The 56352-nt window shown below is 55.4% G+C and carries 55 protein-coding genes, 5 tRNA genes and 1 pseudogene (2 of these 61 cut by a window edge); 42 read left to right on the plus strand and 19 right to left on the minus strand.

The genetic code is table 11. The annotated features are described in order from the left end of the window. The 17 genes from AC3Y64_RS10005 to AC3Y64_RS10085 form a co-directional block, all read left to right on the plus strand. Positions 1 to 384, plus strand: the final stretch of a protein-coding gene (locus AC3Y64_RS10005) for a motility hub landmark protein FimV (RefSeq protein WP_489987296.1). Its footprint begins 2271 nt before the window's first position; the window shows 384 of its 2655 coding nt (coding positions 2272–2655); the start codon falls outside the window, past its left edge; its stop codon occupies positions 382 to 384. 276 nt (positions 385 to 660) lie between these two features. Continuing rightward, a complete protein-coding gene (truA, locus tag AC3Y64_RS10010; RefSeq protein WP_178113651.1) occupies positions 661 to 1485 on the plus strand; it encodes a tRNA pseudouridine(38-40) synthase TruA in 825 nt (274 codons plus the stop codon). A gap of 65 nt (positions 1486 to 1550) precedes the next feature. After that, positions 1551 to 2177 (plus strand): phosphoribosylanthranilate isomerase, encoded by a 627-nt coding sequence (locus AC3Y64_RS10015; protein ID WP_489987297.1) that lies wholly within the window; start codon positions 1551 to 1553, stop codon positions 2175 to 2177. 206 nt (positions 2178 to 2383) lie between these two features. After that, entirely contained in the window at positions 2384 to 3304 is a 921-nt protein-coding gene (accD, locus tag AC3Y64_RS10020) for an acetyl-CoA carboxylase, carboxyltransferase subunit beta (RefSeq protein ID WP_007913458.1), read from the plus strand. After that, positions 3301 to 4608 (plus strand): bifunctional tetrahydrofolate synthase/dihydrofolate synthase, encoded by a 1308-nt coding sequence (folC, locus tag AC3Y64_RS10025; RefSeq protein ID WP_489987298.1) that lies wholly within the window; start codon positions 3301 to 3303, stop codon positions 4606 to 4608. The genes accD and folC overlap by 4 nt, the downstream gene beginning before the upstream one ends. Continuing rightward, a complete protein-coding gene (locus tag AC3Y64_RS10030; protein ID WP_489987299.1) occupies positions 4592 to 5254 on the plus strand; it encodes an SPOR domain-containing protein in 663 nt (220 codons plus the stop codon). The genes folC and AC3Y64_RS10030 overlap by 17 nt, the downstream gene beginning before the upstream one ends. Before the next feature lie 98 nt (positions 5255 to 5352). Next, entirely contained in the window at positions 5353 to 5913 is a 561-nt protein-coding gene (locus tag AC3Y64_RS10035) for a CvpA family protein (RefSeq protein WP_039771589.1), read from the plus strand. Positions 5914 to 5954: 41 nt separating this feature from the next. Then, entirely contained in the window at positions 5955 to 7460 is a 1506-nt protein-coding gene (gene purF, locus AC3Y64_RS10040; RefSeq protein WP_007913462.1) for an amidophosphoribosyltransferase, read from the plus strand. Positions 7461 to 7533: 73 nt separating this feature from the next. Continuing rightward, the gene (locus AC3Y64_RS10045; protein WP_158954659.1) at positions 7534 to 8745 is read left to right on the plus strand and encodes an O-succinylhomoserine sulfhydrylase; all 1212 of its coding nucleotides are present in this window, start codon (positions 7534 to 7536) and stop codon (positions 8743 to 8745) included. Then, positions 8742 to 9518, plus strand: coding sequence for an SDR family oxidoreductase (locus tag AC3Y64_RS10050; protein WP_489987300.1), 777 nt, complete (start codon positions 8742 to 8744; stop codon positions 9516 to 9518). The genes AC3Y64_RS10045 and AC3Y64_RS10050 overlap by 4 nt, the downstream gene beginning before the upstream one ends. Positions 9519 to 9700: 182 nt before the next feature. After that, a tRNA-Val gene (locus AC3Y64_RS10055) sits at positions 9701 to 9776 on the plus strand. A 56-nt stretch (positions 9777 to 9832) separates the two neighbouring features. Continuing rightward, positions 9833 to 9909 (plus strand) — tRNA-Asp (locus AC3Y64_RS10060). A 93-nt stretch (positions 9910 to 10002) separates the two neighbouring features. Continuing rightward, positions 10003 to 10079, plus strand: a tRNA-Asp gene (locus AC3Y64_RS10065). A 479-nt stretch (positions 10080 to 10558) separates the two neighbouring features. Next, positions 10559 to 13390 carry a xanthine dehydrogenase family protein molybdopterin-binding subunit gene (locus AC3Y64_RS10070; protein ID WP_489987301.1) on the plus strand — a complete coding sequence of 944 codons (2832 nt, stop codon included), beginning with the start codon at positions 10559 to 10561 and terminating at the stop codon, positions 13388 to 13390. Further along, positions 13383 to 13922 carry a (2Fe-2S)-binding protein gene (locus AC3Y64_RS10075; protein WP_158953896.1) on the plus strand — a complete coding sequence of 180 codons (540 nt, stop codon included), beginning with the start codon at positions 13383 to 13385 and terminating at the stop codon, positions 13920 to 13922. The genes AC3Y64_RS10070 and AC3Y64_RS10075 overlap by 8 nt, the downstream gene beginning before the upstream one ends. A 2-nt stretch (positions 13923 to 13924) precedes the next feature. Continuing rightward, on the plus strand, positions 13925 to 15160 hold the full coding sequence (locus tag AC3Y64_RS10080; protein WP_489987302.1) for a c-type cytochrome: 1236 nt from the start codon (positions 13925 to 13927) through the stop codon (positions 15158 to 15160). 1 nt (position 15161) lies between these two features. Continuing rightward, complete coding sequence (locus AC3Y64_RS10085; protein ID WP_489987303.1) at positions 15162 to 16133, plus strand: XdhC family protein; 972 nt, start codon at positions 15162 to 15164, stop codon at positions 16131 to 16133. A 43-nt stretch (positions 16134 to 16176) separates the two neighbouring features. Here AC3Y64_RS10085 and AC3Y64_RS10090 read toward each other — a convergent pair whose 3' ends face one another. Beyond that, entirely contained in the window at positions 16177 to 17460 is a 1284-nt protein-coding gene (locus tag AC3Y64_RS10090) for an NAD(P)/FAD-dependent oxidoreductase (protein WP_489987304.1), read from the minus strand. Positions 17461 to 17644: 184 nt separating this feature from the next. Here AC3Y64_RS10090 and AC3Y64_RS10095 point away from each other — a divergent pair. Beyond that, positions 17645 to 17721: transfer RNA gene (locus AC3Y64_RS10095), tRNA-Val, on the plus strand. Between the two features lie 210 nt (positions 17722 to 17931). On the opposite strand, the gene AC3Y64_RS10100 is transcribed toward AC3Y64_RS10095, so the two are convergent. After that, the gene (locus AC3Y64_RS10100; RefSeq protein WP_489987305.1) at positions 17932 to 19254 is read right to left on the minus strand and encodes a hypothetical protein; all 1323 of its coding nucleotides are present in this window, start codon (positions 19252 to 19254) and stop codon (positions 17932 to 17934) included. A 277-nt stretch (positions 19255 to 19531) separates the two neighbouring features. Between AC3Y64_RS10100 and AC3Y64_RS10105 the strand changes: the two genes are divergently transcribed. Continuing rightward, on the plus strand, positions 19532 to 20161 hold the full coding sequence (locus AC3Y64_RS10105; protein WP_489987306.1) for a hypothetical protein: 630 nt from the start codon (positions 19532 to 19534) through the stop codon (positions 20159 to 20161). 133 nt (positions 20162 to 20294) lie between these two features. Here AC3Y64_RS10105 and AC3Y64_RS10110 read toward each other — a convergent pair whose 3' ends face one another. The 9 genes from AC3Y64_RS10110 to AC3Y64_RS10150 form a co-directional block, all read right to left on the minus strand. Next, the gene (locus tag AC3Y64_RS10110; RefSeq protein WP_489987307.1) at positions 20295 to 20513 is read right to left on the minus strand and encodes a hypothetical protein; all 219 of its coding nucleotides are present in this window, start codon (positions 20511 to 20513) and stop codon (positions 20295 to 20297) included. Positions 20514 to 20652: 139 nt separating this feature from the next. Then, positions 20653 to 21117 (minus strand): hypothetical protein, encoded by a 465-nt coding sequence (locus tag AC3Y64_RS10115; RefSeq protein ID WP_489987308.1) that lies wholly within the window; start codon positions 21115 to 21117, stop codon positions 20653 to 20655. An 11-nt stretch (positions 21118 to 21128) separates the two neighbouring features. Beyond that, entirely contained in the window at positions 21129 to 22697 is a 1569-nt protein-coding gene (locus AC3Y64_RS10120; RefSeq protein ID WP_489987309.1) for a hypothetical protein, read from the minus strand. Beyond that, positions 22698 to 24218: an HD domain-containing protein gene (locus tag AC3Y64_RS10125; protein ID WP_489987310.1), complete on the minus strand. Its 1521-nt coding sequence runs from the start codon at positions 24216 to 24218 to the stop codon at positions 22698 to 22700. 568 nt (positions 24219 to 24786) lie between these two features. Further along, complete coding sequence (locus AC3Y64_RS10130; RefSeq protein ID WP_489987311.1) at positions 24787 to 25500, minus strand: recombinase family protein; 714 nt, start codon at positions 25498 to 25500, stop codon at positions 24787 to 24789. A 1098-nt stretch (positions 25501 to 26598) separates the two neighbouring features. Next, on the minus strand, positions 26599 to 27444 hold the full coding sequence (locus AC3Y64_RS10135) for a hypothetical protein (RefSeq protein WP_489987312.1): 846 nt from the start codon (positions 27442 to 27444) through the stop codon (positions 26599 to 26601). A 118-nt stretch (positions 27445 to 27562) separates the two neighbouring features. Further along, complete coding sequence (locus AC3Y64_RS10140; RefSeq protein WP_489987313.1) at positions 27563 to 28468, minus strand: hypothetical protein; 906 nt, start codon at positions 28466 to 28468, stop codon at positions 27563 to 27565. Between the two features lie 320 nt (positions 28469 to 28788). Beyond that, a complete protein-coding gene (locus AC3Y64_RS10145) occupies positions 28789 to 29211 on the minus strand; it encodes a hypothetical protein (protein WP_489987314.1) in 423 nt (140 codons plus the stop codon). Positions 29212 to 31139: 1928 nt separating this feature from the next. After that, positions 31140 to 32096 (minus strand): tyrosine-type recombinase/integrase, encoded by a 957-nt coding sequence (locus AC3Y64_RS10150; RefSeq protein ID WP_463387541.1) that lies wholly within the window; start codon positions 32094 to 32096, stop codon positions 31140 to 31142. 395 nt (positions 32097 to 32491) lie between these two features. On the opposite strand from AC3Y64_RS10150, the gene AC3Y64_RS10155 reads away from it, so the two are divergent. Next, positions 32492 to 32914: an RDD family protein gene (locus AC3Y64_RS10155; RefSeq protein ID WP_489987315.1), complete on the plus strand. Its 423-nt coding sequence runs from the start codon at positions 32492 to 32494 to the stop codon at positions 32912 to 32914. A gap of 324 nt (positions 32915 to 33238) precedes the next feature. Then, entirely contained in the window at positions 33239 to 33694 is a 456-nt protein-coding gene (locus tag AC3Y64_RS10160; RefSeq protein WP_489987316.1) for a DUF2214 family protein, read from the plus strand. Positions 33695 to 33915: 221 nt separating this feature from the next. On the opposite strand, the gene csrA is transcribed toward AC3Y64_RS10160, so the two are convergent. Further along, positions 33916 to 34110, minus strand: a complete 195-nt coding sequence (gene csrA / locus AC3Y64_RS10165) for a carbon storage regulator CsrA (protein WP_003179932.1) — start codon at positions 34108 to 34110, stop codon at positions 33916 to 33918. Positions 34111 to 34360: 250 nt separating this feature from the next. Here csrA and AC3Y64_RS10170 point away from each other — a divergent pair, with 250 nt between their 5' ends. After that, the gene (locus AC3Y64_RS10170; RefSeq protein WP_489987317.1) at positions 34361 to 34729 is read left to right on the plus strand and encodes an SPOR domain-containing protein; all 369 of its coding nucleotides are present in this window, start codon (positions 34361 to 34363) and stop codon (positions 34727 to 34729) included. A gap of 87 nt (positions 34730 to 34816) precedes the next feature. Further along, the gene (locus tag AC3Y64_RS10175) at positions 34817 to 35728 is read left to right on the plus strand and encodes a siderophore-interacting protein (RefSeq protein WP_489987944.1); all 912 of its coding nucleotides are present in this window, start codon (positions 34817 to 34819) and stop codon (positions 35726 to 35728) included. A 55-nt stretch (positions 35729 to 35783) separates the two neighbouring features. Here the strand turns inward: AC3Y64_RS10175 and AC3Y64_RS10180 are convergent, their stop codons facing one another. The 3 genes from AC3Y64_RS10180 to AC3Y64_RS10190 all read right to left on the minus strand — a co-directional run bounded on the left by AC3Y64_RS10180 (position 35784) and on the right by AC3Y64_RS10190 (position 38035). Then, positions 35784 to 36473 carry an endonuclease gene (locus AC3Y64_RS10180; RefSeq protein ID WP_489987318.1) on the minus strand — a complete coding sequence of 230 codons (690 nt, stop codon included), beginning with the start codon at positions 36471 to 36473 and terminating at the stop codon, positions 35784 to 35786. 4 nt (positions 36474 to 36477) lie between these two features. Beyond that, the gene (locus AC3Y64_RS10185; RefSeq protein WP_166219800.1) at positions 36478 to 36747 is read right to left on the minus strand and encodes a DUF1654 domain-containing protein; all 270 of its coding nucleotides are present in this window, start codon (positions 36745 to 36747) and stop codon (positions 36478 to 36480) included. 199 nt (positions 36748 to 36946) lie between these two features. After that, the gene (locus AC3Y64_RS10190; protein ID WP_489987319.1) at positions 36947 to 38035 is read right to left on the minus strand and encodes an asparaginase; all 1089 of its coding nucleotides are present in this window, start codon (positions 38033 to 38035) and stop codon (positions 36947 to 36949) included. 348 nt (positions 38036 to 38383) lie between these two features. Here AC3Y64_RS10190 and AC3Y64_RS10195 point away from each other — a divergent pair, with 348 nt between their 5' ends. The 8 genes from AC3Y64_RS10195 (at position 38384) to AC3Y64_RS10230 (ending at position 46006) form a co-directional block, all read left to right on the plus strand. Then, entirely contained in the window at positions 38384 to 38833 is a 450-nt protein-coding gene (locus AC3Y64_RS10195; protein ID WP_489987320.1) for a hypothetical protein, read from the plus strand. A gap of 201 nt (positions 38834 to 39034) precedes the next feature. Then, entirely contained in the window at positions 39035 to 39991 is a 957-nt protein-coding gene (locus tag AC3Y64_RS10200) for a sugar ABC transporter substrate-binding protein (protein ID WP_489987321.1), read from the plus strand. A 56-nt stretch (positions 39992 to 40047) separates the two neighbouring features. Continuing rightward, a complete protein-coding gene (locus AC3Y64_RS10205) occupies positions 40048 to 41601 on the plus strand; it encodes a sugar ABC transporter ATP-binding protein (protein WP_489987322.1) in 1554 nt (517 codons plus the stop codon). Then, on the plus strand, positions 41598 to 42575 hold the full coding sequence (locus AC3Y64_RS10210; RefSeq protein ID WP_126361978.1) for an ABC transporter permease: 978 nt from the start codon (positions 41598 to 41600) through the stop codon (positions 42573 to 42575). The genes AC3Y64_RS10205 and AC3Y64_RS10210 overlap by 4 nt, the downstream gene beginning before the upstream one ends. Positions 42576 to 42584: 9 nt before the next feature. Beyond that, positions 42585 to 43604: a LacI family DNA-binding transcriptional regulator gene (locus tag AC3Y64_RS10215; protein WP_489987323.1), complete on the plus strand. Its 1020-nt coding sequence runs from the start codon at positions 42585 to 42587 to the stop codon at positions 43602 to 43604. Between the two features lie 24 nt (positions 43605 to 43628). After that, complete coding sequence (gene rbsK, locus AC3Y64_RS10220) at positions 43629 to 44546, plus strand: ribokinase (RefSeq protein ID WP_489987324.1); 918 nt, start codon at positions 43629 to 43631, stop codon at positions 44544 to 44546. Then, entirely contained in the window at positions 44543 to 44947 is a 405-nt protein-coding gene (gene rbsD, locus AC3Y64_RS10225) for a D-ribose pyranase (protein WP_489987325.1), read from the plus strand. Before rbsK ends, rbsD begins: the two co-directional genes overlap by 4 nt. A gap of 30 nt (positions 44948 to 44977) precedes the next feature. Then, the gene (locus tag AC3Y64_RS10230; protein WP_489987326.1) at positions 44978 to 46006 is read left to right on the plus strand and encodes a nucleoside hydrolase; all 1029 of its coding nucleotides are present in this window, start codon (positions 44978 to 44980) and stop codon (positions 46004 to 46006) included. 33 nt (positions 46007 to 46039) lie between these two features. Here AC3Y64_RS10230 and AC3Y64_RS10235 read toward each other — a convergent pair whose 3' ends face one another. Further along, on the minus strand, positions 46040 to 46252 hold the full coding sequence (locus AC3Y64_RS10235) for a hypothetical protein (RefSeq protein WP_489987327.1): 213 nt from the start codon (positions 46250 to 46252) through the stop codon (positions 46040 to 46042). Positions 46253 to 46383: 131 nt separating this feature from the next. Here AC3Y64_RS10235 and AC3Y64_RS10240 point away from each other — a divergent pair, with 131 nt between their 5' ends. Further along, the gene (locus AC3Y64_RS10240) at positions 46384 to 46689 is read left to right on the plus strand and encodes a hypothetical protein (protein ID WP_489987328.1); all 306 of its coding nucleotides are present in this window, start codon (positions 46384 to 46386) and stop codon (positions 46687 to 46689) included. A 169-nt stretch (positions 46690 to 46858) separates the two neighbouring features. Beyond that, entirely contained in the window at positions 46859 to 47176 is a 318-nt protein-coding gene (locus AC3Y64_RS10245) for an I78 family peptidase inhibitor (RefSeq protein WP_038364645.1), read from the plus strand. A 72-nt stretch (positions 47177 to 47248) separates the two neighbouring features. On the opposite strand, the gene AC3Y64_RS10250 is transcribed toward AC3Y64_RS10245, so the two are convergent. Further along, on the minus strand, positions 47249 to 47461 hold the full coding sequence (locus AC3Y64_RS10250) for a cold-shock protein (RefSeq protein ID WP_003179963.1): 213 nt from the start codon (positions 47459 to 47461) through the stop codon (positions 47249 to 47251). A gap of 290 nt (positions 47462 to 47751) precedes the next feature. Then, entirely contained in the window at positions 47752 to 48054 is a 303-nt protein-coding gene (locus AC3Y64_RS10255) for a hypothetical protein (protein ID WP_489987329.1), read from the minus strand. Positions 48055 to 48425: 371 nt separating this feature from the next. On the opposite strand from AC3Y64_RS10255, the gene thrS reads away from it, so the two are divergent. The 9 genes from thrS (at position 48426) to AC3Y64_RS10300 (ending at position 55879) form a co-directional block, all read left to right on the plus strand. Beyond that, positions 48426 to 50348 carry a threonine--tRNA ligase gene (gene thrS / locus AC3Y64_RS10260; protein WP_489987330.1) on the plus strand — a complete coding sequence of 641 codons (1923 nt, stop codon included), beginning with the start codon at positions 48426 to 48428 and terminating at the stop codon, positions 50346 to 50348. Further along, a complete protein-coding gene (infC, locus tag AC3Y64_RS10265; protein WP_170947229.1) occupies positions 50348 to 50899 on the plus strand; it encodes a translation initiation factor IF-3 in 552 nt (183 codons plus the stop codon). The genes thrS and infC overlap by 1 nt, the downstream gene beginning before the upstream one ends. A 60-nt stretch (positions 50900 to 50959) precedes the next feature. Next, positions 50960 to 51154, plus strand: coding sequence for a 50S ribosomal protein L35 (gene rpmI, locus AC3Y64_RS10270; RefSeq protein ID WP_002553160.1), 195 nt, complete (start codon positions 50960 to 50962; stop codon positions 51152 to 51154). Between the two features lie 28 nt (positions 51155 to 51182). Next, positions 51183 to 51539: a 50S ribosomal protein L20 gene (gene rplT / locus AC3Y64_RS10275; RefSeq protein ID WP_007913489.1), complete on the plus strand. Its 357-nt coding sequence runs from the start codon at positions 51183 to 51185 to the stop codon at positions 51537 to 51539. A 109-nt stretch (positions 51540 to 51648) separates the two neighbouring features. Beyond that, positions 51649 to 52665, plus strand: coding sequence for a phenylalanine--tRNA ligase subunit alpha (pheS, locus tag AC3Y64_RS10280; RefSeq protein ID WP_003226365.1), 1017 nt, complete (start codon positions 51649 to 51651; stop codon positions 52663 to 52665). 26 nt (positions 52666 to 52691) lie between these two features. After that, complete coding sequence (gene pheT / locus AC3Y64_RS10285) at positions 52692 to 55070, plus strand: phenylalanine--tRNA ligase subunit beta (RefSeq protein ID WP_489987331.1); 2379 nt, start codon at positions 52692 to 52694, stop codon at positions 55068 to 55070. A 3-nt stretch (positions 55071 to 55073) separates the two neighbouring features. Next, entirely contained in the window at positions 55074 to 55376 is a 303-nt protein-coding gene (gene ihfA / locus AC3Y64_RS10290; RefSeq protein ID WP_002553164.1) for an integration host factor subunit alpha, read from the plus strand. Next, a complete protein-coding gene (locus tag AC3Y64_RS10295) occupies positions 55357 to 55713 on the plus strand; it encodes a MerR family transcriptional regulator (RefSeq protein ID WP_003179985.1) in 357 nt (118 codons plus the stop codon). The genes ihfA and AC3Y64_RS10295 overlap by 20 nt, the downstream gene beginning before the upstream one ends. Before the next feature lie 89 nt (positions 55714 to 55802). Further along, positions 55803 to 55879: transfer RNA gene (locus AC3Y64_RS10300), tRNA-Pro, on the plus strand. A 79-nt stretch (positions 55880 to 55958) separates the two neighbouring features. Here AC3Y64_RS10300 and AC3Y64_RS10305 read toward each other — a convergent pair. Then, positions 55959 to 56352: pseudogene (locus tag AC3Y64_RS10305) on the minus strand (tyrosine-type recombinase/integrase) (its annotated part continues 175 nt past the right edge of the window); the annotation flags it as partial.

Genomic DNA, 56352 nt, shown 5'->3' on the forward strand with positions numbered 1-56352 from the left:
GTGGCTGACGTGCCGCAGGATGATCTCGAGTTGCCGGCCGATTTCGACCTGTCGCTGGCCGACGAAATGGACAGCAACCCGGCGGCTGAGCCTGACGCATTCTCAGCAGAACTGGATGACGTCAACGCCGAGCTGGATCGTCTGTCGCAGAGCATTGCCGAGCCGACCTTCACCGAGGCCGATGCAATGAAGGGGGATGATCTTGGCGAAGATGATTTCGACTTCCTCGCTGGCACCGATGAAGCAGCCACCAAACTCGATCTGGCGCAAGCCTACATCGACATGGGCGACGCTGACGGTGCACGCGACATCCTCAACGAAGTGTTGACCGAGGGTGACGAGAAACAGCGTGGCGAGGCCAAGGACATGCTGTCGAGCTTGTAATCAGCACAGCGGCAAACGAAACGGCAGCCCACAGAGGCTGCCGTTTTTGTTTGTGTCGGATTCTTTGGCGTATGGGCCATTGTCATCGCTGGCAAGCCAGCTCCCACAGTTTCTGAGGCGTACACAAAACCTGTGGGAGCTGGCTTGCCAGCGATGAGGCCCGACCAGGCGACAGAGAACTCTCTGGCATCCACGAACCACGGCCTTATAATGCCCGCCTTTGCAAAAACAGCAGGCTGTCCCACCTTGGCAAACATAGATAACCCGGTCGCCGAAATGGCCCCCGAGGGCTTTTACCGCGTAGCGCTGGGCGTTGAGTACAAAGGCTCGCGCTACAGCGGCTGGCAGCGTCAGCTGACCGGTGTGAAAACGGTGCAGGAGGAGCTCGAAAAAGCCTTGTCGAAAGTCGCCAACTCACCGGTCTCCTTGCAGTGCGCTGGGCGCACTGATGCCGGCGTGCATGCCTGCGGACAAGTGGTGCATTTTGATACCACGGTCGATCGCTCGCTGAAAGCCTGGGTCATGGGTGCGAACATCAATCTGCCCCACGACATCAGTGTCAGCTGGGCGCGGGTGATGCCGGCGCATTTTCATGCGCGGTTCAAAGCCATCGCCCGGCGCTATCGCTACGTGATCTACAACGATCAGATTCGCCCGGCGCATCTCAATGAAGAAATCACCTGGAATCACCGGCCGCTGGATGCCGAGCGCATGGCCGAGGCCGCGCAGTATCTCATCGGAACCCACGATTTCAGCGCCTTCCGAGCCGGCCAGTGCCAAGCCAAGTCGCCGATCAAGAAGATGCACCACCTGCGCGTGACCCGTCACGGCAAGATGATCGTGCTCGACATCCGCGCCAATGCCTTTTTGCATCACATGGTGCGCAACATCGCTGGCGTTCTGATGACTATCGGTGCGGGCGAGCGTCCAGTCGAATGGATGAAGGAAGTGCTGGAAAGCCGCGAGCGCCGCTCTGGTGGGGTGACCGCGCATCCGTACGGCTTGTATCTGGTGCAGGTCGAATATCACGACGAATTCCCGTTGCCCGAGCGTTTTATCGGGCCACATTTCCTTACGGGTTTCTCCGAACTTGACGGCTGACGCCCTCGAACGCTTTTGTTACCATCCGGGACTTTCCCGGATTTTGCCTTGGAGTTTTTCTCGACATGTCAGCCGTTCGCAGCAAGATCTGCGGGATTACCCGCATAGAAGATGCGTTGGCCGCCGTCGAAGCCGGGGCTGATGCGATCGGTTTCGTGTTTTACGCCAAGAGTCCACGGGCGGTGAGCGTGCAGCAGGCACGAGCGATCATCAAAGCGTTGCCTCCGTTCGTGACCACTGTGGGCCTGTTCGTCAACGCCAGCCGCTGCGAGTTGGGGGAAATCCTCGATGCCGTGCCGCTGGATCTGCTGCAGTTCCATGGCGATGAAGTCGTTGAAGATTGTGAGGGCTGGCATCGTCCTTATATAAAGGCGCTGCGGGTCAGGGCCGGTGATGACATTGCTGCCGCCGTGGATGCCTATCCAAGCGCCAGCGGCGTACTGCTCGATACCTACGTCGAAGGCGTGCCCGGCGGAACCGGTGAGGCGTTCGACTGGTCATTGATTCCGCAGGGTTTGAGCAAACCATTGATTCTCGCGGGTGGTTTGACCCCAGAGAACGTCGCAGACGCTGTGGCACGGGTGAAACCCTACGCGGTAGACGTCAGTGGCGGGGTAGAGGCGAGCAAAGGCATCAAGGATCACGCAAAGATTCGCGCATTCATCAACGCTGCACGCAAAGCTCCATATTGATGTGACGGCTGGCAGTCTGCCGCCGTCCATCAATGCACTTGCACAAAGCAGGCGCGGCTGAGGGTTTTGGGATGGCACGCAGGTCATGTTTCGCGCTGACCGTGGCTGTCCACCGACCATCGCCACACACACATGAATTTAGCTGAAGGGCATACGCGGGGCTGCGAACCAGAGCGTTCGGGCCGCCGGTACTGGAGAAAAAAAGCATGAGCAACTGGTTAGTAGACAAACTGATCCCTTCGATCATGCGTTCCGAGGTCAAGAAGAGCTCGGTCCCTGAAGGTCTGTGGCACAAGTGCCCGTCTTGCGAGGCGGTGCTGTATCGTCCAGAGCTGGAAAAGACCCTGGACGTTTGCCCCAAGTGCAACCACCATATGCGCATCGGCGCACGTGCGCGCATCGACATCTTCCTCGATGCTGAAGGTCGCAACGAGCTGGGCGCCGATCTGGAGCCGGTTGACCGTCTGAAATTCCGCGACGGCAAGAAGTACAAGGATCGCCTGACTGCTGCCCAAAAGCAGACTGGCGAAAAAGACGCGCTAATCTCCGTCAGCGGCACCTTGCTGGGCATGCCAGTGGTGGTTTCGGCGTTCGAATTCGCCTTCATGGGCGGTTCGATGGGTGCCATCGTCGGTGAGCGCTTCGTGCGCGCTGCCAACTACGCCCTGGAAAACCGTTGCCCGATGATCTGCTTCGCCGCTTCCGGCGGTGCGCGCATGCAGGAAGCGCTGATCTCGCTGATGCAGATGGCCAAGACTTCCGCCGTACTGGCGCGTCTGCGTGAAGAAGGCATTCCGTTCATCTCCGTGTTGACCGATCCGGTCTACGGCGGTGTTTCCGCAAGTCTGGCGATGCTCGGCGACGTGATCGTCGGTGAGCCGAAAGCCCTGATCGGCTTCGCCGGTCCGCGCGTTATCGAGCAAACCGTGCGTGAAAAACTGCCGGAAGGTTTCCAGCGCAGTGAATTCCTGCTGGAGCACGGTGCCATCGACATGATCATCCACCGTCAGGAGCTGCGCCCACGTCTGGGTAACCTGCTCGCGCAGATGACTGGCAAGCCGACGCCGAAGTTCGTCGCCGCGCCAATCGAGCCGATCGTGGTTCCACCGGTACCTGCTGGCCTATGACCGAGCGCACCCTTGGCGAGTGGCTCGCCTACCTTGAGCAGTTGCATCCGTCGGCCATCGACATGGGCCTGGAGCGCTCGCAACAGGTAGCGTCCCGCATGGGGCTGGGCCAACCGGCGCCTCGGGTGATCACGGTCACCGGCACCAACGGCAAGGGTTCGACCTGCGCATTCGTGGCTTCATTGCTGCGCGCGCAGGGCCTGAGCGTTGGTGTCTACAATTCTCCGCACCTGCTGCGTTACAACGAGCGGGTGCAGCTCAATGGCGTCGAAGCCACTGACGCGCAGCTGTGCGAAGCCTTTGCTGCAGTCGAAGCCGGGCGCGGCGACACTTCCCTGACTTACTTCGAAATGGGCACCCTCGCGGCGTTCTGGCTGTTTCAACGGGCCGGACTCGATGCGGTGGTGCTGGAAGTCGGTCTGGGCGGGCGTCTGGACACGGTCAATGTGGTTGATGCCGACATCGCGTTGGTCACCAGCATTGGCGTCGATCACGCCGATTATCTGGGCGATACCCGCGAATCCGTGGCCTTTGAAAAGGCCGGGATTTTTCGTCAGGGCAAGCCTGCACTGTGTGGCGATCTGAATCCTCCGCAACCGTTGCTCGACAAGGCGCGTGAACTGGCCTGTCCGTTCTTCCTGCGTGGACGCGATTTCGACCTTGGCATCACCGATCAGCACTGGCAGTGGCGCGGCACCGATGCGCAAGGCCAGGCTGTTGAGCTGCATGACTTGCCGCTGCTCGATCTGCCGATGGAAAACGCCGCGCTGGCGTTGCAAGCCTATCTGCTGCTCGGTCTGCCGTGGGATGCGCAGCAGATCGTCGCCGCCTTGCGGGCGACGCGCGTGGTAGGGCGCCTGGATCGCCGCTCGTTCAGTTGGAACGGCAAGCGCCTGAATGTGTTGCTGGATGTTGGTCACAATCCCCATGCCGCCGAATATCTGGCCCGTCGTCTGGCCGCGCGGCCGCCGGTCGGCAAGCGCCTGGCGGTGTTTGGTCTGCTGGCGGACAAGGATCTGGATGGTGTTGTCGGCGAGTTGAGTGCTAGTGTCGCGCACTGGGCAGTGGCGCCGCTGGATTCGCCGCGAGCTCGCCCGGTAGCTGAATTGCAGGCGGCATTGCAGAATCTTGGTGCGTCGGTCACGTCTTACAACAGTGTCGCCGCCGCTCTGGAAGGGCAGTGCGCCGTGGCCAGCAGCGACGACGAGATTCTGTTGTTCGGATCATTTTATTGTGTTGCCGAGGCCCTTGAATGGCTGGCCCGGCGCTCCACGGAGGAAGCGGCAAATGGCTTTGCTGGATAAAGCGTACAAGCAGCGCATGGTTGGCGCTTTAGTGCTGGTGGCGCTGGCGGTGATTTTCCTGCCGATGCTGTTTTCGCGTCAGGATGAGCAGCGTCAGGTCACCGTCGAGGCGCCGGCTGCTCCGCAGGCACCGACCCTGCCGCAAGTGCAAATGGAAACGGTCGCCGTGCCTGAGCCGCAAGCCTTGCCGCAAGAGCCCGTGCCCACCGATGACGAGGTCGCCGAGCAAGAGGCGCCTTCAGCACCGGTTGCAGCTGCGCCGGTAGTGCCTGCACAGATCGTCAAGCCAGCCACGCCACCGCCAACTTCGAAGCCGATTCCTGCGCCGGCTCAACCGATCACCGCTGGGCCGAGCGCCGTAGCGAGCAAGCCGGACACCACGCAAAGCCGCGTCGATGCCAATGGCCTGTCGGTGAGCTGGTCGGTGCAACTGGCCAGTCTGTCGAGTCGCGCGAGTGCCGAAAGCCTGCAGAAAACCCTGCGCAGCCAAGGCTATAACGCCTATATCCGTTCGGCCGATGGCAAGAATCGGGTGTTTGTCGGACCGCTGATCGAGCGCGCCGAAGCCGATCGTTTGCGTGATCTGTTGGGTCGTCAGCAGAACCTCAAAGGTTTTGTTGTGCGCTTTCAACCTGAGCGCGGCTAAAAACTATCGCCTCGATTGAAATGCACTGACAATCGCAGCTTACCGAGAGACATGCGCTCTGCTAAAATGCGCCGCCTTATCCGTCTGTAGGCTGCACTGTGCCATTTACCTGGGTTGACTGGGCGATCGTTGCAATCATCGCCATCTCCGCTTTGATCAGTTTGAGCCGCGGCTTCGTCAAGGAAGCATTATCGCTGGTGACCTGGATCATCGCAGGAGCCGTCGCCTGGATGTTCGGTGGCTCACTGTCCGAGTACCTCGCCGGATACATCGAAACCCCATCGGCTCGCGTGATCGCGGGCTGTGCCATCATGTTTGTCGCCACACTGATCGTGGGCGCAATGATCAATTATCTTATCGGCGAGTTGGTACGCGTCACCGGGTTGTCCGGGACCGATCGATTCCTCGGCATGGCCTTCGGCGCTGCGCGTGGCGTGTTGCTGGTGGTCGTGGCGGTCGGGCTGTTGAGCCTGGGGCCGGTACAGCAGGACGGGTGGTGGAAAGAATCACAGCTCGTACCAAAGTTTCTATTGGTCGCCGACTGGTCCAAAAACCTGATACTGGGGTGGAGCAGTCAGTGGCTTGCCAGCGGAATCAGCGTACCCGCTGATATTCCGTTCAAGGAGCAACTCTTGCCGTCGGCGAAAACGCCTCAGTGAGTGTTGTTCAGTTCAGATCCATTAAGTAGGGGTTGCGTCGCATGTGTGGCATCGTCGGTATCGTCGGTAAGTCGAACGTCAATCAGGCGCTGTATGACGCGCTAACCGTGCTCCAGCACCGCGGCCAGGACGCTGCCGGTATCGTGACCAGCCATGATGGCCGGTTGTTCCTGCGCAAGGACAATGGCTTGGTGCGTGACGTGTTTCAACAGCGTCACATGCAGCGTCTGGTCGGCCACATGGGTATCGGTCACGTCCGTTACCCGACCGCGGGCAGCTCGACTTCGGCCGAAGCCCAGCCGTTTTACGTCAACTCGCCTTACGGCATCACCCTGGCGCACAACGGTAACCTGACCAACGTTGAGCAGTTGGCCAAAGAGATCTACGAATCCGATCTGCGTCACGTCAACACCAGTTCCGACTCGGAAGTGCTGCTGAACGTGTTCGCTCACGAGCTGGCCCAGCGTGGCAAGCTGCAGCCGACCGAAGAAGACGTGTTTGCCGCTGTGACTGACGTGCACAACCGTTGCGTCGGTGGCTATGCCGTCGTGGCGATGGTGACCGGTTACGGCATCGTCGGTTTCCGTGACCCGCACGGCATCCGTCCAATCGTGTTCGGCCAGCGTCACACCGACGAAGGCGTCGAGTACATGATCGCCTCGGAAAGCGTTTCGCTGGACGTGCTCGGTTTCACCCTGATTCGCGACCTGGCGCCGGGCGAAGCGGTCTACATCACTGAAGACGGCAAGCTGCACACCCGTCAGTGCGCGACCAACCCGTCCCTGACCCCGTGCATCTTCGAACACGTTTACCTGGCGCGTCCGGACTCGATCATCGACGGCGTATCGGTCTACAAGGCCCGTCTGCGCATGGGTGAGAAGCTCGCCGAGAAAATCCTGCGCGAGCGTCCAGAGCACGACATCGACGTGGTCATCCCGATTCCGGACACCAGCCGTACCGCGGCACTGGAACTCGCCAACCACTTGGGCGTGAAATTCCGCGAAGGTTTCGTCAAGAACCGTTACATCGGTCGGACCTTCATCATGCCGGGCCAGGCAGCACGCAAGAAGTCGGTGCGTCAGAAGCTCAACGCCATCGAGCTGGAATTCCGCGGCAAGAACGTGATGCTGGTCGACGACTCGATCGTGCGCGGCACCACCTGCAAGCAGATCATCCAGATGGCCCGCGAAGCCGGCGCGAAAAACGTCTACTTCTGCTCGGCCGCTCCGGCGGTGCGCTTCCCGAACGTCTACGGCATCGACATGCCGAGTGCACACGAACTGATTGCGCACAACCGTTCGACTCAGGACGTGGCGGATCTGATCGGTGCTGACTGGTTGATCTATCAGGACTTGCCTGACTTGATCGAAGCGGTCGGTGGCGGCAAGATCAAGATCGAGAACTTCGATTGCGCGGTGTTCGACGGCAAGTACGTCACCGGCGACGTCGACGAGGCGTACCTGAACAAGATCGAGCAGGCGCGTAACGACTCCTCGAAGATCAAGACCCAAGCGGTCAGTGCGATCATCGATCTGTACAACAACTGAGTTTCTACCGGCCCTGAGGGGCCGGTTTTGTATCTGACTTTTAATTTTCGAGAACAGGGCAAGGAGTGACAGCATGAGTCAGGAATGGGATGCCGGTCGGCTGGACAGCGACCTTGAAGGCGTAGCGTTCGATACCCTGGCCGTACGTGCCGGTCAGCACCGTACGCCGGAAGGTGAGCACGGTGATCCGATGTTCTTCACTTCCAGCTACGTGTTCCGCACGGCGGCCGATGCAGCTGCACGGTTTGCCGGTGAAGTGCCGGGCAACGTCTACTCGCGTTACACCAACCCGACCGTGCGTGCGTTCGAAGAGCGCATTGCTGCGCTGGAAGGCGCCGAGCAAGCCGTTGCGACCGCAACCGGCATGGCGGCGATTCTGGCAGTGGTCATGAGCCTGTGCAGTGCTGGCGATCACGTGCTGGTCTCGCGCAGCGTGTTCGGTTCGACCATCAGTCTGTTCGAGAAGTACTTCAAGCGTTTTGGCGTGGAAGTCGATTACGTGCCACTGGCCGATCTTTCGGGTTGGGACGCGGCAATCAAACCGAATACCAAATTGCTCTTCGTCGAATCGCCGTCGAATCCTTTGGCTGAGCTGGTCGACATCGCCGCACTGGCGGAAATCGCTCACGCCAAAGGCGCGATGCTCGTAGTCGACAACTGCTTCTGTACGCCTGCCTTGCAGCAGCCGCTGAAAATGGGTGCGGACATTGTTGTGCACTCGGCGACCAAGTTCATCGACGGCCAGGGCCGTTGCATGGGTGGCGTGGTCGCCGGTCGCAGCGAGCAGATGAAAGAAATCGTCGGCTTCCTGCGCACTGCCGGGCCGACCCTGAGCCCGTTCAATGCGTGGATCTTCCTCAAAGGTCTGGAAACCCTGAACCTGCGAATGAAAGCGCACTGCGCCAATGCCCAGGAGCTGGCCGAATGGCTGGAGCAGCAGGATGGCATCGAGAAAGTGCATTACGCCGGCCTCAAGAGCCATCCGCAGCATGAATTGGCTCAGCGTCAGCAGAAAGGCTTCGGTGCGGTGGTAAGTTTCGAAGTGAAGGGCGGCAAAGAAGGTGCCTGGCGCTTCATCGATGCCACTCGCTTGATTTCGATCACTGCTAACCTCGGCGACAGTAAAACCACCATCACCCACCCGAGCACCACTTCCCACGGTCGTCTGGCGCCGCAAGAGCGTGAAGCGGCGGGTATCCGTGACAGCCTGATCCGTATTGCGGTCGGCCTGGAAGATGTCGCTGACTTGCAAGCCGACCTGGCGCGCGGTCTGGCGGCATTGTGATCGAGTTGTCCACCCCTACAGCCGGTACCCATGGCCGCGTTGCGCTGGTCACGGGTGCCGCGCGCGGTATCGGTCTTGGGATCGCGGCGTGGCTGATCAGCGAAGGCTGGCAAGTGGTGCTGACGGATCTGGATCGTGCGCGCGGTTCGAAAGTCGCGAAGGTGCTGGGCGACAATGCCTGGTTCATCGCGATGGATGTGGCCGATGAGGACCAGGTGGCGCTGGGTGTCGCTGAGGTGTTGGGGCAGTTTGGTCGTCTTGATGCGCTGGTGTGCAATGCGGCCGTTGCCGATCCGCACAACATCACCCTGGAAAGCCTTGATCTGGCCTACTGGAATCGCGTGTTGGCGGTGAACCTCAGTGGGCCGATGTTGCTGGCCAAGCACTGTGCGCCATATCTGCGCGCGCACAACGGTTCGATCGTCAACCTGGCTTCGACCCGCGCACGGCAGTCGGAGGCAGACTCCGAGGCGTATGCGGCTAGCAAGGGTGGGTTATTGGCGCTGACGCATGCGCTGGCGATCAGCCTGGGGCCAGAGATTCGCGTCAACGCCGTCAGTCCGGGCTGGATCGATGCGCGGGATCCTTCAGCGCGTCGAGCCGAGCCGTTGGCTGATGCCGATCATGCTCAGCATCCGGCGGGCAGGGTAGGGACGGTTGAGGATGTGGCGGCGATGGTTGCGTGGTTGCTGTCGAGGAATGCCGGGTTTGTTACCGGGCAGGAATTCGTCGTCGATGGCGGCATGACCAAGAAGATGATTTACGAGCAGTGAAAGGCAGCTTCTAGCTTCGAGCGGCAAGTTGAAGCGTGACCGTGGTGTGCTGCTTTGGGTGTTCTTGCTTTTTCTCGTAGCTTGAAGCTTGCCGCTAAAAACTGTTTTTGAAAAAAACTTCAATCCTGCTATTGACTTAGGTTCGCTACCTGCGTAAATTTCGCGGCCTCGGAGATGCAAACGGGTGATTAGCTCAGCTGGGAGAGCGTCTGCCTTACAAGCAGAATGTCGGCGGTTCGATCCCGTCATCACCCACCACTCCCCGAGAAACTTGCGTAAGCAAGAGCGTAGGCTGAAAGTGCCTGCACCGACGCGCAGCGGTAGTTCAGTCGGTTAGAATACCGGCCTGTCACGCCGGGGGTCGCGGGTTCGAGTCCCGTCCGCTGCGCCATATTTTACGAATCAGAGTTATCTGGTTCGCGATTGCCAAGCACCGAAGCTGGTAGTCAAAACGAGTTACTTGAGCGCAAGCTCAAAGCGATACGCAGCGGTAGTTCAGTCGGTTAGAATACCGGCCTGTCACGCCGGGGGTCGCGGGTTCGAGTCCCGTCCGCTGCGCCATATCTGCTTCAAGGACCACTGAACGCCTTGAAGCACCGAAAGCAACATTGGTTGTTTCGGAATCGATAGCAAAGACCCTGGTCGAAAGACCGGGGTTTTTTGTGTCTGGAATTTGACCTCCGCGCCCATCATGCAACCCAGCTCCCTGTAGGAGCTGCGGCACGCTGCGATCTTTTGATCTTGATCGCAAAAGCAAGATCAAAGATCGCAGCCTCGTTTCACTCGTCAGCTCCTACATAAGTACGGCGTGGGGCAAATGGCCCCATGCGGTGCCAAGTCGCATTGTCTTTTTTGATTCTTTAGTCAGAAATTTGTATCTGGTTGTTTGCTGCGAGCGCAGAAACCTTTAAAGTTAACCTTTCGGTCAGCTTTGCACTGTCATCACGCCTTTTGTTTAGCCAAGAAGGGCTTCTGCAAGACTCGAGATTCCCCAGTAGATAACCAGAAGGGCGGACACATAACCGCCCAGAGGATGATCCATGTCCAACCGTGATATATCCCGGCGCTCGTTCCTCCAGGGCGGGCTGGTGGCGGGTGTGAGCGTTACGCTCACGCCGCTCAGCAGTCAGGCGCTGGCTGCCTTGATGGAAAACAGCGTTACCGTGCGGTCCGAGAAATGGCTCGGCAATAACGGCAAGGCGCGTCAGCGAAACGATGCACTGTCCAAAGTCTGCGGCAGCAAAGTTTTTGCTCGCGACATCCGCTCCAAGGACATGCCGGGCTGGCCTGAGCAGCAAGGCCACGCCATGCTGCTGAAAACCATCAAGGCTGACCGCATCTACGCCGGTTACGATCTGTCGTGGCTTGGCGCTGACTTGCAGCCGGACCGCATCGTCACTGCCGCTGACTTGGACAAGGACGGCATCGTCTTTCCGGAAGAGCATGCCCCGGACCCGTTGCTGCCGGAAGGCAAGGTACCGATGTTCATCGGTCACCCGGTAGCCATCCTGATCTGGAACGACTTCGAGCGTTTCCGTCAGGCCAAGAACAAACTCAAATTCAATGACAAGGCGATTCGTTACGGTGCTCAAGTGCCGTTCTACGAAGGCGATCCGTATGGCAGCTTCCGCTATGTACGTGTGGGCGGCCCGACCTCGGCGGACGAAGATGAGTTCGCCAGCCTCAAGGACTCGATCCTGTTCCCGATGCTGAAGAATCGTCGTCCGGTATGGAATTCCCAGCCAAACCTGCACGGCAACCTCACTGAGCGTGGCCTGTTCTACGCCGACCGCATGAAGAAAGAGATCGATACCCCGCCGGACAACTGGCTGGTGTTCGACGAGCGCTACAAGACCCCGTCGATCGAGCCTGCCGCCATGGAGCCGGACAACGGCAACGGCTGGTACGATCCGAAAACCAAGACCCTGCATTTCGTGGTGGCCACCCAGTGCCCGCTGGAGGCAGCGACCGAGACCGCGAAAATGATCTCGCCGTCGCGTTTCGGCCTCGACAACCTGAACATGCACCCGGGTTACACCGTCGGTTACGGTTCCAAAGATCACAACATCTTCGTCTACTACGCAGCTCTTGCCGCGTTGTACGGCGCCGGTGTGCCGGTGCGCCTGGCCAACGACCGCTACGAGCAATTTCAAAGCGGTATCAAGCGTCACCCGTTCGATATCCGCTACCAATTGGCCGTGGACAAGAACGACTACAGCTTCAAGATTTTCCGCGCCGAAATGAGCGTCGATGGCGGCGGCCGGGTCAACTACAGCCCGTCGGTAGCGGCCGTTGGTGCCACGGCGGCGCAGTCGATCTACTACATGCCGCAGAACGACCTGCAAGTCACCGCCTACCACTCGCGTGGTGTTGAGGCCGGTTCGATGCGCGGTTACGGCACCTTGCAGAGCATGGCGGCGACCGAGATGATGGTCGACGAGATCGCCAATCGCCTCGGTGTCGATGCGATCGACCTGCGTCGCAAGAACGCCTTGCGCTCCGGTATGAAAAATACCCAGGGCGCGATCCCGGCCGGTGCGCTGCGCCTGCACGAGATTCTCGACAAGGCCTCGGTGCACGAAGTCTGGAAAAACCGTGACGCGATCAAGAAACAGCGCGAGGCCGCAGACCCGGACAACTGGTATGGCGTCGGTTTCGCCATTTGCCAAAAAGACTTTGGCACCGGTTCCGAAGCGCCGATGGCCAGTATCGAATTCACCGCCGACGGTCGTATCACCTTGCGCCACATCGGTATCGAAATCGGCACCGGCATGTCCACCTCGCAAGCACTGGTCGTGGCCGATTTCCTCGGCAGCCCGGCGCACGAAGTGAAGACTGGCGAAACCGAATGGAAGGAAATGCAGCTGATCACCAGCGGCAACCCTTACATCATGAGCCAGGCCGAGCAAGACAATCTGCTGCGCAACCCGCGTTGGGTGGGCAAATTGGCCTCGGCTTCGTCGGCGACCAACTCTGCCTACTACTTCAGTCACGCCACCCGTGAAGCCGCGCGCGTGCTGTTCAACAACGGTCTGTGGCCGGCGGCCATGGAGATCTGGCGTCAGGGTCCTTACGGCGGTCAAGCCAACCCTTACGTCGTGCGTCGCGAAGATGCGCACTGGGTTGACGGCAAGCTCACCGCTAACGGCATGCAGCCGCTGAGTTTTGAAGAGCTGGCCAAGCACGCTCACGAGCGTGGTCTGGTGACCGGCGCCACCGTTCACGCCTTCAACCGTTGGAGCTGGGCCGAGGCCGAGTACAGCATCGACGGCGTGCGTGAACGCCTGCCGCTCGACGGTCTGGCCGTGAAGTACGGCGACGGTGCGCCAAACGCGAAAAAAGCCCTGATGAACACGGCCGGTTTCCACTTGCTGGATCGCCAGAACATCAATTATCCGGTCGTGCAACTGAACAACGCTGCGGTGACTTACTACAGCCCGGTGGCGACGCTGGTCGAGTTGAAGGTCAACAAGGGTTCTGCAGAAGTCGAAGTGCTCAACCACCATTCGTGGGTCGAGTGCGGTCGTGTGCTGGTCGAAGAGTTGGTCAAGGGCCAGATGGAAGGCGGTATCGCCATGGGCATCGGTCACGCCTTGATGGAAGAGATGCCGCTGTACGAAGGCGGGCCGGGGGAGGGTGACTGGAACTTCAACCGTTACCGTCTGCCGATGGCGCGTCACGTTGCGGTGTGGAAGCAGACGTCGGAGATTCTCCCGGCACTGTCGCCAAGCGACCCGTCCAAAGGCATCGCCGAAGTGGTGATGATCCCGATTGTCGGTGCCATCGGTAACGCCGTGGCGCATGCCATCGGTAAACGTGTTCGCGATCTGCCAATCACTGCTGCGCGCATCAAGGAGGCCCTCAATGGCTAACCGTCCGCTTCAACTGACCCTCAATGGTCAATCCGTCGGCCCGGTGGACATCCCTGATGACCTGCCGATGATCGATTACCTGCACGAATACAAAAACCTCACCGGTTCGCGTCTGGGCTGCGGCCAAGGCATCTGCCACGCCTGCGTGGTGATCGTCGACAACCCGGACGGCACCAGCGAAGAAGTGCGCACCTGCATCACCGGCGCGCATTACTTCGAAGGCAAGAAAGTCCGTACCATCGAGAGCCACGCCAAGCGTGACGAAAACGGTCAGGTGACTGAGCTGAACCCGATCCAGCAGCGCTTCGTCGACGAATTCGCCTTCCAGTGCAGCTACTGTGCACCGGGCTTCGTCAACGCCGCGACCGTGTTGGTCGAGAAGCTGCAACGCCAGCCGATCGTCAAAAGCAAACTGGAACAGGTCATCGAGGACAGCCTCGGCCATCACGTCTGCCGTTGCACCGGGTATGTGCGTTATTACAACGCTACCCGCAACGTGCTGACCGATCTCGGCCTGGTCAAGGAGGGTTAAGCATGAAGCTTTTTCTGACCCGCTTGACCCTGGCGGTCGGCCTGGCTGCGCCGGTGTTGTTTGCCCACGCTGAGGATCAGGTCAAGCGCGGCGAGTACCTCGCCCGCGCCGCTGACTGCATGGCTTGCCACACTGCATCGGGCGGCGCGCCGTTTGCTGGCGGTCTACCGATCGTCTCGCCGTTCGGCACGATTTACGGCACCAACATCACCCCGAGCAAAGAACACGGCATCGGTTTGTACAACGATGACGAGTTCTTCGCGGCGCTGACTGAAGGCAAGCGCCGTGACGGCGCCAACCTGTATCCAGCGATGCCGTACACCTCGTATCACCTGATGCCGCGCGCAGATTCTGATGCGATCCATGCGTATCTGAAAACCATCGAGCCGATCGAGCGCGCTGCACCCGTCACCAGTTTGAGCTTTCCGTTCAACGTACGTCCGGGCCTGATCGGCTGGAACATGATGTACGGCAAAGCGCTGAAACTGGAGTCGGCCGAAGGCAAAAGTGAAGCGTGGAAGCGCGGCCAATATATGGTCGAAGTGCTCGGTCACTGCGGCGAATGCCACACCCCGCGCGGCCTGCCGGGTGCGATGCAGTTGGATAAACGCCTCACCGGCGGCATTCTTAATGGTTATCTGGCGCCGAGCCTGCTGGCCACTGATCTGGCTGCTCGCGGCTGGAACGAGCAGGATCTGAGCACGTTCCTCAAGCACGGCATGAGCGCACAGGGGACGATGTTCAACGAGATGTTCCCAGTGTTCCACAACAGCACCCAGGGCCTGAGCGATCCGGATCTGGCGGCAATGGCGACGTTCCTGCTCGGCGATAAACCGCCGGCAGCCAAAACGCTTGTCGAAGTGCCGGTGGAAAAACTCAGTCCGAGTGCCCAGCGCGGCCAACAGGAATACCTGAACGTCTGTGCCGGTTGCCATGCGGTCGGTGGTGAAGGCAAACCGCACATCGCGGTGGCCATGCGCGGCAACACCACGTTGCGCCTGGAAGACCCACGCAACCTGTTGCGCGTGATCGAAGATGGTATCGGCGAGCAGAAGTTCTCCGGTTTCGAGCACATGCAACCGATGCCGGGTTTTGCCGGCAAGCTCAGTCCTGAACAGCTGACCGATCTGCTCAACTACCTGCGTCAAGGCTGGGGCGGCCAGTCTGCCGAGCTGGCAGTGAGCGAGGTACAGAAGCTGCAAGCCGACGCACCGTCCATCGAGCACAAGGCCCACTGACATGCAGCATCTCGATCTACAAGTGGTGCGCCGCGCGCTGGAGTGGTCGGTGGCGGGGCAGCGCATCTGGCTCTGCACCGTGCTGACGACTTATGGTTCGGCACCGCGTGCGCCGGGTTCGCTGCTGGCGGTGAACGATGGTGGGCAGTGGATCGGGTCGCTGTCGGGTGGCTGCGTCGAGGAAGACTTTCTCGAGCGCGTCGCCGAAGGTGCGTTCCTCGATGCGGTCAACGTTGTGCGTTACGGCGAGGGCGACGATCCGCGTTCGCGGGTCAGCCTGCCGTGTGGCGGCATTCTCGATGTGCTGGTAGAGAAGTTTGACGCCGACTGCGAGGTGCAGGCGCATCTGCGTGAGTTGGAGTCGGCGCTGCTCGGTCAGCGTCGCTTGATTCGCGAGGTCGATCTGTCCAGCGGTGCGCGCAGCCTGTTCGCAGATCGCGAGCAGGGTGCGCGGATCGAGCGTGAGATTGATCGGGTGCGGATTCGTGTTGGCGCGGCGCAGCGCTTGTTGCTCGCCGGTTATTCCAGCGTGGCGCAGGCGTGTGCCGAGTTCGCCGTGGGTCTCGGGTTTGAAGTGATTCTCTGCGATCCGCGTGATGAAGTGCTTGAAGGTGTGGTGCTCAACGGCGTGGAGATTCGCCGGCAATTGCCTTCGGTGTTTATCGCCGATGGCGGCTGCCACCGCGATACGGCGGTCGTCGCGTTGACCCACGATCCGCGCATCGACGATCTGGCGATGATGGAAGCGGTGCGCACCGAGGCGTTCTACATTGGCGTGATGGGATCGCTGCAGACCTCGCAGAAACGCTTTGAGCGACTGCGCCGGATCGGTGGGCTGGGCGAGTCTGAGTTGGCGCGGATCCATGCGCCGATCGGGCTTAACCTCGGCAGCAAGACGCCGGCGGAAATTGCTCTGGCGGTGCTGGCGGATATCTTGCGGATTCGCAGCGGGATTGCTCGGGATCAGCTCTGAGTGCTGTGTTCAATAAAAAGGGCCGCTGTCAGCGGCCCTTTTTTTACATCCCGAATTTATCGCGCAAGCCGTAATACCAGGCACCCAACGCTGCAAACGGTGTTCGCAGCAATTGGCCGCCGGGGAACGGGTAGTGGGGCAAGTCGGCAAACGCATCAAAGCGCTCGGCCTGACCGCGTAACGCCTCAGCCAGCACCTTGCCCGCCAGGTGTGTGTACGTCACGCCATGGCCGCTGCAGCCCTGCGAGTAATAGATGTTGTCACCCAGCCGGCCAACCTGTGGCAAACGTGAGAGGGTCAGCAGGAAGTTTCCGGTCCAGGCGTAATCAATCTTCACATCCTTGAGCTGCGGAAACGCCTTGAGCATCTTCGGACGAATGATCGCCTCGATGTTCGCCGGATCCCGCGCGCCATAAACAACGCCGCCGCCGAAGATCAGGCGTTTGTCGCCGGTCAGGCGGTAGTAGTCGAGCAGGTAATTGCAGTCTTCGACGCAGTAATCCTGAGGGAGCAACGCTTTCGCCAACTCATCGCCCAGCGGCTCGGTGGTGATCACTTGCGTGCCGCACGGCATCGATTTGGCTGCGAGTTCCGGAACCAGATTGCCGAGGTAAGCGTTGCCGGCGACGATAATGAACTTGGCTCTGACCTTGCCTTGCGGGGTGTGCACCACCGGGTTGGCGCCGCGTTCGATACGCACGGCGGGCGATTGCTCATAGATCGTGCCGCCGAGCGATTCAACGGCAGCCGCTTCGCCGAGCGCCAGGTTCAATGGGTGAATGTGTCCGCCACTCATGTCGAGCATGCCGCCGACGTACTGATCGCAAGCCACGACTTCGCGGATGCGACGTTGATCGAGCAGTTCGAGCTGGGTGTTGCCGAAGCGCTCCCATAAACGCTTCTGCGATTCCAGATGCCCCATCTGCTTGGCGGTCAAAGCGGCAAATACCCCGCCATCCTTCAGATCGCACTGGATGTTGTACTTTGCCACGCGTTCACGAATGATCCGGCCGCCTTCGAACGCCATTTGCCCGAGCAATTGCGCCTGCTTGGGGCCGACGCTGCGTTCGATCACGTCAATGTCGCGGCTATAGCTGTTAACGATCTGCCCGCCATTGCGCCCCGAAGCGCCGAAACCGACTTTCGCCGCTTCGAGCACCGTCACGCGAAAGCCGTTTTCCAACAGAAACAGGGCCGAGGACAATCCGGTATACCCGGCACCGATTACGCAGACGTCCGTCTCCACATCATCCTGCAAGGCAGGGCGGGGCGGTACGGCATTCGCCGACGCGGCGTAATAGGACTCTGGGTAAGGGGTGTTTGCCATCCTGCAGCCTCTGTTTAATATATTTTACGAGTGCGTCGATCCTACCCCAGTTGAAAAACCACCGCTAGCCAGCGAAAAAATCCTCGTCACTGACGCGAAATTAAATATTTTGCATATTCATAGGGTTAGGTGAAAAAAAGGTGTTGACACCCCTCGGGAATTCCGTAGAATGCCGCCTCACAGCAGGCACGTAGCTCAGTTGGTTAGAGCACCACCTTGACATGGTGGGGGTCGTTGGTTCGAGTCCAATCGCGCCTACCAAACAAAATCCGCTCTGCTGGGCGGTCTAGAAGGGCTCACCGAAAGGTGGGCCCTTTTTTGTTGTCTGGAGTTTCTTGCAGAACGTTCACAAAATATAGGGCCCATTCACAATGGGCAATGTGAACGTCTTTGATGAAAGCAAGTGTAGCTCGGAGGTACGGCCATCTTGTCCGTGTTTAACACTGCGATCTCAGATGGCCATGCCAGATTTTAGTTTTGAGCTGGAGCGGTCCCTGCTTCTGGTGAGTTCGCTGCAGCTGGTACTGGCTTCACTGCCGCCGCAACGGCTGGAATCGTTTTAGTCATCGCCTTTCCTGCTAGTTCCCTGACTTGATCCGTGAAGTTAGGGACTGCTTTCAGCGCCTGCTTCACAAGGTCCGATGAGGCTAGTTCGTGCCATGGGCTGCCATGGGTGTCCGGCTCCACTAGACGTAAAGGAAGCTCGTCTAGGCGGGATAGGGCTGATCCAAGGAGGCGGGCTTCCATGTCCTTGTCGAAACGTGCAGCCTCTCGACGGAAGCCTTCATAGGCTCGGGATATCGAGGCCTTGAAAGCATAGTCTTCTGCAAGGCGGAATCGTTGTCCGATTTGCTTAGTCGATAGCCACGCGAACCACACTGGTGCGGCAACAGAAAGCAGTGAAAGCAATAGATTCAACAGCACGATCGAGGTGGATGCATCAGGCAGCTTTAACAGCTCTGATAGGTTGTGAAGTTGGGTCGAACCGAAGTAACTCCCTGCTGCCAAGGCACTGATCAGTCCGCCCACCCAAACCCACATCGAGCCCGCGAGACTTTTGGAGCGTTCGGAGAATGCGGCAGCTAATCCTACGCTTGTTGCCGCCGAGTAGGCAGTTTCGCAGCGAGAGAGAACTGCTTCCGCGTCCTCTAGCTTCTTCTTAAGTGTCGCATCCATTGCGGTTGCTGCTTGGTGGAAAGCTGCCAGTTTTGTTTGGTCTTGCTCTGCCTCTTGAACCAAATCTGCAATCTGAGAGCGCGCTTCCGAAAGTGTGGCTAAATCAGTCGGAAGTTGGTCCGCGGCATTGTACGCCTGTTCAATTCGTCCCACCATGTCCGTGAGTGAAGCTGTGCGGGGCTGCAAGCCGCTGATTTTTGCTTCCATCCCTCGAACCTGAGTTGTTGCCTTTCGAAGGTCGATTAACACTTCCGCCCGATTGTCCAGCGGCTTCAGCGTAGTAAGTGCTCTACGGAGGCTGGTAAGCGTAAGGGTGTAGGCAGCTACGCCTACAGCGGGATTTCCCCACATATTCGGGATGGTCTGTGTTTGCAGGAACTGAAGGCGTCGATGGTAATCGCTGAGGGTTGGTTCACAGCTACCAAGGTCGTCGCTCCCGTACTGATCGATAAGATCAATAAGATCTTGGGCGTCATCTATAAAGTCCGATTTCGCTAAACCAGGAACGGACCAGTTGGCGTGACCTAGGCTAAACGGCTCATCGCTGGGGATCTTTGCCTGCAACTGACCGATAATACTGGTGAGTTCATTTTTTATGTTCGTCAGTGCGCTATGCATTCCGCCTCTCCTTGAGTGGGGGTCCCAGTTTTGATGTCAGGTAGCTATTAGTACGTCGGCTAATGGATTATGCAATAGGGCGCGGATGCTATGCGGACAGGGTGCCGATTGTAGCGGGCTGATGTCTCATGTCCGGCCGCTGCTCACGAGGTGATCGCGCAGAAGGCAGTTGTACACTTATGCCGTGATAAAGATCCTTGTGGTGAGGGGCCTTCTGGATCGCCGTTAATGAGTATCATCAGCGCGGTGGATAAATCGGTGGATCGGGGGTCAGACAATGTTGGAAGGGATTGCGGTCGATGGTGAAGACAAGACGGCAGAGCTGATTAGGTTTATAGAAATCATTGGTTTGAGTGGCATCGCTGCGGGTAGGTACAGTGCTTTCTTTGCGACTCAACTTTACTGCGAGTCGATGGTTATGGGCGTACTCACACCCGAGCGAGTGATGTGTGAAATAAGAGCTCTGGAATTGCTTGAGTCCGTAAGTGTCACGAAGCCGGCGGCCGTGTTTCAGCGTCTTCCCTTGAAAGGCCTCTGGCACAAACATTACACAGTCAGCGGTATTCCATCGATTGCGGTCAATGTGATGAATGCACTGAAGCGGATTGGCACTCCCGAGTTTTCTGAAAGCGTAAGACAGGTGGAAGCATCTGGGGAGGAACGCTACTTCGAAAAAGAAGATATTGATCGGTACGTACGAGAAGTAGTCCACACGAATTATCAGAAGCGACGTGATTCTGGGGAGATGACTGGCGAGTGGATCGTATATGCCGTTCACGAAGGTAGAAACTACTACTTGTGTCTTGGAACTCACAAGACCGGAGATAATCTCTTGCGGCAGTGGATCGACTTAACTTGCTTAAAAGAATTCCCCTTCTTGGATCAAATTCTTGACCGGCCAACATGACGGGAGAGGTGGCTTTTTTTAGTCAACCGTTCTACCTAGGCTTTGCATAGTGACAGGTTGGGGCGTGGAGCAATATCGCCTCATCGTCGGACGTCGAGTATTTTTTAAGGGTGGTCTGGCTGTTAGCCGATGCCTACGACTGGCGTAGCCGCATAATAGCGTTTGTGATCGCTTGAGCATTTGTATCCAGCGTTTCCAAGGCCCCTGTTGCGTTAGCGGCAACACTTCCCACTCCATTCTCTGAAAGCCATTTGGTGACCTCCTCTATTGCAGCACATATGGCGTGCTGGTTGTGCAGGATTAAAGTCAGTGCGTCCGCTGTGGCAATATTGACTGCTTGGTTATCTGGCATGACTTACGCCCTCAATTGGAAACACGGAATAATTAGTTTATCTCGCAGTTTGGTGAGTTGCTTTAGCGGATTCGCCGACATCAACAAAAGCTTGGCACACCGGGCGGCTGGCGGTTGAAGCACAGCCGCCACGCTTGCTCTACTTACTACCTAACAGCATTAACAAGGGAGTAAGTCTTTCAATATAAGCCCATAAACTTAAGGAGAAAACGGCCAAAACCGTAATCGCAATATAAGTTTCATACCAACTAAAAATACTAGAAAATTTTACAGCTGCACGTGCCGTCCCGAACACCTCGGTTTCTATTTCTTTTTCGTCATCCCGATACTTCAGCCAAGCCAATATCCCGCCCATTAATAAAGCCAATATCAAAACAGTTAAAACCGACAGCATGAAAATCAAGCACAGACTTGAAAGGCATGCCGCTTCAAAGTTGATAGCATCACTCTTCAGCATGACAACAATATTATACTGAGCAACTCCGAGTGCCGCGATTGCCACTTGGTATATCGCTGTTATCTTGAAAGTCGCTTCATTTAGAGACTGCTTCCTTGCCAGTATGTATTTATATCTCTCTAACTTGAATACTTCTTTATTAAACATCTTTCTTCCTTTTAATCTTCGGATTCGGATACACGTCTTTTCCACGCGAACGGGTTGAATAACTTCATTTGCCGCTGCCGAACAACCTCGACAAAGGAAGGAACATCGATGTACTCACTCAATACTTCCAGGTTGCTGCTCGCCAGAAGCTTATCTATCCAGTCACCCGTGAATTCGTCTCTGGGGATATAGTAGCTACGTAGAAGGCTGTATACAGTCAAATTAGAAAAAATGGATATCTTATTGTTAGGATCAGAAGAATGCCAAATGTCCTTTAGGTATTTTGATAGCGGATCAGAGGGGTGCAGATACAACCGGCGGTCCGCTACAAACTCACTAAATCCGTCTAGGTTATTTACGACAACATTGTCCTCAATAGGAAAATGTATGTATGCTGTTTCACGCATACCTCTGTGCCGGTGATTTTCTTGAACTTGTTGAAAGGCTCGTCTCAGCTTTCTATCTACGACGCCGACCTCTTGGGCAATAGCGAAATTGGATGCCCATCTTGGTCTGGATGAAATCTTTTCCCATTTTATAGATATGCGACGCGCGCTTTCATCCGCGTCAACAACAGCAGGTTCAAAAAACTCTCTCACAACCTCTTCAATATAAGTTGCGCCACCAAAGTTGCAAAATATCGCGCCAGTTGGCAAACCACTATTGCCATCTTGCAGGTTAGAGAGGACTGTAAAAGCACTAACGTCTTTCGGTGCCTCCCGAACAAACAGTTCAACCGATGTAGCCAGAGGGGAGTTCACAGTCCAAAAATAGTTTCGACCCTTCAATTCTTGCAATGAGATATTTTTACGTCGCCCATCTTCCTCCATTAAGATATAGGGGATTTTTGCAAGCTCATCCTTAAGTACAAGCGGCAGTGACGCGTTACCAACAACATTTGTTAGCGGATATGCTATAAATGGAGCCTGCTCAACTGCCCTGGATAATGAATAATCAGAGCTTCCCGAAAGTCTGTCGACTTCATCTATGACATGCTTTGCGTATAGGCTATATATCCGCTCCATCGTGTCTCTATATTCGCCAGTATCTTCTAGGGCTGAACGAGCTACGTTTGTTTTAGGAGCTCCTTTTCCAACTACGTTAACTACCGACAAAATAGTATTAGATTTGAATCCTGGCGTTGTAAACTCCACGCCCACACCCTCGACGCAGGTAGCTATCATGGGGCGTAATTCTTCATAAATAGCATGATGACGTTCAGGAGCCGAAGTAAAACTCCAGTCTTTGAAAAGCTCGTCACGCTCTACGACAAATGCGAGTGTTACGCCGCCACTCGAAACCTCTTTAACTTCATGATTCTCCCTTGAGATAGAAATATATTTCGATTCTTCAATATAGTGTTCAAGGGCCTCTTTCGGCGTATCATACCCAACCTTCACAGCCTCGTCCGAATTGATTTTGACGTAAACTTCACATCTAGGAAAAAGCAGCCACATCCGCGCAATTTGAAGTACATCTCCAATTTTAGCCGTCGACCTCAATTTCAATCTAATTCTTGAACCATGAGGGAATACCCCAATTTCGTCTTTTTGGGTTATTTTGTCCAAAAGCTTAATCAACTATTTGCCATGCACCGATCTTAACGAGATTTGCCTAGCCTTTTCGTCTTCCAAACTGCATGTCGTTATTTCAACATTATCTGCAACCATAAAAGCTGATAAAACGCCAATTCCGAATCGACTTATAGAGGAAAAATCTGGAAACTTTTCCCGAAATTTTGGATCCTGATACCTCGATGATCCAACCTTTAGCAAATGATCTTCAATAACGGCCTGAGACATTCCAGTTCCATTATCCATCACTTCTAATATTTTCGTAGACTCGTCCCAAGTTACGTCGATCCTACCGCTACTAACATTAGGCTTTGTAGAAGAAAACTGAAGCCGAACAGCGTCAAGCGCGTTCTGCGTCAGCTCCCTAATAACTACATCCGTATCATTATAAAGCGTATGCCCTGTTAATAGATCGAGAATTTTATGTTGATCCAGTTCAAAGCCAAAAGACTTTGTTAAAAACCCGACTGCCTCCACGCCGGCATCGTCAATAAACTTCCATGGAAAAAGCGGAGGGCTTGGTAATTCAGACTCTGACTTTTTCAACGCCTCTTGGCAAGCTGCAAGTTGGGATCTGACGTATGCGAGATAACTCGTCAAACCAAAAAAACCATCAGACTTTTCGAATCTGGCGAAAAACTGTATCGTATCTGGTTGAGCTGTACTTGAGGCCTTACCTTCTCTATCCCTCCCTGGAGCGGCTCTGATGGATCTTACTGCATTCTGTTTCTGCCATTCTATTTGACTAATTGGATCCTTAGGACTGATCAATTGATACAGTATAGAGGGTGCGCGACTCCTAGTAACCTGAAGCAAGTCGACAGTTCTGAGAATTATAGCGATATATTGCAAGTTGACAGTTTCAGCCTTACTCTCTCCGTACGGCATTGAAACGTTATATTTCGAAGTATCGGAAATGTCGTCGATGGTATGGCTTTCACATAGTATTGCGAGACCTTGCCTTGCTGATGAGTCCAGTTTCCCAATCAAAACCTGAATGGTCGAACGTATCGCTGAAGAAAGATCATTGTCATCCAGCGATGCTCCCTCGATCCATGCCCTAACACGTGAGCCGTGAGTTGCTCTTACGAATTCTTGATAGAGAATTCTTTCACGCTCATCAGGTGACAGCTTATTAAGCTTATCCACGTATTCGAGATGATCCACGCTAGTTGTGGATTGCTGAGATAAATACCGCTGGTATTCTGCATTGCTCTTACGCCCCTCATACTCACGCACACTAATAAGCAAGCCAAGGTCGTGAAAATATATAGCAAGGGTCAGGAAGAGATAATCACCTGCGGTTAGCAGTTCTTTGGTTGAGTCTGGAATTATCCACTCTGCCATTTCCAGCATGGCATGAACATGATCGAAGCTATGAGTTGTGTATTCATTGTAAAAACCATAGCGCTGTAATTCTGATAACAAAAGTCTCACATTAGTGCGTACTTCGGTCAAATTCAGAGGAAATGCGTTTAAGTCAACCGCTTTTGATGCGAGTCTTTCGATGTTTGTTAGATTTTGCAATTCGTACCTTCCTTGTAAATAAACAAAAGACAGTCTGCTATTTTTTTCAAGTGGCAATTCGGCGACAGCATGAGGCTATCATTCACTACATTAACCCGCGACCCTATTACTCGGCAATAACACTTTAGACCGTTTTTATGCCCCCGCATTGTGATCTCTAAACAGCCTCAAAGCCATTGCCTAATCCCTGAAAAATAGTTTCAAAATCCATTTTTTGGCGTTCTCGGCCAAGCATCATTCGATGGTACTGCTCTACTGCCCGCTTCAAGTCATTTTTTGTCTCTGATAGCCGGCAGCAATGGACAGCTCACTACGGATCATGGCAACTAAAATTTTGGGCCACCGGGTTGTAACTTCACAACCCCCAAACCTTTAAATCTTGAACGTTCCTATAGCGGGAAATACTCCCGAATCTGCTGACGAAATATCGAAAGGTTAGATTCTCCGCTTGCTGGCTCGGGTCTTAACGCCATTCCAGTGCCACCTCGATGCCAGCAGCTACGAATTTAAAATATCACGGGCATGAATAGGCCGCCCAGAGGCGGCTAGAACCAAACTGGTGAAGTGTTTAAGCTTTGACATTAAATGACAGCCCTAGGCGTGCCATGAGGCGAGAGACGGTCATGGGTTGGAATACGCTTCCTTTAGCTGTTGTTTCACCCTTAGCGTTGAGGCACTGAGCAATGGCAACAAAGGATGTACAGCCATCGTACAAGCACGCCTTGATGTGATGAGCGATTGCATCCGCCCGATTGTCAGCATTCAGTTTCTTCGCTTTTAGGGCGGCGCCATTACCTACCACCCAAGCACTTGCACGACCAGCGTCGCGACGGGCGATCTTCTCCTGAGCTTCGACATTACCCTCGGCAGCGAGCTTCTTCAGCTCTGCAAGACCATCCTTTGTCCGCTTGCGAATCTTGATTAACTCTTCTTCAGCAAGAAGACTCTTGATGTTCCGCACCAGACCACTGCCGTGTACGTCCTCAGCTTCAATGAACGTATATTTCTTTTGCAGGGTGATGAAGTGGGCGTGGTCACGACTAAGGCGGTCAAGACGATGAACAACTACCGGGCAACCCAAACCTTTCGCCAGGGCAAGAGCAAGGCGGCACTGTGGACGTTCCTGAGGATCGATAGAACCCGACACACCCTCGTCTGTGAATTGGGCAACGATTTCCCACCCATGAGTTTCAGCGGCGATCTTGATGGCGGCAAACTGACCAGCCACCGAAAGGCACTGATCGTCTGTACTCATCCGCGCATAAGCCACTACCTGTCTCATCTTGCAATCCCCAGTTTGTTTGCCCGGAGCAATCTTAACATATTGCTGACGTTCGACAACGAAACGTTACAGCGTGTTGTTTGGGGTTATTGGACTACTTGCTGGCTTGTCCCCAACACGATGCAGAGCCACTGGCAAGGGTGGTGCAGGCCGCTATGGGTAGCCCTACCCTAGGTGGCGTTCTAACCGATCCAGTAATGCCACCCCCGCTGTAGTGGAGGTCTGGCGATTCGTGCTGTTGTACTTAGGCTGGTGTGAGGAAATCTGCCGCTACTGCGGAAAAACTGCGTCTCAGGGGGACTTTGCTTAACCCGGTAGTAGATGATGTCCCGGAAATAGGGCTTTGGCGAAGGTTGGGTGGTGTAGGGGGCTCAGATTGACGCTGGCAAGGGAATAGATATTGGTTAGCTTTTGATCAGATTCTTGGAAAGATTATTCGCGGGACCATCCGGCGTCACATCCCGTCCAGAAGAGCTGAGATGCTTACGCCCATGTATCGGTTAACACCTTGATGGCGTTGATCGAATGGTTGGCAACGAACTGTCCGAAGCCCATCTCTGCAATGCTCACACTTGGACGTTAGCCTGCGAGGGGTGGGCTACTTACCATCATCCTTTCGTGCCCTAACGCTCGCCATTTGCACGCTAAGGTACATAGACTGAGCTACCGTAGCTCATCTGGCGGGCTACCTATACGGCTTACCTATAGTGCCACCCTGCATGTACCGGGAGTTTACTCACGCTCCTTATGCGGTTCGGCATAGTGTAATCAGTGGGGGCAGGGGCAACAAAGCCCCCAAAGCTTTTGACTTGAACTGTGCGGGTAAATGGTGACGTACCGTCACGTAACAATAACTTCTACAGTTTTCAGCACAGTTAAAGGCAAGATCAAGAGCGGGGAGGGGCTTTGTTGCCCCTTCTCTCCCCTTAATTGGATAGAGTTGTAATCCGTGCCTCAGGCACAGGTTATCATACTGTAGCGTAAACGCTACGAGGCAACATAACGGTTAATCTCACGCAGTAGCGTGTCCGGCTTTCGCCATACACTTAGTATGGTGGGCGTGAATTTCAACTCCCGGACAAATGAGAATGTTTATCGTCAGACAAATTTATCTTCCACTTCCTTCAACCAGCCTCGAGACTCAACGAAGTCTAGGAACGGATTTATGCCTTTCGGCTCAGGGTAGTATTCCGGTTTCTCATCCTGCCAGTCACCTTCATCAACGGGCATGAGTGCGTCTGGAGTACCCTCAAGCAAGTCAGTCACCACAAGTGAACGCTCTAGCAATAGGGCTAGCGGCTCTCCAATACCATAACCTTTGACAGCCATCTTCAACAGGTGGCGCTCCGCAGCGTACAGTTGCTTGCGTTGGGCCAGGTCAGCCTCTTCACTATCCTCTCGCCAACGTGTGGCGTGGAATTCCATGTATTGGTGCGTATGAGCGTTAATCCTGAACATCAGGTCGCCAGCAGCAGCTTCCAGATACTCACGCCCCTCAGTGGGCGCTTCCTCATCCACCCAGTCCATCACAAACATGGCGTTGCAATCTTCCTTTGCTGCCCGGTTTCTCACCTTTTGCTTAACCCGCTTGATGGTGCTTTGATCGTAATTGCTGACGTAGTTGCCTGTAGTGGTGTCCCACACCGACCGGTATTCATCATGCATGATATTGCGTAGCTCGTAATCACGAATGCCGTGCTGCCGTTTAGCCAACTGGAACACACGCTCTACTGACTTGGCGAATGGCGTTTGAGTCTTTGTGGCGACCTTCTTCAACTTGGGGGGTTTATCAATTCCTTTGATTAAGTCTTTGACTTCACGCTCTGGTAGCCCAGTTGCCTTCCTGATGTTTTCGATAGACATGCCACCTTTCCGAAACTGGACGACAGTTTCTTCAACCGAAATTGAATCGGTGTTGCATGCAGCGATAGTGTTAACTTCCAATTTAGTTCTCCTTGGTAATTAAATTTGCTTCATAAAGCCCTCAATTGGTCGCCGGTTGTTGATTTCCATAAACGCATAAACCCATATCGCAGGCGACAGTAATCCGCTCTGCTCAGTTTCAACGCAATGAATCGAACAGGCTATTTGCAGACACCGGAGGCCGATCGATTTGTCCCAAATTCATAATTCGAACGTACAAGTATGATTCATCGACTTCGAGCATCCCATAAAAAGCATAATAGTGGCCAAGCTCTGAGGTTCTCCAGCCCCGCAGCTCAAATATACGAGGGTCACAGATTCCGGCTAAATGATGCCTGCCCTCTGAGAAATTCAAAAAGACATCATGCGATCCTGAGTTAACTGATTTCGGCTGACCAAAAAAAAGAAAGCTCTTTCCTATATGGCGGTGAAGATCCTTTAGAATCTTTTCGATTGATAATATCAAGTCACCTAGGCGTGTCGTCTCTCGATCTGAAAATCGTACGTTTTTATCCAGAGATACTTGAGCATGCATCACTAAACTTCGAACAGTGCGAAACTTACCCACATGGAACAGACTTCCATCTGCGTCAAACACGAGTTCACCCTCTTGCCCATCTCTTGCAGTCCGACCTTGAACGACGCGTTTAGACTTTGAGACTTGCTCGTCTTCTTCATTCTCGGCTATGTCGTCGTCCAAAGTTTTCCATCCCGCAAAAGCGACGAGGTTTATGGCTTTTTTCTCTACGCTGTTGCCGTCTACGCTTGCACTGTAACTAGGTTTTCGGTGCGGACAACCAACATCGTCAAAACCGCGAATGTGAGCATAGAATGCATGTACGTTATCTTTTCGCTTTGCTTTCTTGCGTGGTATGCGGCTGCACATGACCCCACAACCGAGGCAGTAAATTGATCGATGATGCTTATCGTCCAAATAAAGGTCTGGAGGTATTCGTACTGCACTAGTAAGCAGGAAAGGGTCAACCTTAGCTGGCCGCCCTTCCAAAGGAAAATGCGCAACGCACGGGATCGAAACCTCCGACATACAGCTCCTTGTGGCGCCGCTATGAACGCCGTTTTGGTAGTTAAAATAAACGCCGACATAAACTAAATATGCTTGTTAGATATACGTGTTTAGCGGCCTGGTTAATTGCTAACTAACTTATCTTATTATGGGCGCCGCAATACGCTGCCAGAGTTTTGGATCTCCGATTGGAACTATGTGAGGTCTTAAATAAGCTCTGGCAGCTTTTGATGAAGCTTTTCGTTTAGGGTGCTCGTAAAATTGGTTGTCTGAGCTTGACAATCATTATGAGCTAGTTGGGTGGTTAACGAGGTTTCTCAGGTTGTTGGTATTGAATGATTCTAATCATTATCTGAGATGTTTTCTTTCTCTTGGTCTACCAGTTCCTTCCATTTGGTCATCCGGTATTTACGATAGTCTAGTAGGGCTGGCAGCGTTGGTATAACCAGAGGGTAGTGAGTGGAGAATGCTTTTAGAAACTCAACGTCGGAATGACCCGCAGTTACCGAAAAATACTCAGCATGTTCATCGTAGTTATGTGTGACGCCTCGTACTTCTCCGCTGGCCGTGACCTGAAGATAATATTCTGGAGGGGTGATAAAGTCATCGTAATCCTCATTGGTAGGGGGCATTAGGTTGATGTCAATTACGAAGGCCCACTCAATTGGGTGGAGCTCTCCGTGTTCAGAGTTAATGAATGGCTGGTTGTCATAGATGAAATGATCTCTGTGGTTTGCTGTGGGGAATGGCGTTTTGTTTGTCATAAGGCGATACCTGTCATTCTCTCACAGCACTTCGTGCATGTGCTTGAAGTGAGAGGAGTTATTGGTTGTTGTTAAAGGGAGTCTTAGACGGATGTTCAGTATGTGCGTATATAGGCTCTAAATGGTCTTGAAGTGGATTTTTTATAATTGGTTGAAAAGACTGCAAGGGCTAGATAGATGAGTCCTTGCTTTTGGTCTTCGCTGCGACTCTGGAAAATTAAGTCAAGTTTCTCAGTCGTTCAATCGTGGCCATATGCTCGCGACGTTTTTTCTTTGGGTAAATTTGTTTGATATCAAACAGGTCTTGTCGAGCTTTGTGATATACTCGATAACTCTCAAGCTGCCAGTAATATGGGTTGGAGCCCGGCTAGTTGATCTGGAATTGCACAATGAAATCACACTCGGCTTCGCTTGTAGCTACGCAGTGGTGTCCCTCATGAATAGAAGGCTCATAGGTGAATCCGGTAATTTCCATTTCGGTTGTTATCAGGAAATACATTTGATGGAGCTTGTAAGGCTCTGCCTCTGTAGCGATTCCACAGTAAGGCAAGCGGAACGCGTTAAGGATCGCTGCTCACTTTCCAAGATTGCAGCCATCGCAGGGGGTGCTGCTGTGGTGTTTTGTATCAATCATAATTTGTAGAGTGCAAAAAATTAAAATGAGATGGTCTGCCGATATTACTAATAGTAGTGATCGTTGATGTGCGAGCTGCTTGTGCAATATATGGTGTTGAACAGTGCAGAAGTGGGGTTTCGATTATGGGAGTAGTTCTCCAATGGCTCTATGCGAGAGTGAGGTTTTCTGTGTCGTATACTTTGTCGCTGTAGACGGCAGGAAGTTTTATGGGTTTGGGATTAGTTGTCAACATGTTTTTTGCTTTTAAGAGTGGAGGAAGTATGGGTATCTCAGGGACTACTTACTTACTTACTTACTTACTTACTTACTTACTTACTTACTTACTTACTCACTTACTTACTTGCTTACTTGCTTACTTGCTTACGTAACTGCTTGATTGATTGGCCAAGTGACTGCTCAAATGGTTAATCGAGTCACCAACCACGCAAGCACCCGCGTAAGCACCCACCCAAGCACTCAACCGCGTGTCCAATTGAGCCATCGTTCACGCGCTTGCGTGAACACTTGTTCCATTGCTTACCTATACAAGTACACACCTACTGGCTCAAGCAGCCACGTGCGTAGGTAAGGGAGGGCGTAGGTGGGTACGCAGATGAGTAAGTACGTAAGCGAGTAAATGCGTAAGTCATTAAATCATTAGATGTATATACAACCATTGACGTAGTGGACTACCTAGGCACCCATGCACCCATGCACCCATGCACCCAAGTGGGTACGTACCCAGTGGTATATACAACCGATTGCCCACTCACTTACGTATGCTGTTCTGCAGTGAAGGGTGACCGTCCTCCTCTACGGTTCATGGGGACTTTAGGTGCGTGGAATGTTGATTTTCCGGATTGCTTCGATCATCGCCTTCAGTGGGCTACGGCTGCCATAAATGCTGAACGTCACCAAACCGTCTTCGTGTCCGGCATCCGTTTGGTTAGCGAGTCCTGCATCCCAGCATCTCAGGTCATCGATGAGTCTGTGGCGAAAGCTGTAAATCGCCTTTCTGGGGCAGTGATGCTCAGCTTCGTTTTGTACCGACCAGGCTCTTCGATGGCGCGTGACCTAGCTTTTCGCGAACAGTCTCCAGTCCTGGGGTTAGGCGGACAGAACCAGTGTCACTCATCGACTGCAGATACCGGATCAGCTCTTGATCAATTTAGGGGGACGAAGCATGAGAAACCTGCGTTCGCTAGCAGATCATTCCCTCAGCTGAGTGTAGTGCCACGGTTGAGGCCGCATCCTTTAGGGGGTTATGAATAGAGGGAGAGCCAACGCGATTGCGTTAGCTCGTTGATCGGGGTCAGTCGATAAGGTGAAGGACGTCCCGAACACTTAGGTGCGAGTAACGTGCGACGGAGCGGGTATCGCGATGGCCTGACACGATCATGATCTGGGCGTTGTTGAATCCTTTCTTGGCGACATTCGTTATTCGGGTATGGCGAAGCTGATGCAACCGGACACTACTGTCCAATCCTGCTTTCACTCGTGCCAGTCGCACAGCCTGAGTCACTGCGTGCGGTGTAACCGTAAACACTTGGCCGTTCGGGTGGCGCCCCACAGTGGCACAGAGTTGGGCAAGTTGGAGAATTTCCACAGCACGGTGAGTCAGAGGGACTGATCGTGTTCCGTTCTTCCCATCAATCACATCGGCAATGCGTTCTTTCAAGTGCAGGCAGTCTTTTGTCAGCTTCAGAATTTCTGATCTACGCATGGCGGTTTCATATGCCAGTTCGACGATTAGCTTCATGACAGGTGACAACTTCGCCAGTAGCCGCTCAAGCTCGCTCGCTCGAATCACTTTGTCAGAAGAGCGATCAGGCTTTGGCAGTGCGATGTCACTGACCGGGTTGTGGATGTCGATTAATAGGCCGCGTTTGGCGAACCTGTAGAAGCGGGACATGAAAGCAAGCTGCGTCCTGCACGTGGACGGCTTTACCTTCTTCAATCGCATAATCTTGAAATCGTTGATCATTTGAGGGGTGATTTCGTGGATGGGCTGTGTGAAGTGTCTACTCAGATGCTCCACAATCTTCAGTGCATGGTCGTAGCTGCCTTTCCCCTTGAGCATGGTTTCGCAGTAGGTCATGCCCAGCGTATATATAGTGTGATGCTTGCGATCTATCGTTACGGCCTCGACCTGTCTCGCCCATAATTCTGCCTCGGCCTTCGTGCTGAAGGTTTTAGATTGGGGGGATTTGCCCTTAACCCGTACCTGAGCATTCCAGTTGCCGGACGGGAGTAAGCGGAAATTAGCCATTTTTGACGCCTCATGATGTGAATGGGCGTTCTGAGAAATCCAAGAGCAGCAGGGCTCGGAGCTCGCTCCTAGCAGACCTTGACATGGTGGGGGTCGTTGGTTCGAGTCCAATCGCGCCTACCAAACAAAATCCGCTCTGCTGGGCGGTCTAGAAGGGCTCACCGAAAGGTGAGCCCTTTTTTGTTGTCTGCGATTTGCAAAACCTTTTCCTCGGAAAGCTTATGGCTGATGCGCAGCGGAAGGCTGAGGCGCGACGCGTTAACCCTCCAGGAAAGTCTGACCGCACCATTTCAAGTCGAGATCTGGGGCGGATGATTTTCACTGCATCACTTGGTTAAATAATTCCGCGGTGATGCCGATATGCCATTATCTGCCATTCAACAGGATAATAGCGCATGGAAATCAACAGCACGCCAAGTCAGTATCAGCGGCCGAAGAACCTGGCCGGACTGGGGCGGCGATGGGGCGGACAAATTATTGATTCATTCTGCACTCTGTTCTTGTACTACGCGGTAGGTCGAGCCGCTGAGTTGGTTGGCTTGCCATCGGACGTGGCCGCTATCCTGGCGTTGATCGCCGGTGTGGGGTATTACCTGTTTTCCGATGCGCTGCCTAATGGTCAAAGCCTGGGAAAAAAACTCTTGGGCATGTCGGTGATCGATGAGCGCAGCTACCTCAATTGCAATCTGTACCAATCTTTCATGCGCAATATCACTACGCCGTTCTTGAATGTCCTTGACTGGATTTTCATTTTCTTCGGTTCACGAAAGCGTCTGGGTGACATGCTCGCTTCAACGATCGTGATTCGATCCAGCTAAACCAATCGCCAGATGGCCTGTTAGTGACGGTCTTAACGTGGCGACCTTAAAAATATGTGGATATTGAATGGGTTATGAGGTTTTTTAACTGAACGGTTATCCAAAAAAACTTGTGACGGGGTGTGAATTTCAGTAATATCCGCCCCGCGTTCACCACCACGGTTTATGCATTTTTAAATCCCAAGCTTCCATCAGCTGCTTGGGATTTTTTTTGCCTGCGATTTGGCATTCAAAGCGTTGCCTTGAGACGTCACGGGCAAATCCACACTTTTTCAACTACTACTGACTGGCCGATTTTCAACTCTTTCTGATGGGGGTGTGTCGATGCTGGGTCATTGGTTTCTTGCAGCTATTCACTTGCTTGCTTTCGCCCTGGCCTTCTGGGCAGTGCTGACACGGGGAACAGCGTTCAGCCGTCTGGCCGCCGGTACGGGCGAGGTTGGGCGGATTTTGCTGGCCGACAATATCTGGGGCGTCTCTGCGCTGATCTTGTTGGTCACCGGTGGGATGCGCGCCTTCGGCGGCTATGAGAAAGGCACGGACTATTATCTTCATCAGCCACTCTTTCATTTGAAAATGACGCTGTTCGTGCTGATTCTGCTGATAGAGCTTGTGCCGATGATCACGTTGATAAAGTGGCGGATTGCAAAAGCGCGGGGTGCAGCGCTCGATACCGGACGGTCAAAGTTGTTTGCCCGGATCAGTCACGTTGAGGCGTTGCTACTGGTACTGATGGTCGTCGCCGCCACAGGTATGGCGCGTGGCGTGACATTTGGTTAGGAGAGCGAATTCTCTGTGTTCTATCGGAAACGTCCGACAGTCAGCTCTGGGAATGGCAGGTAGTATCGGGCGGAAAGGGAGGGCGAAAGCAGAAGCGGGAGGGGGCGGATGTGTCAGGCGCCGTACCCAGCGGAGTGGGGAGCGGTTGGCAAAACGGCGCGTGAATCTTTAGCCAGTCATTGCGCGCAAGCAAACGAACTGGCTACTGACTGCAGTGCGACTCAGGGAGTCTGTGGCTTGTCCGGAGCGGTCAGGCCAGCCTGAATACGCTGGTAGATTTCTTCACGGTGCACTGCAACGTTTTTCGGCGCGTTGATGCCGATGCGAACCTGTTGGCCGCTTACGCCCAGAATGGTGATAGTGATGTCATCACCAATGTTTATGCTTTCACCGACTTTGCGGGTGAGTATCAGCATGGTCTTCTCCTTGATTGCTTTGTAGGGCACCTGATTCAGACAGTGCAGAGGTCGGTGGTACGTATAGATTAGTGCGAAGTCTCACGGTTTGGGTGCCTCTTTCTGACGCGCAGATGCGGCATTAATTCCCAGGGCGTAACTATACAGAGGCTGCAATCATCAATCTCGTTGTTTTGTGCCCATTTTGCGGGGCTCGCGAAGTATTTATGAATGTTAAGATCGCCGCTTTGAGAATTCCGAGGAAAGCGTTGTGCGCAAATTGGTCTGGTTGGTCGCGGCACTGGCATTGGCAGGATGTGGTGAAGGCAAGAGTGTAGACGAGCAGAAGCCGAAAACGACGGTCGCGACAGCTCCTGCTGTGGCACCTGCTGCGCAGTGGGATCTTGAAGTCCGTGGCGAAACACCTCAGGCCGTCAGTGATCTGAGCGGCTGGTTGATCGAACATGCTTTCGTTCCGACAGTCATCAGAGACAGCAGCGGCAAGACGCGCATTCTGATTGGCCCCTTCAACACCCAGGCTGAGGCCGAAGCGCGCAAGGTGCAGGTGGATGCAGCATTGGTGAAAGCTAAAAAGCAGAACGTTGAATCGGTCATCATCGAGCATCCGATCACGCCGTAAGCGTTCCATTTGGCGGAGCTGCCTAAAGGTAATCAAACGCGATTCGTTCCTGAAGGAGTCGCTGCTGAATTCCAAAAGGAGCTCCCTATGGTTTCCGCCAATCCTTACAAATTGTTCGATGTCACCTTGCACCGCAAAACGCAGTTGAGCCCGCACATGATGCGCCTCACGCTGGTGGGGCCACCGGTTCACGAAATGGCCACCTGGGCCCCGGATCAGCGGGTCAAGCTGTTTTTCCCCGCCGCCGATGGTTCGCAGCACAGGCTCGCCCAAGAGGACGGTTGGTACGCACGATTCAAGTCGATGCTTGTGGATCGACGTCCTGCGATGCGCACCTACACCATTCGGCATTTACGCGCCGAACAGGGCGAAGTGGATATCGATTTTGTTCTGCACGGTGAAACCGGCCCGGCGTCCCGTTGGGCATTGCGAGCGCAACTGGGGGAATCGATGCAGATTCTTGCCCCTGACCATCATTTCTCCGCGCAGCAGGCCGGTGGTTTCGAATGGAAGCCGCCCAAAACGCTCAAGCAGTTGCTGTTGGTTGCTGACTCAACCGCGTTGCCAGCAGCGATGGGTATTCTGGACGAGTTGGCGGGCCTCGTAGAGCCTCTGCAAACGCAGGCATTCTTCGAGGTCGACAGTGCGCAAGACATGCTTGCCGTACCAGACTGGCCCGGCCTGTCGGTGCAATGGCTGATTCGCGATGAGTCGGCTGCAACGGTTGCCGGTGCCTTTTTGATTGATGCCGTGCGCCAAGCGTCCTTGCCAGTGCATGCCGCTTGCGAGGGGCGGGCGATAGAGCTGGCGGAAGTGGATATCGATAAAGATATTCTTTGGGAAGTCGCAGAGACCACGAGGGAAGGCTTTTACGGCTGGATCGCGGGTGAGAGCGCTGCCGTCATGAGTCTGCGCAAATACCTGATCAAGGAGCGCGGCATTCCACGCGAGGCGCTCAATCTGATGGGCTACTGGCGTTACAACAAATCTGGCAGCTAGACATGAAAAGGGCCTCGAACATAACGTTCGAGGCCCTTTCGTTTTACGTGGCCAATTAACCGCAGGCTTTCATATTCACCGGGCCGACAAATTCATTGCCGCGGCCCATCACGCACGCCACGCTCTGATTGCGCTGGCGCTCCCAGTCCTGCACGGGATAGGTCTTGTCCCACGCCTCATACAGTTGCCGATCCTGTTTCGACAGGCGCAAACCGTATTGCTTGCTCATGTAAAAATAGGTGCGGGCAATCATGCCGCGAATCGAAGGGCGGGGCATGACCTTCTTCGCCTTGAAGTCGACCTGGGTCAGGCACGAGCCATACTGCCCGGATTGCACTGGCAGCCAGCCGTAGCTGAAGTTGCTGCGGTCTCCGTTGACCTCGCCGATGCTCGGCACCAGGTTGTGCAGGTCGGCTTCAGCTTTCTGGTAGGACGGATCGTAGCGTGTGCAGTTCTTGCGTCCGCCTTCCTGCCAGCATTGACGCTGATGGCCAAACTGCCAGGCCGGCACAATGTGCTCCCATTCGATGCGCGAAGCGCGTTTGGCGTTTTTGCGCGGCACGTAACCGCAAGCCTTCAAATCAACCTTGTTGCCGGTGTATTTGCACCCGCAATAAAACTCGGTGGACTGCGGTGCGTACAGTTTCCAGGCGACCTTCTTCGCTTCGGTGAATGTGCGGGGTGCGCCAGCCTGGGCACCCATGGCAATAAACAGCAACAGCAAAGCAACACAGCGGACACTCATTGACTCAATCTTCCTTCGGCACAACCCAAAAAATCTGCACGCCACCATCGTCGCGGTAAGCGAGGGTGACGTTGTCGTTCTCGTCGATTTCCTCGAGCAGGCGCTCCCATTCATCCATCGGCTCATCCGGCAAACGGAAGATCAGTGCGGCTTTGGCTTTCTGTGCGGTGGGGGAATTGATGATTTTTTGAACGCGCATGCCCATGCGTTCGTAAGCGTCAGGAGCATCAGGAGAGGTAGCCACGAGGTTATCCTTATTAAGCTGTACGTGCATACAGTATTTAACTGTAAGCTTTTTCGCAACTGCTTAAAATTCAAGAAAATCCTCTGACAGCGGTTTTCCGATTTTGGTGTAGGTCGTGTCGAATTTTTTGTAGGAAAAAAGCAGAAGGGTTGTAAGTGGTGCACCACCCGCCAAGCAGGCGGATGGTGCACTCATTGCCCGATCGAAAATTGATCGGGCGAGGGGGCGATCAGTATTCCCAGAACATCCGTTGCAGCTCTTTGCTGTCATTGGTTTTGGTCAGCGCGACCATCGCCAGGATGCGGGCCTTTTGCGGGTTCAGATCGTGCGCGACAACCCAGTCATACTTGTCGTCAGGCTGTTCGGCGTTACGCAGCACGAAGCCGCCAGCATTGACGTGGGACGAACGAATGATCTGCACGCCATCCTTGCGCAGCGCCTGCAGGGTTGGCACCACGCGAGAGGACACCGAACCGTTGCCAGTACCGGCATGAATAATCGCTTTGGCGCCCGATTGGGCGAGCGCTTTGTAGGCGGTATCGCTCACATTGCCGTAGGAATAGGCGATTTCTACGTCAGGAAGGCTCTTGATGTTTTTGATGTCGAATTCCGAATCCATGGTGTGACGCTTGGCTGGCAAGCGGAACCAGTAGGATTTGCCTTCAACCACCATGCCCAGTGGGCCCCAGGCACTCTTGAACGCCTCAGTCTTGATGTTGATCATTTTGCTGACATCACGACCGGACTGGATCTCGTCGTTCATGGTCACCAGCACGCCTTTGCCGCGCGCTTCTTTGCTGCTGGCCACCGCCACGGCGTTGTACAGGTTGAGCATGCCATCGGCGGACATCGCGGTGCCCGGGCGCATCGAGCCAACAACGATGATTGGCTTGTCAGTCTTCTCGACCAGGTTGAGGAAGTAGGCGGTTTCTTCCAGGGTGTCAGTGCCGTGGGTGATGACGATGCCGTCGACGTCTTTGCTGTCAGCCAGTTCCGCGACACGGCGACCCAGTTGCAGCAGGTTGTCGTTGGTGATGCTTTCCGATGCGATCTGCATGACTTGTTCGCCACGCACATTAGCCAGTTTGCTCAGCTCGGGAATGCCGGCAATCAATTGCTCTACGCCAACTTTGGCGGCCTGGTAGGTGGCGCTGTTGGCAGCGCTCGCGCCGGCACCGGCGATGGTGCCGCCCGTGGCAAGTACAACCACGTTGGCGAGTTTGGTCTGGGTTTCGACTTCTTTTGCCTGAAGGGCGGTGGGCAGGAGCAGGAGAAGGGCCAAAGCGCCCGGAACCAAAGTGTTGAAAGCAGATTTCATTATTTTTCTCTCTAGTAGTGAGACGGTGCTGATGCAGGTTCATCTAGATGCACCCCGAACCGATCTGAATGTCTGGGGTGCTTGGGAAGAGCAGGATCTGTACCAGTCGGACTTTGCATGAAGGAAATGTTTAACCTGATGATTTAAATCAAGTTTTTATGGGGGTCTAAGTAGCGGGGCAAATGCTTTATCCGGGTTTCCGAACGATGGCGGCGTTCACGTTCGGTTCGCCGAAAAGGACTACAGATCCTGTCGAACGAATCGGCTTGCCGAATCAGGGCTTTCTGCTAAAGAAAGCCTCGCGCAAGCCGATGGTTGTTCAGGGAAACTAAAATTAAGGAAGTCCACATGTCACTGACGATCGGTTTTTCTAACCCAGGCGCAGTCACTATCGGCGGCAAAACCGCAGCGACAATCAATGCATTGAATGAAGCGGGAGCGGACGCTTCCAGCGAAGCGTTGGGCACTGAGAAAGCTCATGGCAATCAGGTTCGAACCGGCGGTGGCGCCGCGCCGGAAGACACCAAGGCTGAAGGCAGCGATAACCAGAGCGTGACTGTCAAAACGCTATTGAAGCGGATGCAGGAATTGCAGAAACAGCTTCAGGAACAGCAGCAGCGATTGGCCGCGGCACAGGCTCACAGCTATCCGACGCCCGAAGCCAAATCGCAGGCAGTCATGTCCATTCAGGGGCAGATCGCGCAAACCAGTGGCGAGTTGATGCAGGTCGCGGCTGCACTGGTCAAGGAAATGACCAAGGACTCCACCAGCGGCAACCTGGTCAGCACCACGGCATAAGCGACCACGGGGCGAATCAGCGGATTCGCCCTACAAAAAATGACGACGGTCGATTGTTGACAAATGTCGGCGGGATTCGCATAGTTCGGTCTACGCAAACGTTTGCGCGGCTTTCCCGGTGGCCTGTCTCTCCGAAGAAAGCGATGTAGCTTACGCCGGCGCAAGCGTTGCTCACAATAATCATAAGATCGGAGTGAACCCATGAAGCTGCCATTCGCTGGACGTCTTCTTGCTGTCGCTATGCTGGCTGCCACAGCCGCCGCACTACCTGTCTCTTCGGCCTTCGCCGAGTCCCCGGAAAAACCCAAAGTCGCGCTGGTCATGAAATCCTTGGCCAACGAATTCTTCCTGACCATGGAAGACGGCGCCAAGGCTTATCAAAAAGAACACTCCGCCGATTTCGACCTGATCTCCAATGGCATCAAGGACGAAACCGACACCGCCGGGCAAACGCGGATTGTCGAGCAAATGATTCTGGCGAAGGTTAACGCCCTGGTGATTGCACCTTCTGATTCCAAGGCCATGGTGCCGGTGATCAAGAAAGCCGTCGATGCCGGCATCACCGTGATCAACATCGACAATCAGCTCGATCCTGCAATCGTCAAAAGCAAAAACATCAGCGTACCCTTCGTAGGCCCGGACAACCGCAAAGGTGCGCGTCTGGTCGGTGAATACCTGGCCAAGCAGCTCAAGGCTGGTGACGAGGTCGGCATTATTGAAGGTGTCTCGACGACCACCAACGCTCAGCAGCGTACCGCAGGCTTCAAGGACGCGATGGACGCGGCGCAGATCAAGGTCGTTTCGCTGCAATCCGGCGACTGGGAGATCGACAAGGGCAACAAGGTTGCCGCCTCGATCCTCAGCGAATACCCCGACGTCAAGGCGCTGCTGGCCGGCAACGACAGCATGGCGGTCGGCGCCGTTTCCGCAGTCCGTGCTGCAGGCAAGGCCGGTCAGGTGCAGGTCGTGGGTTACGACAACATCAACGCGATCAAGCCAATGCTGAAGGACGGCCGTGTGCTGGCCACTGCTGACCAGTTCGCTGCCAAGCAAGCGGTGTTCGGCATCGAAACCGCGCTGAAAATCATCAAGGGCGAAAAAGTCGACAGCGGTACCAACGGTGTGATCGAAACACCGGTCGAGCTGGTCACCAAGTAAGTCTTCTGGCGACACAACGGCGCTCGTCCGTCCGGGCGAGCGCATGGAGAGTTTTTATGTCAGTTTCCGCCCCGAACGCTGTCCTCTCGGTCAGCGGTATCGGTAAGACCTATGCGCAACCGGTGCTCACCGGCATCGATTTGACGCTGATGCGCGGTGAAGTACTGGCGCTGACCGGCGAGAATGGCGCCGGTAAAAGCACCTTGTCGAAAATCATTGGCGGACTGGTCACGCCGACCACTGGCCAGATGCAGTTTCAGGGCAAGGAGTATCGCCCGGGCAGTCGCACTCAGGCTGAAGAGCTTGGCGTGCGCATGGTCATGCAAGAACTCAATCTGTTGCCGACGCTGTCGGTGGCGGAAAACCTGTTTCTCGACAACCTGCCGAGCAACGGCGGCTGGATCAGCCGCAAGCAATTGCGCAAAGCGGCGATCGAAGCCATGGCGCAGGTTGGCCTCGACGCGATCGATCCGGACACGCTGGTCGGAGAATTGGGCATCGGCCATCAACAAATGGTCGAAATCGCTCGCAACCTGATCGGCGATTGCCATGTGCTGATTCTCGATGAGCCAACCGCGATGTTGACGGCGCGTGAAGTCGAGATGCTTTTCGAGCAAATCACCCGGCTGCAGGCGCGCGGTGTCTCGATCATTTACATTTCTCACCGCCTCGAAGAGCTGGCGCGCGTCGCCCAGCGAATTGCAGTGCTGCGCGACGGCAATCTGGTCTGCGTCGAGCCGATGGCCAATTACAACAGCGAGCAACTGGTCACGCTGATGGTAGGGCGTGAACTGGGCGAACACATCGACATGGGGCCGCGCAAGATCGGCGCGCCGGCGCTGACGGTCAACGGCCTGACCCGCTCGGATAAAGTGCGCGATGTTTCCTTTGAAGTGCGTGCTGGCGAAATTTTCGGAATATCCGGATTGATCGGGGCAGGGCGCACGGAGTTGCTGCGGCTGATCTTCGGCGCCGATCTCGCCGATAGCGGAACGATCGCGCTCGGTTCGCCGGCACGGGAGATCAGTGTGCGCTCGCCGGTCGATGCGGTACGCAATGGCATTGCCTTGATCACCGAAGATCGCAAGGGCGAAGGGCTTCTGCTCAGTCAGTCGATCAGCGCCAATATCGCACTGGGTAACATGCCGGAAATTTCCCGTGGCGGGGTCGTCAACAACGGCGACGAAATCTCTTTGGCGCAGCGTCAGATCGACGCCATGCGCATCCGCAGTTCTAGCCCGACACAGCTTGTTTCAGAGTTGTCAGGCGGTAACCAGCAGAAAGTGGTGATCGGCCGCTGGCTGGAGCGTGATTGTTCGGTGCTGCTGTTCGACGAGCCTACCCGTGGCATCGACGTCGGTGCCAAGTTCGACATCTATGGCCTGCTCGGCGAATTGACTCGTCAGGGCAAAGCGCTGGTGGTGGTCTCCAGTGACCTGCGCGAGTTGATGCTGATCTGCGACCGGATCGGTGTGCTGTCGGCGGGTCGTCTGATCGACACTTTCGAGCGTGACAGCTGGACCCAGGATGATTTGCTTGCCGCCGCATTCGCCGGCTACCAAAAACGTGATGCGTTGCTCAATGAAGCGGCGCCAAGGGATCTCCCATGAAAACTGCATCTTCTGCCGGCAAACGTAGTGGCAACTTTTACGGGCTGGGCACCTATCTGGGCCTGGCCGGTGCCTTGCTGGCGATGGTGGCGCTGTTCTCGGTATTGAGCAGCCACTTTTTGTCCTATAACACCTTCAGTACGCTGGCCAACCAGATTCCTGACTTGATGGTGCTGGCGGTTGGCATGACCTTTGTGCTGATCATCGGTGGCATCGACCTTTCTGTCGGGTCGGTGCTGGCGCTGGCTGCTTCCACTGTCAGCGTAGCGATTCTCGGTTGGGGCTGGGGTGTCTTGCCTTCGGCGTTGCTTGGCATGGCAGTGGCGGCATTGGCTGGCACTGTCACCGGCTCGATCACCGTGGCCTGGCGTATTCCATCGTTCATCGTCTCCCTTGGCGTGTTGGAAATGGCCCGGGGTCTGGCCTATCAGATGACCGGGTCGCGCACTGCCTACATCGGCGATTCGTTTGCCTGGCTGTCGAACCCGATAGCGTTCGGCATCTCGCCATCGTTCATCATTGCCTTGCTGGTGATATTCATCGCGCAGGCGGTTTTGACCCGCACGGTGTTTGGCCGTTATCTGATCGGCATCGGCACTAACGAAGAGGCGGTGCGGTTGGCCGGGATCAATCCTAAACCCTACAAGATTCTGGTGTTCAGCCTGATGGGGTTGCTGGCCGGGATTGCGGCGCTGTTCCAGATTTCGCGTCTGGAAGCGGCAGACCCGAATGCCGGCTCTGGTCTTGAGTTGCAAGTTATTGCGGCGGTGGTCATCGGCGGAACCAGCCTGATGGGCGGGCGCGGTTCGGTGATCAGCACATTCTTTGGCGTGTTGATCATTTCTGTACTGGCGGCCGGTCTGGCGCAGATCGGCGCTACTGAACCGACCAAACGGATCATCACCGGTGCGGTGATTGTTATCGCTGTGGTGCTCGACACTTATCGCAGTCAACGCGCCAGTCGCCGGGGCTGAGATACCGATATGGCAACGATCAAAGATGTAGCGGCACTCGCAGGAATTTCCTACACAACCGTGTCCCACGTGGTGAACAACACGCGCCCGGTGAGCAAGGAAGTTCGTCTGAAAGTTGAGGCGGCCATCAAGAGCCTCGACTACGTGCCCAGTGCGGTGGCGCGTTCGCTCAAAGCCAAAACCACCGCAACCATCGGCCTGCTGGTGCCGAACAGTCTCAACCCGTACTTCGCCGAGCTGGCGCGGGGGATCGAGGACTACTGCGAGCGAAACGGCTACTGCGTGATCCTGTGCAACTCCGACGACAATCCGGAAAAACAACGCAGTTATTTACGCGTGCTGCTGGAAAAACGCATCGATGGGCTGATCGTTGCCTCCGCTGGTGGCGACAGTGGCCTGGCGCAGGGTTTGGCGGGTGTGAAAACGCCAATGGTCATCGTCGACCGTGGGCTGGATGGCGTCGACGCCGATCTGGTGCGCATTGATCACGAATACGGCGCGTACCTCGCCACCCGGCATCTGCTCGAATTGGGTCACCGCGACATTGCCACCATCGGCGGCCCGGCAAGTACCAGCGTGGCGCAGATGCGCCAGGCTGGTTATTGCCGAGCGCTGAATGAGGCGGGCATCGAAGTTCGCCAGGCGCGCATGCTGGAAAGTGATTTCACCAGCACGGGCGGTTACAACGCGGCGGCGATTCTGCTGGAAAGCTATCCGCCCAGCGCGATTTTTGCCGGTAACGACATGATTGGTATCGGTGTGTTGCGTGCAGCAGCCGAGCGCAACGTGCGTGTGCCGAGCGAACTGTCAGTGATTGGCTTCGACGATATTCAGATGAGCCGTTATGTGTACCCGGCACTGACCACCGTCGGCCAGTCGATCCTGCAGTTGGGCGAAATGGCTGCGGAAGTATTGCTGCGAAGAATTGCGACACCGAATCTGGGCACCGATCAACGCATCGTGACCCCGAGTATTGTCTTGCGCGAATCGACCGCGCCGCTGTCCGGCGTGTTCACCGAATACCGCTGAAACCGAATTGACGAGTACTGATGTATGCCAGCAAATGTAGTGGTAATAGGCAGCCTGAACATGGATCTAGTCACCCGGGCGCCACGGCTGCCCCGGGGCGGTGAAACGCTGATCGGTCACTCCTTCACCACCGTCTCGGGTGGCAAGGGCGCCAATCAGGCGGTGGCCGCGGCACGCCTTGGGGCGCAGGTCGCGATGGTCGGCTGCGTCGGCAACGATGACTATGGCGTGCAATTGCGCGACGCTTTGCTGGCCGAGCAGATCGACTGTCAGGCGGTCAGTACCGTTGAGGATTCCAGCGGTGTGGCATTGATTGTGGTCGATGACAACAGCCAGAACGCCATCGTGATTGTCGCCGGTGCCAACGGGGCGATGACGCCAGCGGTCATCGATCAGTTTGATGCGGTGCTGCAAGCCGCCGACGTGGTGATCTGCCAGCTCGAAATTCCTGATGCCACGGTGGGCCATGCGCTCAAACGTGCGCGTGCACTGGGCAAGACCGTCATTCTCAATCCGGCGCCTGCTAGTCGACCGCTCCCAGTGGACTGGTTTGCCGCGATTGATTATCTGATTCCCAACGAAAGCGAAGCTGCCGCATTGAGCGGGCTGCCGGTCGACTCGCTCCCAACAGCGGAAAATGCCGCCAGTCATCTGATCGCCCTCGGCGCGGGAAAAGTCATCATCACCCTCGGTGCTGAAGGCTCGTTGTTCGCCAATGGCCAAGGCTTCGAGCATTTCCCGGCGCCGAAGGTGAAAGCAGTCGATACCACCGCCGCAGGGGACACCTTTGTCGGTGGTTTCGCGGCTGCGCTCGCCAATGGCAAATCCGAAGCCGAGGCCATTCGTTACGGGCAGATCGCTGCGGCACTGTCGGTTACCCGCGCCGGCGCGCAACCGTCCATTCCCACCATGTCCGACGTACAGGCCTTTAAACCCGCATGAAAAAGACTCCTTTGCTCAACGTCGCACTGTCACGACTGATTGCATCCTTGGGCCATGGCGACATGGTGGTCATCGGTGATGCTGGATTGCCGGTACCGCCGGGTGTCGAGCTGATCGACCTGGCGCTGACGCACGGTATCCCTGATTTCGTCAGCACTCTGAAAGTCGTACTCAGCGAGATGCAAGTGGAGAGTCATGCGCTGGCCAAAGAGATCTTCGACAAGCAGCCGGCAGCGTTGACCGCGATCGATGCGTTGCATGACGAAGGTGAACTGGGCCGTCGCGACCTGCTCAGTCATGAGCAATTCAAAGTCCTCAGCCGACAGGCGCGGGCGATTGTTCGTACAGGCGAATGTCAGCCGTACTGCAACATCGTGCTCGTTGCTGGGGTTACGTTCTGATTTTTGATTTCACTGCACAAGGAATGCGCCATGCAACGCTATGCTCACAAACTGCATCAATTGATCCGGAGCCTGCTGCTTTTGTCCGTGATAACTGCCACCGGCGCTCACGCGGCGGAAAAAATCGACCTGATCATCGACACCGATCCCGGTGCTGATGACGTGGTTGCGTTGTTGTTTGCCCTGGCCTCGCCGGATGAACTGAACATTCGTGCGCTGACCACCGTGGCCGGCAACGTGCGCCTCGACAAGACTTCGCGCAACGCGCGTCTGGCCCGCGAGTGGGCAGGGCGCGAGGATGTGCCGGTCTATGCGGGCGCTCCGAAACCGCTGATGCGCACGCCGATCTATGCCGAGAACATCCATGGCAAGGAAGGCCTGTCGGGCGTCACCGTTCACGAGCCTAAAAAGGGTTTGGCGGAAGGCAATGCGGTCAACTACCTGATCGATACCCTGAAGAACGCCAAGCCGCACAGCATTACCATTGCCATGCTCGGCCCGCAGACCAACCTGGCACTCGCACTGATCCAGGAGCCTGAGATTGTTCAGGGCATCAAGGAAGTGGTGATCATGGGTGGTGCGCACTTCAATGGTGGCAACATCACCCCGGTGGCTGAGTTCAACCTGTTTGCCGACCCGCAAGCGGCTGAAGTGGTGCTCAAGAGCGGTGTGAAGCTGACTTATCTGCCGCTGGACGTGACGCACAAGATCCTCACCAGTGATGCACGTCTGAAGCAGATTGCCGCGCTCAACAACAATGCGAGCAAAATCGTCGGCGACATCCTCAATGAGTACATCAAAGGCGACATGGAGCACTACGGTATTCCGGGTGGCCCGGTGCATGACGCCACTGTCGTGGCTTATTTGCTCAAGCCGGAACTGTTCACTGGTCGCTCGGTAAACGTTGTGGTAGATAGCCGTGAAGGACCGACGTTTGGGCAAACCATTGTTGACTGGTATGACGGTCTGAAAGCACCGAAGAATGCATTCTGGGTTGAAAATGGCGATGCCCAGGGCTTCTTCGACTTGCTCACCGAGCGTTTGAAACGCTTGAAGTAAGCCATCAACCCGCAGGTGCCAGCTTGCGGGTGTTTACACCCTCTCTGCGTGCGCATGTCCGGCCTGTTCGGTCGGGTAGCGCTCAAAAATCTGCTTGATGAATTGCTGGGCCGCTTCCGTGCCCAGTTCTTTGACCAATAGATCGATACCAATCAACGCGAGTTCTTCAGTGGTCCCAGGGCTGTAAGAGCTGTGTCCGTCTGCCCATTTGGCGTTGATGGCGGCGTCGATGCTGATGGTGGTCATGGGAGCGCTCGAAAAGTCGATAGGTCTGTGTTGCGAGTTAACCATTTTGCCGGGCATTTGGCACTGCGACTTAGGCATGAGCACAGTGCTATGCGACACTTGGTCTTTTCCGGCGACCCAAGGACCGTGTTGTGCAGATCGATTTGAATACCCCTGATGGCCTAACGCTTGACGCGGTGCGTCAGTTGCTGGCCTCGGCCAGTGATGACGAACACACCCAACTGCGCGTGACGAAGGGCGGTATTGCCTATATTTCCAAGGGCGTTACTGGTGGGCAGGACATCGACGGTTTGCTGTTTCGTCTTGAGACGTGGGCCAAGGGCTCGGGGTATGTCGGAAATGTCGCAGCCAGCGATGAGGTTTGGGTGATGCAGATTTTCAATGCGCTCAAGGATAACTGGCCCAATCCGCCGTTTGACTACATCGACATTTACTGAGCGCCGTTAATATTCAGTCACGATTGATTGATGAATTGCCGCATGCCGCTCAGGCACACTCGGCGTTTTTCCGATCGTGGGGCAGGGTGATGGCCTTGGCCTTGAAACCAAACGCCGGAATGGCGGTCGCACGATCTCAGCTTAACTTTATTGAATACAAGGAGGCTTCATGCCTTTGAAGTTCGCGACACTGGGTGCACTTATGGCCGCTGCAATGTTGGCCGGTTGCAGCACGACCTCCAGCGAGTCGGCAAAGGAATCTGCGGCGACCGAAGCCGGTCACAGTCGCTGTGAAGCAACGGCGGCGGAGTTCGCCATTGGCAAGAAAGCTTCCCCAGAGCTGTTGGAGCAGGCTCGCGCCAAAGCCGGTGCACAGAATGCCCGGTTCCTCAAGCCCAACGATATGATCACGCTGGAGTACCGCTCCGATCGCTTGAACCTGAACACCGACAACAACCTGGTGATCACGCGCGTCAACTGCGGCTGATCGCAGCTCGCTTTTGTTGCAGGCATAAAAAACCCCGTCACATGGACGGGGTTTTTTTAGTGCGCCGAGAAATTACTCTGGGCGAACCTGTGCAGCTTGCATACCCTTTTGGCCTTTCTCAGCCACGAAGGAGACGGTCTGGCCTTCTTTCAGGCTTTTGAAACCGTCGGATTCGATAGCTTTGAAGTGTACGAACAGGTCGTCACCGCCACCTTGAGGAGTGATGAAGCCGAAGCCTTTTTCATCGTTGAACCATTTAACGGTGCCGGTTTGGCGATTAGACATGGTGTATCTCCAAGAAACATATATTTTCAGTAGTACTGTGTTGCTCAGGCCAACTGGGCACACCGGAGTATCATAGTCGAAATGTTCGCTTTGGTAGCCCCCCGGACGTGCTGTTTGCCAATCAGTCGTGTTTTCTTTACTGCCTGTTTTTGCTGGAAGCCCCGGTTTAAAAGGGTTTGCGCGGAACGTAAAGACAATAAAAAAACCTGTAAAACCTGCATAAATCCTCTGAAAAGGCTCATTTCGAGCACTTTTCGCCAGCCTTTAGCCGATCATGCAGGCCTTTTTGATCATTTTTTCGCCGGGGTGTTCGCCTTGCATTTGGCGATTTGGCCCAAGGCTTTCTGTTGCAGTTCAGGTGTGGCCTTGTTGTCCATCAATGCCTGAATGTCGGCGGCTGGATAAGACTTGATGGCGTCAGCGCCACACGCGCAATGGGATTTGGCTGCAGCAGCGCCGATCTGTGGAGTCGCCGCCTGGGTGCACTGGGCCATGTACTTGTCACGCTCGCCCTTCGGCCAATCGGCGTGGGCGCTCAGCGGCAGCAGCAGAACAATGGGGGCGACTACGGCGAACAGGGTATTCAGACGCATGCGAGGATGCTCCTTGTGGGTCAATGTCTTGTTATCTGAGGGCTGAAGGGCCGATCAAGTTCAGCACTCTGGCATAAAAACGGACGATTCGCCTTCTGATGAAACAGAGGCATAAGTGACCGCTCATCTGTGCTAGCATGCCGGGCTCAAGCGTTCTCAGGCTCCGGATGACCTTGAGTCCCGGCGCGGTCGACGTGCGAATATTCTCGATTTGAATCCCAGTCACTCTGGTTCGGTTTTCCGGTTGGCCGCAAGGCTCCTGCCGCTGTAAGGCAGGCGTTCGTCATTGAATGGCCTGGATCGGATCTTGTACTGGCTCATCCCAACCCACGTGACCTTTGGTAGGGGTCACCACTAGGAGAGGAGGCGCCATGCCAACTATTACTCTTCCCGACGGCAGTCAACGTTCATTCGATCACCCGGTTTCCGTAGCCGAGGTCGCCGCATCCATCGGTGCCGGTCTGGCCAAAGCCACCTTGGCCGGCAAGGTCAATGGCCAATTGGTCGACGCCAGCGACATCATCAGCAATGACGCGACCCTGCAAATCATTACGCCAAAGGATGAAGAGGGGCTGGAGATCATTCGCCACTCCTGCGCTCACCTGGTTGGCCACGCGGTCAAACAGCTGTATCCGACTGCGAAAATGGTCATCGGCCCGGTCATCGACGAAGGCTTCTATTACGACATCGCCTTCGAGCGTCCTTTCACTCCGGACGACATGGCTGCGATCGAACAGCGCATGCAGCAGTTGATCGAGAAAGATTACGACGTCATCAAGAAAGTCACTCCGCGTGCCGAAGTGATCGAAGTGTTCAAGGCCCGCGGCGAAGACTACAAGCTGCGCCTGGTCGAAGACATGCCGAACGAACAGGCCATGGGTCTGTACTATCACGAAGAATACGTCGACATGTGCCGCGGTCCGCATGTGCCGAACACCCGCTTCCTGAAATCCTTCAAACTGACCAAGCTGTCGGGCGCCTACTGGCGTGGCGACGCCAAGAACGAGCAATTGCAGCGCGTTTACGGCACCGCTTGGGCAGACAAGAAGCAGCTCGCGGCTTACATCCAGCGCATCGAAGAAGCTGAAAAGCGCGATCACCGCAAGATCGGCAAGCGTCTGGGCCTGTTCCATACCCAGGAAGAATCCCCGGGCATGGTGTTCTGGCACCCTAACGGCTGGACTCTGTACCAGGTGCTTGAGCAGTACATGCGCAAGATCCAGCGCGACAACGGCTATCTTGAGATCAAAACCCCTCAAGTCGTTGACCGCAGCCTGTGGGAGAAATCCGGGCACTGGGCCAACTACGCCGACAACATGTTCACCACTCAGTCGGAAAACCGCGACTACGCCATCAAGCCGATGAACTGCCCTTGCCACGTGCAGGTGTTCAACCAGGGCCTGAAGAGCTATCGCGAGCTGCCGATGCGTCTGGCTGAATTCGGTGCCTGTCACCGTAACGAGCCGTCGGGTGCGCTGCACGGCATCATGCGTGTGCGTGCGTTCACTCAGGACGACGCCCACATCTTCTGCACCGAAGAGCAGATGCAGGCTGAATCCGCCGCGTTCATCAAGCTGACCATGGATGTTTATCGTGACTTCGGCTTCACCGATGTCGAGATGAAACTGTCCACTCGTCCGGAAAAACGCGTCGGTTCCGACGAGCTGTGGGATCGCGCGGAAGCCGCATTGGCTGCAGCCCTTGATTCTGCGGGCCTGCCGTACGATCTGCAGCCGGGCGAAGGTGCGTTCTACGGTCCGAAGATCGAGTTCTCGCTGAAAGACTGCCTTGGTCGAGTCTGGCAGTGTGGTACTCTGCAGCTCGATTTTAACCTGCCTGTCCGTTTGGGCGCTGAATACGTCTCTGAAGACAACAGCCGCAAACACCCAGTGATGTTGCACCGCGCGATCCTCGGTTCCTTCGAGCGTTTCGTCGGGATTCTGATCGAGCACTACGAAGGTGCTTTCCCTGCCTGGCTCGCGCCAACGCAGGCGGTGATCATGAATATCACTGATAAACAGGCAGATTTTGTTGCAGAGGTTGAAAAAACTCTCAACGAAAGCGGATTTCGTGCCAAGTCCGACTTGAGAAATGAAAAGATCGGCTTTAAAATCCGCGAGCATACTTTGCTCAAGGTTCCTTATCTTTTGGTTATCGGAGATAAGGAAGTCGAGATGCAGACTGTCGCTGTGCGTACTCGTGAAGGTGCTGACCTGGGCTCGATGCCCGTCGCCCAGTTCGCTGAGTTTCTCGCGCAAGCGGTTTCCCGGCGTGGTCGCCCAGATTCGGAGTAATTATTATTAAGCGTGAAATGAGACAAGATAAACGAGCTGCACCGAAAGCCCCGATCAACGAGAATATCTCGGCACGCGAGGTTCGGTTAATTGGGGCTGAGGGTGAACAGCTTGGGATTGTGTCAATTGAAGACGCGCTTCTTAAGGCTGAAGAGGCCAAACTGGATTTGGTGGAAATTTCCGCCGATGCAGTACCCCCTGTTTGCAAACTGATGGATTACGGCAAATCGATCTTCGAGAAGAAGAAGCAGGTTGCCGCGGCCAAGAAAAACCAGAAGCAGATTCAGGTTAAAGAAATCAAGTTTCGTCCAGGGACGGAGGAAGGGGATTACCAGGTAAAACTGCGCAACCTGGTACGTTTCCTGAGTGATGGGGACAGGGCCAAGGTATCCTTGCGATTCCGCGGCCGTGAGATGGCCCACCAGGAGCTGGGGATGGAACTCCTCAAGCGGGTTGAAGCTGACTTGCTCGAGTACGGTTCGGTCGAACAGCATCCTAAGATGGAAGGACGCCAGCTGATCATGGTCATCGCCCCGAAAAAGAAGAAGTAATCAACAGGGCACGGCAGGCCTTCTGATTATGTTTATCAACTGAATGCGGAGTATCCGAACATGCCAAAAATGAAAACCAAAAGTGGTGCTGCTAAGCGGTTTCTGAAAACTGCTAACGGTATCAAGCACAAGCACGCTTTCAAGAGCCACATCCTGACTAAAATGTCGACCAAGCGTAAGCGTCAACTGCGCGGTAGCAGCTTGCTGCATCCGTCTGACGTGGCAAAAGTCGAGCGCATGCTGCGCCTTCGTTAATTTTAGTCAAGAATAGAGGAAGTAACTCATGGCTCGTGTAAAGCGTGGCGTCATTGCCCGTAAGCGTCACAAAAAAATTCTGAAACTTGCTAAAGGCTACTACGGTGCACGTTCGCGCGTATTCCGTGTTGCCAAGCAAGCGGTAATCAAGGCAGGCCAATACGCCTACCGTGACCGTCGTCAGAAAAAACGTCAGTTCCGCGCTCTGTGGATCGCTCGTATCAACGCTGGTGCTCGTGTTAACGGTCTGTCCTACAGCCGTTTCATCGCTGGCCTGAAAAAAGCGTCCATCGAGATCGACCGTAAGGTTCTGGCTGATCTGGCAGTGAACGAAAAAGCGGTGTTTGCTGCGATTGTCGAGAAAGCTAAAGCCACCTTGGCTTAAGTACCCCCGACAATCACCCGACCTCACTTCCGTGGGGCCAGGTGGTAAACGTCTTAAATAGGGGAAGAGCCTTCAAGCTCTTCCCCTATTTTGTATCTGGAGTCTGTACATGGAAAACCTGGATGCGCTGGTCTCTCAAGCACTAGAGGCTGTGCAAAGCGCTGAAGATATCAATGCCCTGGAGCAAATCCGGGTTCAATACCTTGGCAAGAAGGGCGAATTGACTCAGGTGATGAAGACCCTGGGGAATTTGCCGGCAGAAGAGCGTCCGCAAGTCGGCGCCCTGATCAACGTTGCCAAGGAACGTGTCACAGGCGTACTCAATGCGCGCATGGCCCTGTTTGAAGAAGCCGAACTGGCTGCCAAACTGTCCGCCGAATCCATTGACGTGACGTTGCCGGGCCGTGGCCAGACCTCCGGTGGTCTGCATCCGGTGACCCGGACTCTGGAGCGTGTTGAACAGTTCTTCACCCGCATCGGCTACGGCATTGCCGAAGGCCCTGAGGTCGAAGACGACTATCACAACTTCGAAGCGCTCAACATCCCAGGCCATCACCCGGCCCGGTCGATGCATGACACCTTCTATTTCAACGCCAACATGCTGCTGCGCACCCATACCTCGCCGGTACAGGTCCGCACCATGGAATCGAAGCAGCCGCCGATCCGCATTGTCTGCCCAGGCCGTGTGTACCGCAGCGACTCCGATATCACCCACTCGCCGATGTTCCACCAGGTCGAAGGCCTGCTGGTTGATCGCGACATCAATTTTGCCGATCTCAAAGGCACCATCGAAGAATTCCTGCGCGTGTTCTTCGAAAAAGAATTGGCTGTACGTTTCCGTCCTTCGTACTTTCCGTTCACCGAGCCATCCGCTGAAGTCGACATGGAATGCGTGATGTGCAGCGGCAAAGGCTGCCGTGTCTGCAAGCAGACTGGCTGGCTGGAAGTGATGGGCTGCGGCATGGTTCACCCGAACGTGCTGCGCATGTCCGGCATCGACCCGGAAGAGTTCTCGGGCTTTGCCTTCGGCATGGGCGTCGAGCGTCTGGCCATGCTCCGTTACGGCGTGAACGACTTGCGTCTGTTCTTCGACAACGACTTGCGGTTCCTCGCGCAATTTCGCTAGTCGTAACGAATTCTTAGGAGAGCAGGATGAAATTCAGTGAACAATGGCTGCGTGGCTGGGTTAGCCCGCAGGTAAATCGCGACGAGCTGGTTGCTCGTCTGTCGATGGCCGGTCTTGAGGTCGATAGCGTTACGCCGGCCGCCGGCGTATTCAGCGGCGTGGTGGTGGGCGAGGTGCTGAGCACCGAGCAACACCCTGATGCCGACAAGCTGCGCGTCTGCCAGGTCAGCAACGGCGCGGAAACCTTCCAGGTCGTGTGCGGAGCGCCAAACGTGCGCCCGGGCCTGAAGATTCCGTTCGCCATGATCGGTGCCGAACTGCCGGGCGATTTCAAGATCAAGAAAGCCAAGCTGCGCGGCGTCGAGTCCAACGGCATGTTGTGCTCGCAAGCTGAACTGCAGGTGGGTGAGGGTAACGACGGTCTGATGGAACTGCCGGCCGATGCGCCGGTGGGTGAAGATTTCCGCGTGTATCTGGATCTGGAAGACGCCAGCATCGAAGTCGACCTGACCCCGAACCGTGGCGACTGCCTGTCGCTGGCCGGTCTGGCTCGTGAAGTCGGCGCACTGTACGACGCACCGGTCACCCGTCCGGCGGTCATGACTATTCCTGCCGTGCACGATGAAGTGCGTTCGGTAGAAGTGCTGGCGCCTGCGGCGTGTCCACGCTACCTCGGTCGCGTCATCCGCAATGTCGACTTGTCCAAGCCGACGCCGTTGTGGATGGTTGAGCGCCTGCGTCGCGCCGATGTGCGCAGCATCGACGCTGCCGTCGACATCACCAACTACGTGATGCTTGAGCTGGGTCAGCCACTGCACGCTTTCGATCTCGCCGAAATCAATGGCGGCATTCGTGTGCGCATGGCGGAAGAGGGCGAGAAGCTGGTGCTGCTCGACGGTCAGGAAGTCAGCCTGCGTAGCGATACGCTGGTGATCGCCGACCACACTCGCGCGCTGGCGATTGCCGGTGTCATGGGTGGCGAGCACAGTGGTGTGTCCGCGACCACTCGCGACGTTTTCCTTGAGTCTGCTTTCTTCGACCAGATCGCTGTCGCTGGCAAGGCTCGTTCTTATGGCCTGCACACTGACGCTTCGCACCGCTACGAGCGTGGCGTTGACTGGCAACTGGCCCGTGAAGCCATGGAGCGCGCCACCGGCCTGCTGCTGGAGATCACTGGCGGTGAAGCCGGCCCGGTCATCGAGACCGTCAGCGAGCAGCATCTGCCGTCTATCGCGCCTATTACTTTGCGTTCCCAGCGCATCGCTCAGATGCTGGGCATGGAAATGGATTCTGCACAGGTCGAGCGTCTGCTCAGCGGCCTGGGTCTGGGCATTACTGCTGACGGTGAAGGGCAGTGGCAAGTAGAAGTACCAAGCCATCGCTTCGATATCAGTCTGGAAGTCGATCTGATCGAAGAACTGGCTCGCTTGTACGGCTACAACCGTCTGCCGGTTCGTTACCCGCAAGCGCGTCTGGCGCCACAGGCCAAAGCAGAAGCGCGTAGCGACTTGCCTGAACTGCGCCGCCTGCTGGTGGCTCGCGGTTATCAGGAAGCGATCACTTACAGCTTCATCGATCCGCGTCAGTTCGAACTGTTCAACCCAGGCGTTGAGCCGCTGTTGCTGGCCAATCCGATCTCCAATGACATGGCTGCCATGCGCTCGTCGCTGTGGCCGGGTCTGGTCAAGGCACTGCAACACAACCTCAATCGTCAGCAAGATCGCGTGCGCCTGTTCGAAAGCGGTTTGCGCTTCGTCGGTCAGCTGGAAGGTCTGAAGCAAGAGCCAATGCTGTCAGGTGTGGTCTGCGGTAGTCGCCTGCCGGAAGGTTGGGCGCAAGGTCGCGACACCGTCGATTTCTTCGACGTCAAAGCTGACGTGGAAGCTGTCCTCGGCTTCGCTGGCGCTTTGGATTCGTTCACCTTTGCACCGGGCAAACACCCGGCGCTGCACCCGGGTCAAACCGCGCGCATCGAGCGGGAAGGGCGTGAAGTCGGCTTCATCGGTGCCATTCACCCGGAATTGTCGAAAGCGTTGGGTCTGGATCGTCCGGTCTTCGTTTTCGAGCTGGTTCTGGCTGAAGTGGCGCTCGGTAAAATGCCGAAATTCCATGAGTTGTCGCGCTTTCCTGAAGTGCGTCGTGACCTTGCATTAATTGCACACAAAGACGTCGCAGCCTCAGCTGTACTGGACGTAATCCGTGAAAATGCAGGCGAATGGCTCACGGATCTCAGGCTGTTTGACGTATATCAGGGTAAAGGCATTGATCCTGATAGAAAAAGCCTTGCAGTTGGCTTGACCTGGCAGCATCCATCGCGCACTCTTAATGACGATGAGGTGAATTCGACGACGCAAAATATCCTCACCTCGCTCGAACAAAGGTTGAACGCCACGTTAAGGAAGTGACGTATGGGGGCTTTGACGAAAGCTGAGATGGCGGAACGTCTGTATGAAGAGCTGGGCCTGAACAAGCGGGAAGCCAAGGAATTGGTAGAACTGTTTTTCGAGGAAATCAGGCACGCTCTTGAAGACAACGAGCAGGTCAAATTGTCCGGTTTCGGCAATTTCGACCTTCGGGACAAACGCCAGCGGCCTGGCCGCAACCCGAAAACGGGGGAAGAAATCCCGATCACGGCTCGCCGTGTGGTCACCTTTCGTCCAGGGCAGAAGTTGAAGGCCCGAGTTGAGGCTTATGCTGGAACCAAGTCATAACGACGAACTACCCGTCATCCCGGGCAAACGCTACTTCACCATTGGTGAAGTCAGCGAGCTGTGTGCCGTAAAGCCACACGTGCTGCGCTACTGGGAGCAGGAGTTTCCTCAACTCAACCCCGTCAAACGCCGCGGAAACCGCCGGTATTATCAGCGCCAGGACGTGCTGATGATCCGGCAAATCCGCGCGCTCCTTTACGATCAAGGGTTCACCATCGGCGGCGCACGCCTGCGCCTCTCCGGCGATGAAGCCAAAGACGACACCACTCAGTACAAGCAGATGATCCGGCAGATGATTGCCGAGTTGGAAGACGTATTGGTGGTTCTCAAGAAATAAAAAGCTGCGTTTGAATACTTCCAGTTTTCAAAAGCTTGCGCTATATTCTTGAGCGTTCTTCGAGGTGAAGAATGAGTTGCAAGACCAATCGGGGCGTAGCGCAGTCCGGTAGCGCACTAGCATGGGGTGCTAGGGGTCGAGTGTTCGAATCACTCCGTCCCGACCATATAATTCAATGACTTAGGCTAATGTTCACAGCATTGGCCTTTTTCATGCGCGTGACATTTGCGTGACTTCTCCATTTCTCACGCTTGCTTCCTCTTCAAAATTGTCAGCACCGGCCCACGCGAATCGGTTGCTGATACCATGTTCGCAGCCTCTATCAGATGCCCGAGCTCAGCGCCCGAATAGTGACTGGTGATGCTGCCGTTCTTGTGGCCCAGAAGCGCCTTTCGGTCTTCTTCGGTTACGCCCGCCGCTCGAAGGCGACGGCCGAACGTGTGCTTCAAATCGTGAATCCTGATCGACAGATAGCCAGGGTGAGCGGGGCGAAGGTTTTTCTCCTGCAGAGTTTCGCCGCTCTCACTCGCGCGCTCTTCCAAGCCGAGTCGTTCATACGATGTATTGCGTTGCCGTTGTAAGGAAAAACCCATTCCTTGCTCTGGCCGCGCTGCTTGTCGATGACCGACTTGGCAACAC

The organism is Pseudomonas sp. 4CAES_32.4 (genome assembly GCF_058136335.1).

Bases quoted from the DNA above. Each gene is read 5' to 3' on its own strand.
- AC3Y64_RS10155 (WP_489987315.1), top strand. From the start codon at position 32,492: ATGGAAATCAACAGCACGCCAAGTCAGTATCAGCGGCCGAAGAACCTG.
- AC3Y64_RS10075 (WP_158953896.1), top strand. From the start codon at position 13,383: ATGGCTAACCGTCCGCTTCAACTGACCCTCAATGGTCAATCCGTCGGC.
- AC3Y64_RS10235 (WP_489987327.1), bottom strand. From the start codon at position 46,252: ATGACCACCATCAGCATCGACGCCGCCATCAACGCCAAATGGGCAGAC.
- AC3Y64_RS10210 (WP_126361978.1), top strand. From the start codon at position 41,598: ATGAAAACTGCATCTTCTGCCGGCAAACGTAGTGGCAACTTTTACGGG.
- AC3Y64_RS10085 (WP_489987303.1), top strand. From the start codon at position 15,162: ATGCAGCATCTCGATCTACAAGTGGTGCGCCGCGCGCTGGAGTGGTCG.
- AC3Y64_RS10205 (WP_489987322.1), top strand. From the start codon at position 40,048: ATGTCAGTTTCCGCCCCGAACGCTGTCCTCTCGGTCAGCGGTATCGGT.
- AC3Y64_RS10180 (WP_489987318.1), bottom strand. From the start codon at position 36,473: ATGAGTGTCCGCTGTGTTGCTTTGCTGTTGCTGTTTATTGCCATGGGT.
- purF (WP_007913462.1), top strand. From the start codon at position 5,955: ATGTGTGGCATCGTCGGTATCGTCGGTAAGTCGAACGTCAATCAGGCG.
- AC3Y64_RS10145 (WP_489987314.1), bottom strand. From the start codon at position 29,211: ATGACAAACAAAACGCCATTCCCCACAGCAAACCACAGAGATCATTTC.
- AC3Y64_RS10015 (WP_489987297.1), top strand. From the start codon at position 1,551: ATGTCAGCCGTTCGCAGCAAGATCTGCGGGATTACCCGCATAGAAGAT.
- AC3Y64_RS10175 (WP_489987944.1), top strand. From the start codon at position 34,817: ATGGTTTCCGCCAATCCTTACAAATTGTTCGATGTCACCTTGCACCGC.
- AC3Y64_RS10140 (WP_489987313.1), bottom strand. From the start codon at position 28,468: ATGTCGGAGGTTTCGATCCCGTGCGTTGCGCATTTTCCTTTGGAAGGG.
- AC3Y64_RS10030 (WP_489987299.1), top strand. From the start codon at position 4,592: ATGGCTTTGCTGGATAAAGCGTACAAGCAGCGCATGGTTGGCGCTTTA.
- accD (WP_007913458.1), top strand. From the start codon at position 2,384: ATGAGCAACTGGTTAGTAGACAAACTGATCCCTTCGATCATGCGTTCC.
- thrS (WP_489987330.1), top strand. From the start codon at position 48,426: ATGCCAACTATTACTCTTCCCGACGGCAGTCAACGTTCATTCGATCAC.
- AC3Y64_RS10160 (WP_489987316.1), top strand. From the start codon at position 33,239: ATGCTGGGTCATTGGTTTCTTGCAGCTATTCACTTGCTTGCTTTCGCC.
- rplT (WP_007913489.1), top strand. From the start codon at position 51,183: ATGGCTCGTGTAAAGCGTGGCGTCATTGCCCGTAAGCGTCACAAAAAA.
- AC3Y64_RS10150 (WP_463387541.1), bottom strand. From the start codon at position 32,096: ATGGCTAATTTCCGCTTACTCCCGTCCGGCAACTGGAATGCTCAGGTA.
- rbsD (WP_489987325.1), top strand. From the start codon at position 44,543: ATGAAAAAGACTCCTTTGCTCAACGTCGCACTGTCACGACTGATTGCA.
- AC3Y64_RS10110 (WP_489987307.1), bottom strand. From the start codon at position 20,513: ATGCCAGATAACCAAGCAGTCAATATTGCCACAGCGGACGCACTGACT.
- folC (WP_489987298.1), top strand. From the start codon at position 3,301: ATGACCGAGCGCACCCTTGGCGAGTGGCTCGCCTACCTTGAGCAGTTG.
- ihfA (WP_002553164.1), top strand. From the start codon at position 55,074: ATGGGGGCTTTGACGAAAGCTGAGATGGCGGAACGTCTGTATGAAGAG.
- csrA (WP_003179932.1), bottom strand. From the start codon at position 34,110: ATGCTGATACTCACCCGCAAAGTCGGTGAAAGCATAAACATTGGTGAT.
- AC3Y64_RS10100 (WP_489987305.1), bottom strand. From the start codon at position 19,254: ATGCATAGCGCACTGACGAACATAAAAAATGAACTCACCAGTATTATC.
- AC3Y64_RS10195 (WP_489987320.1), top strand. From the start codon at position 38,384: ATGTCACTGACGATCGGTTTTTCTAACCCAGGCGCAGTCACTATCGGC.
- AC3Y64_RS10185 (WP_166219800.1), bottom strand. From the start codon at position 36,747: ATGCACGTACAGCTTAATAAGGATAACCTCGTGGCTACCTCTCCTGAT.
- pheT (WP_489987331.1), top strand. From the start codon at position 52,692: ATGAAATTCAGTGAACAATGGCTGCGTGGCTGGGTTAGCCCGCAGGTA.
- AC3Y64_RS10115 (WP_489987308.1), bottom strand. From the start codon at position 21,117: ATGTTTAATAAAGAAGTATTCAAGTTAGAGAGATATAAATACATACTG.
- rpmI (WP_002553160.1), top strand. From the start codon at position 50,960: ATGCCAAAAATGAAAACCAAAAGTGGTGCTGCTAAGCGGTTTCTGAAA.
- pheS (WP_003226365.1), top strand. From the start codon at position 51,649: ATGGAAAACCTGGATGCGCTGGTCTCTCAAGCACTAGAGGCTGTGCAA.
- AC3Y64_RS10245 (WP_038364645.1), top strand. From the start codon at position 46,859: ATGCCTTTGAAGTTCGCGACACTGGGTGCACTTATGGCCGCTGCAATG.
- AC3Y64_RS10295 (WP_003179985.1), top strand. From the start codon at position 55,357: ATGCTGGAACCAAGTCATAACGACGAACTACCCGTCATCCCGGGCAAA.
- AC3Y64_RS10080 (WP_489987302.1), top strand. From the start codon at position 13,925: ATGAAGCTTTTTCTGACCCGCTTGACCCTGGCGGTCGGCCTGGCTGCG.
- AC3Y64_RS10090 (WP_489987304.1), bottom strand. From the start codon at position 17,460: ATGGCAAACACCCCTTACCCAGAGTCCTATTACGCCGCGTCGGCGAAT.
- AC3Y64_RS10130 (WP_489987311.1), bottom strand. From the start codon at position 25,500: ATGAGACAGGTAGTGGCTTATGCGCGGATGAGTACAGACGATCAGTGC.
- AC3Y64_RS10070 (WP_489987301.1), top strand. From the start codon at position 10,559: ATGTCCAACCGTGATATATCCCGGCGCTCGTTCCTCCAGGGCGGGCTG.
- AC3Y64_RS10230 (WP_489987326.1), top strand. From the start codon at position 44,978: ATGCAACGCTATGCTCACAAACTGCATCAATTGATCCGGAGCCTGCTG.
- truA (WP_178113651.1), top strand. From the start codon at position 661: ATGGCCCCCGAGGGCTTTTACCGCGTAGCGCTGGGCGTTGAGTACAAA.
- AC3Y64_RS10250 (WP_003179963.1), bottom strand. From the start codon at position 47,461: ATGTCTAATCGCCAAACCGGCACCGTTAAATGGTTCAACGATGAAAAA.
- AC3Y64_RS10255 (WP_489987329.1), bottom strand. From the start codon at position 48,054: ATGCGTCTGAATACCCTGTTCGCCGTAGTCGCCCCCATTGTTCTGCTG.
- rbsK (WP_489987324.1), top strand. From the start codon at position 43,629: ATGCCAGCAAATGTAGTGGTAATAGGCAGCCTGAACATGGATCTAGTC.
- AC3Y64_RS10190 (WP_489987319.1), bottom strand. From the start codon at position 38,035: ATGAAATCTGCTTTCAACACTTTGGTTCCGGGCGCTTTGGCCCTTCTC.
- AC3Y64_RS10215 (WP_489987323.1), top strand. From the start codon at position 42,585: ATGGCAACGATCAAAGATGTAGCGGCACTCGCAGGAATTTCCTACACA.
- AC3Y64_RS10105 (WP_489987306.1), top strand. From the start codon at position 19,532: ATGTTGGAAGGGATTGCGGTCGATGGTGAAGACAAGACGGCAGAGCTG.
- AC3Y64_RS10045 (WP_158954659.1), top strand. From the start codon at position 7,534: ATGAGTCAGGAATGGGATGCCGGTCGGCTGGACAGCGACCTTGAAGGC.
- AC3Y64_RS10200 (WP_489987321.1), top strand. From the start codon at position 39,035: ATGAAGCTGCCATTCGCTGGACGTCTTCTTGCTGTCGCTATGCTGGCT.